The organism is Amycolatopsis samaneae (assembly GCF_039541975.1).
In the GTDB taxonomy this organism is placed as follows: Bacteria; Actinomycetota; Actinomycetes; order Mycobacteriales; family Pseudonocardiaceae; genus Amycolatopsis; species Amycolatopsis samaneae.
The window spans coordinates 690,328-747,998 of record NZ_BAABHG010000001.1; the positions used below are offsets into that span (position 1 = coordinate 690,328).

Consider the following 57,671-nt stretch of genomic DNA (forward strand, 5'->3'; position numbering starts at 1 on the left):
CGATCGGTCATCGCCACCCTCCGTTCCGGTCCGATCGTCGTCCCCCCATGAGCCTGACCTGCGTGAACGTCCCCGACATCAACCGATCGGACGACATGGGTGTCGCCCGGTCCGGGCCGCGAGCCCAGCCGGGACTCCGATCTCCGGCCGGGTGCGGCGACCCACGATGGACACATCCCACCCAGCCCCAAGCCAAGGAGCAAGTCATGCGGAAGTTCACCACCAGGGCCCGGATCGCCACCGTCGTGGGCGGGCTGGCCGTCATCGGCACCGTCACCACCGGCGCGCTGGCCGCCAACGCCGCCACCCCGGCCGCTCCCGCTCCCGCCGCGGCGAAGGACGTGCCCCGGGGACTGGTCCAGACCTCGCACCTGTCGATCGCCGCCGCGCAGAAGGCCGCGCAGGCCGCTCTGGACGCGGCGACGAAGGCGGGCCAGCACGTGTCGGTCGCGGTGGTCGACCGGGACGGCACCACCGTGCTGAGCCTGCGCGGCGACGGCGCGGGCCCGCAGTCCCCCTCCTCCGCCCAGGCCAAGGCGTTCACCGCGGTTTCCTGGAACGCCAAGACTTCCGACCTGGTCGGCCGCCTCCAGCAGAACCCGACGCTGAAGGACATCCAGGGCACGCTGTTCCTGGCCGGTGCCGTCCCGGTGGACGCGGGCACCACCCCGATCGCGGCGATCGGCGTGGCGGGCGCCCCTTCCGGCGCCCAGGACGAGACCTTCGCCCAGGCCGGTGCCGACGCGCTCACCAAGTAGAGCCGCGCCTGTCCGATGTGGACACTACAGCGGTTTGTCCACAGAGGACAATAATCCTGCGCAACGGAAACGGCCGGGGCCGGTAAGTCCGCTTACCGGCCCCGGCCGTTTCCGCCCGTCAGGAGGGTTCGCCGAGTGCCTGTTCGATCTTGCACCGCAGCTTGTTCATCCCGCCGAGGTGAAGCGCCTGGCACGCTCAGCACGGTGCGACGGCACCCTGGGTACCGACCGCGCACCAACCCGGGTGTTCCCGCAACCATCGCCGGCGGGCTGCTTCGATATCGCTTGGGGTGAGGCCGCGCGCGGCGTTCACGCAACCGCCGGTCTGGCACTTGACGTTCGTCCCGGGCTCATAGCACTGACTCTCGTCCTTCAGGCAGGCATCCTTGTCTTGCGACGCCGTCGAGGTGGGCGTCGGCGGCGCGGTCACGGAGCGGGCAGGCGGCGCCGAGCTGGGAGCGGTCGTGGCCGAGCCGGCGGTGAGCCCGGGCGTCGGCTGAGGTGCCGACGTCGCCGTGGTGCTCGGCACCGTTACCGGAGCGGGACGGGTTGTTTCGACAGGCGAGCAAGCCGTCAAGACGGTCAGCAGCACTGCCAGTGCCATCGACGCCCCCCTGCGTGACATGGCTCGAAACCTCACGCCGCGGGCTGCTCGGCCACGAACACGCCGAAGGCTCATCGGTGCACTCCCTCAGGTAGATGAAAGGGAGTCGGGTCCGTGCCTGGAGACGTTACGTCGACAACCACCTGGGGCTGGCGAGCGGGCCAGCCGGCCCCAGGCCGGTTTTCCGTCCGTCAGGAGGGGTCGCCGAGTGCCTGTTCGATCTTGCGCTGCAGCTTGTTCATCCCGCCGAGCCAACGATCGGGCTGGGTCGCGCGCGCGGCGTAGTAGTCCGCGACCTCCGGGTGCGGCAGAACCAGGAAGCGGTCCTCGTCGATCGCGGCGAACAGGGCGTCGGCGACGGCCGAGGGCTCGATAGCGGACGCGCCCATGAGCAGGTCGCCCGCCGGGCCGGTGTCCTCGAGCATCGCCGTGCGCACGCCCTGCGGGCACACGGCCTGGACCTTCAGGCCGCGGTGCCGGTAGGTCGCCGAGAGCCATTCCGCGAAGGCGAGCGCCCCGTGCTTGCTCACCGCGTACGGCGCCGAACCGAGGATCGTCAGCAGCCCGGCCGCGGAGACCGTCGCGACGAAGCGCCCGTTGCCGCGCTCCAACCACCGCGGCGTAAGCAGTTTCGCCGCCCGGACGTGCGCCATCACGTTGACGTCCCAGGCCCGCGCCCAGACGTCCTCGGGCGTGTCCTCACCGCCCTGCGGAGCGATCCCGGCGTTCGCGCAGTACACGTCGATCTCGCCGAGTGTTTCGCGGGCGCTCTCGATCAGCCGGGTGACGCCGTCCTCGGTCGCGACGTCCCCGGTGAACGCGGTGCCGCCCACCTCCTTGGCGACTTCCCCGGCGGCACCGGCATTGAGGTCCGCGACGACGACCCTGGCGCCTTCGGCGGCGAAGCGGCGGGCGAAGGCGGCGCCGATCCCGCCCCCGCCGCCGGTGATGACGACCCCCGCGCCGCTGAAGGTCACAGGCCACCGCCCAGCGTGACGCCGCCGTCGAGTACCAGGGTCTGGCCGGTGATCCAGCCCGCGTCCTCCGACAGCAGGAACGCGACCGCGCCCGCGATGTCGGCGGGCACGCCGAGCCGCTTGAGCGGGTAGGCCGCCGCGACCTCTTCCTCGCGACCCTCGTACAGCGCGGTGGCGAACTTCGTCTTCACCACGGCCGGGGCGACGGCGTTGACGCGGATGCCCGGCCCCAGCTCGGCGCCGAGTTCCATGGTGAGCCGGATCAGCGCGGCCTTGCTGACGCCGTAGAGGCCGATGCCCGGCGAGGCGCGCAGCCCGCCGATCGAGGCGACGTTCACCACCGAGCCGCCGTGCTCCCCCATCCACGCGTCGCGGGCGCGCTTGGTCCAGGACAGCGGCGCGAGCACGTTGACACCGAGGATCTTCGCCGCGGCGGCGGGGTCGATGTCGAGCACCGGACCGTAGACGGGGTTGATCCCGGTGTTGTTGACCAGCATGTCCAGCCGCCCGAACGCCTCGATCGTCCTGGCGATCGCCTCGTCCTGGTGGGCGGTGTCGTCGGCCTTGCCGGGCACCGCGATGGCGACGTCCGGCCCGCCCAGCTCGGCGACGGCCTCGGCGAGCGGTTCCGGCTTGCGCGCGGTCACGCACACCTTCGCCCCGCGCTCGACCAGTTCCTTCGCGATGCCCAGCCCGATACCCCTGCTGGCCCCGGTGACGATCGCGACGCGATCCTTCAATGAGCTCACTGCACTGTCTCCTCGTTCCGCGCGCGGGCGGCCGCCGAGCGGCCGCTTGACCGACAGATCCGGGGAAAGCACATCGGCCCGGCGATCTTCCGCCCGGCCGATGCTAGTCCACCTGACCATGGCGACCGCTTTCACCAGCGCATCCCGCCCGGAACCGAGCGGTCACGGCACCCACGCCCGAGTCAGGGTTTCGCACACCACTGGCGGCGATCGCCGCCCTCAGCGTGACATACCGACCGGTCGGTCTCGACCCCGCACGCTGAGATGTCGGCCACACACACCTCGTCCACCGGACACGCGCTTCCTTCGCCCGTCGGAGAAAACGCTCTCCGGGCACCGCGCGGCACGCGTCCCGGCCGATTCAGGCGCCTTCCATTGCCCGCACCAGGCTCCGGGGCCGCATGTCCGTCCACCGCGTCTCGACGTAGTCCAGGCAGGCCTGCCTGGACTCCTCGCCGAACACCTTGGTCCAGCCCGCGGGGACCTCCGCGAACGACGGCCAGAGCGAGTGCTGCCCCTCGTCGTTGACGAGCACCAGGAACCGGCCGTTTTCGTCCTCGAACGGATTGGTCACGAGTCCTCCATCGCGTTGTTTAGGCTACCCTAACCTTAACCGGTCGCGTGCCGGTCGGCGGATCGGTCCGCCTTCGCGGTGATGTGGCAGCGCGGTGGTGTGACGGCGCGGCGCCGGATGTCCCGGCGACCGGACGGCACCGCCCGTCCCCTTCGCGCCGCGGCTACCCCGCGGCCAGGTCGGCGGGCCCGCCCTCCAGCCGGTCCGCGAAACCCGCCCACACCCTGGCGTGGTTCCTGGCGAATCCGGCGACCACGCCGTACAGGTGCGGCGGGACGCCGCGCAGGATCCGTTCCCACTCCTGCCCGTCCATGGAGTGCATGGCGAGCATGCGCAGCAGGATGCGGCCGGCCTCGCTCAGCCGCAGCGCGGGATCGGCCTTGAGCCGTTCCAGCAGCGCGAGGCGATCCCGATCCAGGGTTTCGCCGAAATCCGGCTCCGTCCAGGACGGCGGATGCGGTTTGGCCCGCAGCCTCCTGGTCCCGTCCGGGGTCGGGCTTTCCCCACGCTCCAGCCTGCCCCGCACGTCCCGGACCGTTTCCGGGGAAATACCGACCTGCTTGGCGACCTGGCGGAGCGAAAGGCCCGGATCGCTGCGAATGAGCTCGGCGGCGAGCCTTCTTCGTTCCGAACCGTCGACCGGACGGATCCGCCCGTCCCGGCCGATCCTGGCCTCGCCGCCGCCTTCTCCCCCGCGCCTGCGCAGATCGGCCACCGTGCCCGGGGAAATACCGGTCGCCGAGGCCACCCGCCGGTCCGACCACTGCGGATGCGTCCCGATAATACGGACGGCCGCGCGCTTGCGATCGGCGAGGGAAAGCGGCAAACCATGCCGGATGTTCGCCTCGACGGCCAGCACGAAGGCGTCCGACTCCGTGCCGTCGATGAACCTTGCCACGATCTTCGTGTCGCCCCTTGCCTGCGCCACCTTCAACCGGTGCAGGCCATCGACCACCTGCATCGTCGGCCGGTGCACAAGAATGGGCGGCAGCTCTCCCGCTGCCGACAACAGTGTCTCGACGTGCTCCGGATCCTCACCCGAGGTTCGTGGCGAGCATACGGAAGACAGCCGGGACAGCTCGATTTCGACTACGGGGAGAGCGACGATGTCAACTCTCGACGGATCCACCTAGCGCCCCCATTGGATCTCTTCTTAGTCAGCTTTACCTTGCGGACAGAATTCAGCCACATCGCCGCTTGCTTGACCAGCGTCGACAGTGTAGAATTCTGTTTTCTCTTTTGCGTGCAGGAGAATGCGCGTTCCCGCACGCCTCCATCCCCAGAAGCACCCTGAAAGTCGGCCCGAACTCCAGAGGTGTCCGCTGAATACCGATACCCGAGGCTTTGCCTTTGCGGCAAAGCTCATCGAATTGCAGAACGTTTCCTGCCAACAACCATGTTAAAGGGGGTCATTTGCCTGATCCACCCCCTTGCCACGGACATTCGGCCCCGGCGCTCCGGCCGCCGCTGGTGATCGGGATCCCGCGAGCCGTCCCCCGCGGGACACATCCAGCCGGACCCGCGACGACGCGAAGTCCGGCGTCGGGTGATACGAGCGTGTGCCGGACGGCGCACCGTCCAAGTGTCCGACCTCGGTGGTTGGACACCGCGATCCCGGCCGGGTTCACCCCGGCCACCTGGCCTGCGGCCTCGACGTCGGCGATCTCCTTGGACACCAACGACCCCGTGCGCGCGAACCGCCGCCCTGCTCCCCCAGCTCGCCGACAGCGACCCGCCCACCAGCAGACCACCGGGACCCGGGAACGGATCCGCCCCGGAGTTCCCGGCAGCCACCGAGCCCGGCCCGGTGGGTTCACCGGGCGGAATCCCGCTCACCTCGTGGTCGGGAGTCACCGTCGCACCCCTCAGTCCCCAGTGAGTGCACACCAGCTCAGCATGGCATGTTCGATCTTTGTTGGCAATTGACGAACAATACGCGCCACCCACGTCGAAGGCCTCGTCCAAGATCAATAATTCGGCCTTTCCCGGACGGCGCCGACCTCCCCGCCCGCCATCCGTGCGCTGCCCTCACACCGTGCGGGTACGACCGGAACACCACTGGTCGATCCGCTTGCCGATCTCGGTGAACAATTCACCGATCCGGATTTCGGCGCGGGACAGTTCGCTCGATTGGGCGAGTAAATACAGGCCGCCCGGGACTCACCGCGATTAATCACCGTTCCCGATCGCACGATTGGCCACCATCCGCGTGATACGTCCTGATCGGGGCCGGGCGCGGTCCGCCACGCAGCCCATCCCGCCGACCTGGCTCACGCCGTACCACGATGGTCATCGATGCCGACAACGCCCGGCACCCGGCGTCGCACCCCGCCGCTCGTCGCGCCTCGCCGTTCCGCACGACGACCGACGCCCGGCGATGTGCGGCGCGCTCGCGGCGGCACCGGGGCACGCGCCGGGCGAGGCTGACCGTACCCGAGCGAACTCGCGCGGCTTGTTCGTCCACGCGAAACCGACGGGCACGCCGTTCCGGTCCGCGGCGGGGCTATCGCGGCCGACGCGGCTGACGGTACGCTCCGCGACGGAGGGGCCCTCGCGATCTCACTCACTTCCGCGGCGGTCAGGGAACGCGAACAGCGCGCTCGGCCGCCCTCGGGGTGACCATCGCCGGCAGAGCCGCCCCGAAACCCGATCTCACCGCCGCCCGGCCGTCACGACACGACGCGCCCCGCGGACAGTGCACCTAACCCCCGTCGAGAACGCGGCCCTCGGCAACACGAAAAGTCATTAGTTTTACATATTCACAAGAAGCGATTCCCCGGGGAAAATTGCTCCCGATGACCAGCCCGTCAGGTCCGGCGGGCTACCGCCGGTGTCGTGATCGGACACCCCCAGTCCGAGAACGACACCGGCACCCGGAGGTGGGACGTACGAACCGGTTGCGCGACGGGTGCGTCCCACCTTCGGCCCCGCCCGGCACCGGGCGCCGACCCACCTCTGTGGACACGACCGGCCCCGGAATCCGTCCACGAGCACGAAAAAGCGGGTGTGCGCGGCTTCGAGCCGCACACACCCGCCTTCCAGCCGACCGAATCGGAACGTCCCGGGCCGAACGCGCTATTCGACGGGAAAGTCGAAATAGGTGTCCGGGTAGGGTTCGTCCTTCAGCGTGTAATGCCACCACTCGTAATCGTAGGCCTGAAAACCGCCGGCCTCCATGATGGCGCGAAGCTGCCGACGGTTTTCCGCTTCGCCGGGCGTGATTCCCGGCGCCCCGTGGTGCGAGACCTCGTCCATCAGGTCGTGGTCACCGCCCATCGGGGCGAGTTCGCCGGTCGCCAGCCGGTAGATCGTCAGATCGACCGTGCTGCCCCGGCTGTGCCCCGACTTCGTCGCCACATACCCCCTGTCGAACATCTCGGACCGCTCGATGTTCGGGTAGTGCCGCGACTTCGTCCGGCCGTCCTCCGGCTGCTTCGACCAGCGCAGAAAGCAGTCCACGGCGCGTTGCGGGCGGTAACCGTCCCAGATGAGCAGGCCGAAGCCACGGGACGCGGCCTCGTCCCGCGCCCGTTCCAGGGCCGCGCACAGGGCCTTCGTGCCGACGATGCGGTTCGCCAGGTAGCCGTCGACCGGTTTGCCGGTGAAGTTGTCCCAGGTGGCGTACTTGGCGTCCCACCGGATCCCTGGCACGATCTCGTCTACGTGGACGAAATCATCCTTCATCGTCTTTTCCCGCCAGCGTCAGCGAAATCAGCCGGTCCAGCACCTCGGCGAACGGCATGCCGGCGGCCGCCATCATGCGCGGGTAACGGCTGTAGGAGGTCATCCCCGGCAGGGTGTTGACCTCGTTGAGCACCACGCTGCCGTCTTCCTTCAGGAACAGGTCCACCCGCGCGAGTCCGCGGCACCCCAGGGCGCTGTAGATCTTCTTCGCGGTCTCGTGCACCAGCGCGCGCGCCTCGGGCGAGATGTCGGCGGGCACGGTGATCGTCGAGTTCTCCGAGCCCTTCTCCGGCTCGTTCTCTTGGTGGATCTTGAAGAAACCGTGGGAAAGGTTGATCTGGTCCGACTCACCGGCGATCAGGTCCATGCCGTTCCCGAGGATCGAGCAGCCCACCTCGCTGGCGACGACGGCGGCTTCGATCAGCACCTTCGAGTCGTACTGCCGCGCGACCTCCATCGCGTCCGCCAGTTCTCCCTTTTCGTTCACCTTGGTGACGCCGAAGGACGAACCCGAACGGGCGGGCTTGACGAAGATGGGGTAGCTGAAGCTGTCGGGGTCGACCTTCTCGTTCTCCGCGATGATCCAGAAGTCCGGCGTGGCGATTCCCGCGGCCCGCACGACGGTGTAGGCCAACGCCTTGTCCATGCACAGCGCGGAGCTCTGGATGTCGCAGCCGACGTAGGGGATGCCCGCCAGCTCCAGCAGCCCCTGGATCGCGCCGTCCTCGCCCAGCTTGCCGTGCAGGACGGAGAACACCGTGTCCAGCCGGATCTCCTGGTAGGCCCCCTGCTCCAGCACGAGCAGCCCGTGCACGCCGCGGTCCGGCGACAGCACGGCAGGCTTGCCGTCTTCCCAGTTCTCACCAGGACCGTCGCAGAGCTTCCAGACGCCGCTCTCGGTGATCCCGATCCAGTACGGTTCGTACTTCTCGGTGTCGAGGCTTTTCGCGACTTCGCGCGCAGACTTCACGGAGACAGGGTGCTCCTCGGAGCAGCCCCCGAAGATGATTCCGACCTTCAACCTATCCATGCTGCTTGCTACCTTCAAACTTCAGACAGTTGGTAATGGACTGTTCGACAGTGTCGCTCAGGGCATGCTCGGTGTAGTACGCGGTGTGCGGGCTGATCAGCACATTGGGCAGCTTGTGCAACCGCAACAGCAGGCCACTTTCAATGGTTTTGTTCCTGCAGTCGGCGTAGAATATACCTTCCTCTCCTTCGAGGACATCCAACGCCGCGCCGCCCAGCGTACCGTTTTCCAACTCCGCGATCAGAGCCTCGGTATCAATGAGCGCACCGCGTCCGGTATTGATGACAAACGCATCGTGTTTCATCTGCTTGATACGTTCGCCGTTCAGGAGATGGTGCGTATCCGTGTTGAGCGGCGTGTGCAGCGTCACGATGTCGCTCTGTTTCAGCAATTCGTCGAGAGAAACGTAGTCGGCCGCGACGGCGGGACGATTGTCGTACGCCAGCACCTGGCAGCCGAAACCGCGCAGCCTGTCCATGACCGCGGCACCGATGCGCCCTGTCCCCACGACCCCGACGGTCATGTCGCGCAGCTCTTTCCCGCGCGTTTCGTTCAGCCGGAAGTCGTGCGCATCCGCACGGCTGATGATGGATTTCGCGTTGCGCACCATCATCAGCATCAGCATCAAGGTGTAATCGGCCACGCTGTCGGGCGAGTAGGCGACGTTTCCGACGGCGATACCGACGCTCTCCGCGTAGTCCACGTCGAGGTGGTTGTATCCGATGCTCCTGGTGGAGATGTACCTCACGCCGGCCTGGCTGAGCGCGAGCAGGGTCGGGTTCGGGATGTGCGTCTTGTGCCCGACACTGACGCATCGATTTCCCGAGGCCAGCTCGACGTTGGCCGCCGACACCGCCGCATCCGTGATAGTGGGCACAATACCAAATCGAGGCGCCATCTCCCGGAACAGGACCTCCTCGTCCTGTTCGCAGCTATAAACCGTGATTCCCATTTTTGCCATGATTCGGATTGTCCTTCTAGTGCGGCACCGCGCTCGCGCGATCGCCGTGTCTTCGCCGACCACCCCGGAGACCACCCGCCGACGTGCGCGAAGGCAGGTCGGCGGGCCTGGACCGGAGGGTGCCGGGTATGCTGGTCACCGCTGCATCCGCAGATCGTACGTGGGGCCGGGGCAGCTGCGTGGGAGGCGCGATCCCCATGTCGGCCGCGTCGCCGGGCGCGGATGTGACGGGGGCACTCACCTGGCGAGCGATTTTCTCTTCCGGGTCAGGTTTCGAAAGCGCTTCACAAAGCGACTGGGCCCGATACCCCGGTGAACACCGTCCAAGGGAGACGGCACCACCGGCCACGCCGAGGCCGCGCGACGGGCCGCTGGTCGTGCTGGTTCGCGGTGAGGCATACCTCCAGTCAGGACGGCATGATGATCTCGGCGGGTACGAGGTTTTCGATGCGCTAACGATATACTCCGGCCCCTTAAGTCTGGACAGTATGCGTGTGTCGATCGTCGAGGACGAGCCGTACCTCGCGGAAGCCATCCGCGATGGCCTGCGCCGGGAAACGATCACCGCCGACATCACCGGTGACGGCGACAGCGCCGCCTACAATATCGCCGCCCTCGACCGTGACCTCCCAGGCCCCTCCGGCGACGGGCTCGCCGAGCGCGGCGTCGCCTACGGCGGCGGGGTGCCGATCCTCGTGCGCACCGCCGCCGACCGGCACGAAGCACACGTTGTGCACAACGCGATCGCGCACAACCCGCCGGAAAAAGGAAACTCCGCGTCACAGCACGGTCACCCACCGCGCCACCGCGCCACCGGCCGCCCGGAGCCGGCGGTCAGGTGACGGCCCGGCCGGTTCCGGGTCCGCTCACCCGCCGTGCCCGCGACGGGCGGCGGTCGCGGTGGCGAGGGTGTCGAGGACGGCCCGGGTGGTGGCGAGGTCGACGCAGGCGTCCGTGATGGACTGGCCGTAGGTCAGCGGCCGGTCCTCGCGGAGTTCCTGGCGACCGGCGCGCAGGTTGGACTCGAGCATGACGCCGACGATGCCGTGCTGTCCGGTCCTGATCTGTTCGGCGATCCGGCCGGCGACGACGGGCTGCCGTTCGTGGTCCTTACGGCTGTTGTCGTGGCTGGCGTCGATCACGACCCGGCCGGGCAGGCCCGCGTTCCGCAGGGCGGAAAGTGCCGCGTGGACCGAGGCGGGGTCGTGGTTGGGCGCGGTGTCACCGCCACGCAGCACCACGTGGCAGTCGGGGTTGCCGACGGTGTGCAGGATGGCGGGCAGGCCGCTGGGGTTGACACCGGGGACGACGTGGCGGGCCGCGGCGGCGCGGATCGCGTCGATCGCGACGGTGACGTCGCCGTCACGGCGGTTCTTGAAGCCGACGGGCATGGACAGCCCGCTGGCGAGCATGCGGTGGTTCTGGCTCTCCACGGTGCGCGCGCCGATGGCGCCCCAGGAGACGGCGTCGGCGAGGTAGGCCGGGATCGTGGTGTCCAGCCATTCGCACGCGACGGGCAGGCCGCGGTCGGTGAGCTCCAGGAGGAGCCGCCGGGCGGTGCGCAGCCCGTGGTTGACGTCGCCGGTGCCGTCCAGGTGCGGATCGTTGATCAGCCCCTTCCAGCCGCCGACCGTCCGGGGTTTCTCGAAGTACACGCGCATGACGACCAGCAGGTCGTCGGCGAACCGGCTCGCGAGGGCGGCGAGGTGGTCGGCGTAGTCGAGTGCCGCGGCCGGGTCGTGGATCGAGCACGGCCCGGCGATCACGAGCAGCCGGTCGTCCGACCCGTCGAGGACGCCGACGACGGTTTCACGGCCCTGTCGCACCGTGTCGGCCGCGGCGGCGGACAGCGGCAGTTCGTGGTGTAGCAGGGCGGGGGTGACCAGCGGGACCATCCGGCTGATGCGCTGGTTGTCCAGATCGAACGCGGCGGTGGTGGTTGTCATCACAGGTATCCCAGTCTTCTGCCCGCACCGGGCTGTCGGGAAAGCCGGATTTCCCGGCCCGGCCGGTGGTTTCGGATGAACGGCGGAACCGGCTCGGAAAAACGACGACAGAGACGATCGCCGGCACAGGTGGCGCCACCACCCCGAACTCCCCCATCGGCCCCTCCACCATCCCGCACTCGAAGCGGCGATACGCCCTGTCCAACTCCGTCGCCGCCGGCCGCTTCCGCGTTTACTCGTATTTCCCCGTCCAGACCGGATCCCGTTTTTCGGTAAAGGCCCGGACGCCCTCGAGCACGTCCTCGCTCCGCCGTCGGCGCTCTTCCCACGGATATACGGCGGTGAACGCCTCCTCCAAAGGAAGATCGAGCGACCGCAGCGCGGCTTCCTTGATCGCGCGAATCGAAAGCGGGGCGCCCCGCACGAGGCTTTCCGTCCATTCGGCCACGCACCGGTCCAGTTCGCCCGGAGGCACGACCTCGTTCACCAGTCCGTGGCGCAGCGCTGTCGCCGCGTCCATCCGGCGCCCGGTCAGCAGATAGCCCATCGCCACCTTCTGCGGCAGTTGCCGGGGCAGCCGGAACACGCCGCCCGCCCCGGGGATCAGGCCGAGCCGGACCTCCGGCAGGCCGAACACCGCCTCCTCGGAGGCGATGACGAGATCGCAGGCGAGCACCAGCTCGAAACCGCCGCCCAGCGCGTAGCCGTGCACCCTGGCGACCACCGGCTTGGACAGGGTGAACCGGTCGGTCAGCCGGGGATGTCCCGGCTGACCCGCGCTGCCGAACGTCGAGGGCGCCACACCCGTGTCGTTCAGCAGCGCGCGTTCCTTGAGATCCTGGCCGACGGAGAAGGCGCGGGTGCCCGCGCCGGTCAGCACCACCGCCCTGACCTCGTCGTCGGCTTCGACCTCGTCCCAGATCCCGGCGAGTTCCGCGTGCATCCGCCGATCCATCGCGTTGAGCACCTCGGGCCGGTCCATGGTCACGTAGGCGACGTGCCCCTTCGTCTCGTACCGCACCCGGGCGCCCGTCACGCCGTTCCCGCCGCGAACTTCCCGACCTTGCCGAGCACGTCCGCGCCGTAGACGCGCAGCGCCTGCGCCACGGCGAACTCCGCCAGGTACCGGCCGAACTCCCCCGGCGGCTCCTCGGCGAGGTTCACCATGCGCCGGTTGGCCAGCACCGCCTCCCCGTCGAGGCGGGCCAGCGCGGCGTCGATCGCCGCGTCCATCTCCTCCGGCGGGACGACCTCGTCGACCAGCAGCCGCGCGTCCGGCTCGTCGGCTCGGATCCGGCGGCCGCCGAGGATCACCTGCCGGGCCACGCGCGGCCCGGCGATCCGGGAAAGCCGGAAGTTCGCCGCCCCGGGAATGATCCCCTCCTTCGCCGCGGGCAGGCTGAGGTAGGAGTCCGACGCCGCCAGCACGTGGTCGAAGACCAGCAGGAGCTGGGTCCCGCCGCCGATGGCGAAGGAATCGACGGCCGCCACCCATGGCTTGCCGGTCAGCCGCGCATGCCACGAGCCGTCGGTGAGCAGGCCGAGGAAGATCTTCCGGAGGTACCCCATTTCCCGCCGCAGCAGGAAATCGACGAGGGGGATGTCGCCCGAACTCAGCTTCTTGAGGTTGATCCCCGCGCAGAACACCCGCCGCCCCGCGTACCGGGGATGGCTCATCACCCCGCCCCGCACCAGTCCTGTTCGGACGGACGGGTCGAGCAGCGCCAGATCGACCGCGGTCTCCATGTCCTCGACCTGCTGGGCGTCCTCGGCGTTCAGGCAGTCGTCCCGGCACAGGGTCAGGTGCGCCACGCCGTCGCGGCGCTCCAGCCGGACCGCCTCCATGCGCACGACGCCGGTCTCGGCGAATCCGGGGAGCAGCTCCAGTGCCCTCGGCGTGGGCCGGAGCATGGCGTCGAGCAGGTGCGGACCGGCCTTCGGGGCACGCAGGATCCCGCGCAGGAAGATGCCCTGGTCGATCTCGCGTCCTTCCTTCTCCGCCTGCTGCCGCGCGCGTTCGGCGGCCATCTGCTCGTCGGTGGGCACCAGGCCGGGAAAGGCCGCCGCGGCGGCACGGACCAGCTCGTCGACACGCAGGTACCGGGTCCGGCCCGCGGTGAGTTCGTCGTAGATCTCCTCGGCACACGCCGCCAGGTACTCCGTGCGCATCGCCCTGACCCCGTCCAGTGCCGAGGACGCGGCCTCGCGCTGCGCGGGAGTCCGGGCGGACGGCACCGGCAGCCCGGCGAGCAGTTCGTCGGCCCGGTGGGCCGCCGACGCCAGTGCCCGGCGGTCGAGCGGCGGCGACAGCGTGGCGAAATCCGTTGTCACGAAACGTCCTCCCGTCGCAGGGCCCGGTCCGCCGCGGCCAGGTGCGCGCCGAGCGCGTCCTCGAAGCTGGTCGAACCGGCTTCGAAGATCAGCTGCCGGCGGATCTTCAGCTCCGCGCCGTCCACGGCACCGGCCGCCTCGGCCAGCCCGGCCAGCACCGCCGCCGGATCCTCGGAGATCTCGTCGACCAGGTTGAGGGCGAGCGCGCGCCCGGCCTCGATCGGGGTACCGAGCAGCACGGCCCGCCGGACGGCGGCGGCGCCGGCCTGCTGGGTGAGCCGATGCACGGTCATCCCCGGCCAGGTGGCGCCGCCCGCCCTCGGCAGCAGCAGCCGGGTACCCGGGGCGGCGATCCGGACGTCGGCGGCGAGGAGCAGGTCCAGGGCCGTGCCCGCGCACTCCCCCGACGCCACCGCGACCGTGACCCTGGCGAGCCGTTCGAACCGGCGCACCGCCCGCTCCCATTTGGAGACGAGGCCGACCGTCAGCCCGGCGGGCCAGCCCGCCGGCGGGGCACCCGTGAGGTACACGGTGACCGGGCCGGGCCCCCGGTGGTCCTCGGCGCGGTCGCAGAGGCCACCCAGTTCCTCGACCGACGCGGCCGAAAACGGCTGGGCACCATCGAAACGCAGCATCAGTTCGCTGTTCATTTCCCCGCTCCTCACCACTGGATCAGCGCCGTTTCGATCGTGGAGCCGGGCCCCATGGTCATGAGCACGCCGTAGTCCCCGGGGCGGGCGACGCCCTCTTCGGCGAGTCGTTCGTAGGAAAACAGAAAGGAACCGCTGGAAAGGTTCCCGTAGTCCCGGAGCACACCGGTGGTGTGGCGGACGTCGTGCCTGCTCAGGCCGAGGTTGACGACGACGGCGTCGATCACCTTCTTGCCGCCGGAATGCACCAGCCAGTGGCCGATGTCGCCGCGCCGCAGCCCGGTGCCGGACAGCAGCCGGTCGACCACGATTTCGGCGTGCGCCCCCACCACGTAGGGAATCTGCGGGTCGAGGAAGAAACTGAACCGGTCCTGGACGCGGTCCCAGTCGTAGCGCATCGCCTCGAGCGCGTCGGTGATGAGGTAGCTCGCGAACTTCAGCACGCGCGGGCCGGGCACGCGCCCGTCACCGGAGACCACGGCGAGGGCGGCGGAGCCGTCGCCGAACAGGCTGTTGACCACCGCGGTCCGCATGGTGCCGTCCAGCGCGTACGCGGCGGAACAGGCCTCGCTGCACAGGACGACGCCGAGTTCGCCGGGGTGCGCCGCGGACCAGCCGGCGACCACGTTGAGCGCGTTCAGGCCCGCGTTGCAGCCCATGCCCACGATGTCCGAGCGGCCGCAGTGCGGGTCGATGCCCAGCTCGCGGATGATCAGCGCGCTCAGGCCGGGGGTCAGGAAGCCGGTCGAGGTGACACAGCACAGGTGCCGCAGGTCCGAGAGCGTCGCGCCCGCCGATTTCAGGCAGGCTTCGAGTGCCCGGCAGCCCATGTCGACCGCGAGCTTCTTGTGTTTGTCCAGGAGGTCGCCCTGCGGTTCCGGCTCGCGTCCCCCGCCGGGGCTTTCCGGTGGGAGGGTGAGAAAACGCCGGTCGATCGCGCTGTTCAGGAAGACCGAGCGGATCCGGGTGTCCTCGATGCCGAGGATTTCGAGGAGCTCGGTCTGCGAATAGGAAGTGTCGGACACCGCGGTCCCCACGCCGGCGAACCTGGTGATTTCGGTGCGCCCGGTGACGGCGGAAAGGTCTTCGGCCGGTGCGATGCTGGTCGTCATCGATACATCCAGCCCCAGGTCCTGAGTTTGCCGCGGAGTAACGGCCTGAACCGTGACGTGGCCATTGTTCTCACCTTTCTCGGGTCTCGGGGAAAACTCGTACCGCGACGCTCGTCGTGTTCCGCGGTCGCGAAGAGCCCGGGAACGTCCGCCCGCATGGACGGACGTTCCCGGGGTGTCACAAGCCGAACGCCAGCAGCACGCGTCGCTTGTCCTTGCCGTACGCCGGAAGGTAACCCGACTGCACGTAGACCATCCCGTGTGCGATGACCGCGCCGCCGCCGGTGCCGGAGATCGTGCTGCCCATGCCTTCGAGCCCGTTGACACCGGTGAAGGTGCGGATCGTGTCGTAGGTCCACAGCACGCGGCCGCTCGCGGAGTCGTAGGCCCGCAGCTTGCCGTCGCTCGAACCCTCCCACACCAGGCCGGGGCTGCTGGTCGCGGCCGGCCCGTGTGCCAGGGCACAGACCTCGGGATACTGCGCCGCGCCCCCGGTGGTGCAGCCGTCCGCCGGGTTCGGTGTCCGCCACAGCACGTCGCCGTTCGCCGGGTTCACCGCGAACAGCGTGCCCGGATTCGCCTTGTACGAGGCGATGTAGAGCCGCCTGCCGTCAAAGCTGGAGCCCCACTGGATGCCACTCTCGCCGCCGCCGCCCGACCCGGTCGGCACGCCGAGCTGGCGGCGCCACTCCACCTTGCCTGTACGCGCGTCGAACATGTGGTAGACGCCCGATTTCTGGCCGACACCGACGAGGGTGCGGTCGCCGAGGCGCACGATGTTCGGGGTGGCGCCGATGTCGTAGTCGAGCGCGGTGCCGTCGGCGAGTCCCGGGCAGTAGCCGCCCGGATCCGGTTTGGTGCACTCCACCCGCCAGGTGTCGGCCTTGGTGACCTGGTTCTTCCACCGCACTCCACCGGTGCGCGCGTCGAGGGCCAGCAGCGTGTCGAAGTCGCCGCCGCTGCCGGTGTAGTTCTGGCCGGTGCCGACGTAGAGCGTGCCGGTGTACGGGTCGATCACCGGCGAGCTCCACACGCCGACGCCGGACGGTTCGTACTTCGGCACGCCGTTCGGCCAGGTGCCTGCCTGCTTCGGCTCCGGCACCGTGTAGTACCGCCACTTGAGCTCACCGGTGTTCGCGTCGAGCGAGTCGAGGTGGCCCCGGAACGTGCAGCACGGGTAGTCCCGGCGCTGCTCGGCGTTCTCGGTACTGGACACGCCGATGTAGACCCGTCCTTCGTGGACTATCGGCGAGCCGGTGACACCGGCGTACGGATGCGTGTCGATGCGGGACGTCCACTTCAGAGCGCCGGTACGGACGTCGAGCGCGTAGAAGTAACCGCCCGCGTCGCCGAAGAAGACCTTGCCGTCCGACACCGCCGGCCCGTCCCACACGACCGGACGGGTGTTCTCGGGGTTGACCGACGTCAGGGCGAACTCCCATTTCGCCGCGCCGGTCCTGGCGTCACGGGCGTAGAACTTGCCGTCCGTGCCGCCGAAGTAGACCGTGTCGCCGACGACGGCCGGCTCGCTGCGGGTCATCGCCCCCTTGGTCGTCGGATAGGCGAACGCCCATTTCAGCTTGAGATTCTTGACGTTGTCGGCCTTGACGCGGTGCTCGGCCGAGGCGAATCGGGAACCGGCGAGATCCTTCTGCCAGGTGGCCCAGTTGCCGTCGCTTGTGGACGGTGCGGCACCGGCGACACTACCGGTCAGCGCGGTGCACAGGATGACGATCGCACCGAGCAACTTCAGTTTCCTGGAGCGCGAAAACACCAGTAACCCTCCAGTTCGCGAACCTGCGTGACATATCGATTTTCCCACCAGAAACCGCGCCCTGATCCGGTCGCGGTTGGACAAATGCCGAAGGCGAGCGGGCAGCCCTCAGGGAACCTGTTCGTTCCGGCTCACTTCCGGTTGCGTTGTCCACGCGCGATGCTCGGTCTCGCGGACCTCCTCCTCGGCGGTCTGCTCCACTTTGGACATCGCGAACCGCAGGATCGGCGGCGTCATCAGCGAGGTGACGATCGCGATGAGGATCACGATGGTGTAGATCTCCACGCTGAGAATGCCCAGCCGCAGGCCGACCATGGCCACCACGATCTCGATGACTCCCCGCGAGTTCAGCCCGGCGCCCAGCGCCAGTCCTTCCCACTTGTTCAGGCCGCTCAGCCGCGCACCGGCGTACGCGCCGACGAACTTGCCGGCGACGGCCAGTACGAGCATCGCCAGCCCGGCGAGCAGCACCTGCGGACGGACCAGGGCGGTGAGATCCATCCGCAGCCCCGCCGTGGCGAAGAAGATCGGGGCGAACACCGCCAGGACGACCGTGCGCAGCGGCGCGAGCCTGGCCGGCTCCACCTTGCCCGCGTTGCCGATCAGGATGCCGCAGACGAAGGCGCCGAAGACCGACTCCAGGCCGAGTGCCTGCGTACCGGCCGCGGCGAGGAGTACCAGCACCGCGGCGGCGGCGATGGTGAGCCCGGGGCCCTCGGCCCTGGCGGCCACCCGCAGCACACCCCGGACCAGCGGCCTGCCGAGGGTGAGCGCGAAGGCCACAATGAGGATCAGGTAGGCGAGCGAGACGAGCACGGTGCCGGTGGTCACCGCGTTGACCGCCATCGCGCTGACGATCGACAGCATGAACCAGCCGAACGCGTCGTCGATCATCCCGGCGGTGAGGGTGAGCTGCCCGATGTTGCGGTGCAACAGTTTCATGTCCATCAGGGTCTTGGCGATGACCGGGATGGCGCTCACGCACAGCGCCACGCCGAGGAACAACGCGAAGACGGTGCCGTGGGTACCCTCCGGCACCAGCGCCCTCGGCAGGAGATAGCCCGCGCCGATACCCAGGCCGAGCGGGATCACCAGGCCGCCGACGCTGACCCCGGCGGCGGTACCGCCACGCCTGCGGACCAGTCCCATGTCCATGTGCACGCCGGTGAGACCGACCAGCAGCACGACGCCGATCTGGCCGACGGCGTCGAGCAGGTGGTACTGCTCGGCGACGGCCGGGAACAGCCAGCCGTGCGGTCCCGGTGCGACCCAGGCCAGCAGCGACGGACCGAGCAGCACCCCGACCAGCAGTTCGCCGACGACCGCCGGCATGCCGAACCGGCAGGCGAGCCTGCCGAAGACGACGGCGAGCAGGAGCAGCAAGCCGATCTGGAGCAGGAAGACCAGCAGATCGTGGGCGGCGATCGGCGCGATCGGCGCGGCGGACGCGGCAAGCGAGAGAGACATCTTCCTCCTTCGGGAAGGCCCCGCTACGGGTGAACCCCGGCAAGTGGCGCGCGGACGGAACGGCTCGGCACGGCGGCGGGCACCTCAGCCGTATCCGGAGATCCGGGTGCCCAGTCCGCGGGCCGCGGGCACCGACGTACAGCCCGCCAGGCCCATCGCGTTCCGGAGTTCGACGGCCAGCAGGTCGAGCACCTCCCGGACGCCATTCTGGCCCGCCGCGGCCAGTCCCCACATCGCCGGCTGTCCGACGAGCACGGCCGAGGCACCGAGGGCGGCCGCCTTGAGGATGTCCCCGCCACCGCGGATTCCCCCGTCCAGCAACACTTCGCAGCTGCCGGAGACCGCGGCGGCGATCTCGCCCAGCACCTCGATTCCCGGCACGGCACCGTCCAACTGACGTCCTCCGTGGTTGGACACCACGATTCCGGCGGCCCCCGCCCCGGCCGCGCGACGGGCGTCCTCGACGGCGAGAATCCCCTTGAGCACCAAAGGAAGATCCGTGTGCGCGCGGACCGCGTCCACCGATTCCCAGGTGGCCGCGGCGAACTCGCGCGCGGTGTGGTCGGCCACGGCCGAAATCCCCTCGGCACGGCGGTGCGCGGCCACCCCGGCGTCGAAGTTCGCCGCCGTCACGTGTGCCGGCAGCGCGAAGCCGTTCCGCATGTCCCGCAGCCGCCGCCCCATCCACGGCACGTCGACGGTGAACACGATCGCCGCGCAGCCGGCGTCCTCCGCGCGGCGCACGAGCTCCAGGCAGCGCTTCTCGTCGCGCAGCCAGTACAGCTGGAACCACGGCGTGCCCCCGACGGCGGCGATCTCCTCCAGCGGAACGCTGCTCAGCGAGCAGATGGTGTAGGGCACCCCCGCGTCGCGGGCCGCGCGGGCCGCCGCGAGCTCGCCTTCGGGATGGAACAACCGCTGGTAGGCGACCGGGGCGACCGCCACCGGCAGCGCGGCGCGCCCGCCGAGGATCTCGACCTCCGTGGTGCTGCCGGTCAGGTCGCGCAGCATCCGGGGAACCAGGAAGATCCGCTCGAACGCGGCGCGGTTGGCCGCCAGCGACACCTCGGCGCCGCTGCCCCCGGCGAGGAAGTCCCAGATCTCGCCGGGGAGAGCGTCCCTCGCGGCACGTTCGAGGTCCGCGAGGCAGAGGTGGGTCATCGCCGGACGGCGCCGAGGTCGCGCTGCCCGGTCCGTTCCAGCTCCACGGCCTCGTACAGCGCCTTGATGTTGGCGCTGCCGAAGGTCTCCGCCCCGGTCCTCTCGATGACCTCGAAGAAGAGGGTGCGACGCGGATGCGTGGAGGCGGTGAAGATCTGGAACAGCTGGCCGCCGTGGTCCTCGTCGACGAGGAGGTTCACCGGCCGCAGATCGTCGATCCGGTGCGTCTCCACCCGGATCCGTTGCTCGAGCAGGTCGTAGTAGGTCTCCGGGGTCTTCAGGAACTCCACGCCGTGCTGCGAGAGCCGCCGGACCGCGCGGACCGCGTTGTCACTGGTGAAGGCGATGTGCTGCACACCGGCCCCGTGATGGTTCTTGAGGAACTCGTCGATCTGGCCGGGGTCGGCGTTCACGTCGGGCTCGATCAGGGTGAGGGTGACCGTGCCCGCCGCGCCCTGCACCACGGTGGAGTTCATCGCCTGGGCGCCGACGACGATGTGCTCCTCGAAGATCTGCCGGAACCCCAGTGCCCGCTCGTAGAACGCCACGGTGGGGCCGAGGTCGCCGGCGTCGAGGCAGACCGCGAAGTGATCGATCTCGAGCAGTTTCCCGGCGTGCTCGCTGTGGTCGACGGCCTTCGGCGTGGCGGCCGCTCCTTCGTACTGGACCAGCGTGTGCACGACATCGCCGAAACCGCCGATGGTGGCCGTGACGACCGGCTCGCGCGGCCCCGCCTCCGGGTGCCGCACCGGCTCACGGACCGCGGTCGCCCCGGCCCGCACCGCGGCCTCGAAGGCCGCCGCCACGTCCGGGGTGCGCAGCGCGATGTCGGCCACCCCGTCGCCGTGCGTCTGGAGGTAGGTGGCCCCCGGATGGCGATCCGACGTCGGTTCGGTGAGGACCAGCGTGATCGCCCCGGTCCGCATCGTGACGCTGCGGTGGTCCGCCGACCGGCTCGTACCGGCGATGGGGAAGTCGTACCTCTCCACCCAGCCGAACGCGGCCTCCTCCAGATTCCCGACATACATTTCCACGTAGTCGACGTCAAAATCCTGCATAGCGGTCACGAAATTCCCTCCAGAAAACAGCTGCGACTCTCGCAATCCGGAAACGGCTGCGACTCTTCCACCAGGATGACTCCGGGCCGATTCCCCTTCAACGGTGTCAGCTTTGACATCTCCGGGCACCCGTGTGCCACCTCTGTCCACATCGGATAGACCGGGCGCCGGTCAGCGCCCGGTGAACCGCACCGGGAGTTCCCGGTACCCCTGCACGACGATCGCCCGCAGCCAGGCGGGCTCGGCCACCAGCTCCACTCGCGACACCCGCTCGGCCAGCGCCGCCAGCACGACCGACAGCTCGATCCGCGCGAGCGCGGACCCGAGGCAGTGGTGCACCCCGTGGCCAAAGGTGATGTGCCGGTTGGGTTTCCGTCCGGGGCGGAAGGCGTCGGGTTCGTCGAACTCGGCGGGATCCCGGTTCGCGGCGGGCAGCCACGCGACCACCGGGGTGCCCGGCGGCAGGTGCCTGCCGTTGACCGTCGTCTCGCCGGTGGCCACCCGGAGCACGTGCATCGCGGGCGAGGTCCAGCGCAGCACCTCCTCCACGACGGTGCCGGTGTCCGCGCTCCCGTCCTTCAGCTCCGCCAGGAGGCCGGGCACCGTGGCGAGCGCGTGCACCGCGCCGGTGATCGCGTGCCGGGTGGTTTCGTTGCCGCCGATCAGGACGTTGTCGCAGTTGAGCAACACGTCGTCGGTTTCGAGGCCGTCACGCACCAGCGTGCCGACGAGGTCCTCGGCCGGGTGCTCGCGGCGCTCGGCGATCAGTTCGTCGAAGTAGACGAGGATCTCGGTGTGCGCCTGCCGCGGCGTCATCCCGTCGTACAGCTCGTCCTCGCCGCCGAAGGCGTGGTTGGTCAGGTCGATGAGCATGCCCTGGTCCGCGGCGGGCACCCCCAGGATGTCGCACACGACCGCGGCGGGAACACGCGGGCCGATCGCCGCGGCCACGTCACAGACCTCGCCGTCGAGTACCCGGTCGAGCACGCCGTGCACCTCGGCCCGTACCCGTTCGGCCAGTTTCCGCGCGGCGCCACGGGAAAGCAGCGGCCCGATCAGCCCGCGCAACCGGCGGTGCCGCTCCTGTTCGGAGACGACCATCATCCGGCCGCCCGAGGTGTCCGGGTGGTCGCGGTCGAACCCGATCATCATTCCGTACTCGGAGGTGAACGAGGCCGACGGCGCGAGGACCGCGGCGCACGCCCGGTGCGAGAACACCGACCAGAAGCCGGCGGGTGAGCTGCCCGGTTCGCTCCACACCATCGCGTCTTCCGCCGCGAGTTCGCGCCAGCGGGTGTGCCGGTCCAGGGTCGTGTACAGATCGGGGTCGCCGAGATCGGTGGCTTTCGTCGTCTGCATGAATGCTCTCCGGTCAGGTCTGTGCGGCGTCGAGCACCTTGGCCAGCTGGGCCACGGTCGGCGCGTCGAAGAAGGCCTGCACCCGCAGCCGGACGCGCAGGCTGGAGCGGATGCGGGACACCAGCCGCGTCGCGAGCAGCGAGTGGCCGCCGACCTCGAAGAAGCTGTCGTCCACACCGACGCTGCCGACGCCGAGCACCTCGGCGAACAGCTCGGCGAGGCGGATTTCCGTCGGGGTGCTCGGCGCTCGCCCGGTGCCAGGATGAGCGGCGCCGTCCTGCTCGGCGGCGGACAGGGCGGCCCGGTCGACCTTGCCGTTGGGCGAGGTCGGCAGGCGCGGCAGGCCGACGATCACGTCGGGTACCAGGTAGGCGGGCAGCCGCTTCTTCAGCGGTGGCAGGAGGTTTTCGATCCCCAGCCGGATGCCGCCGGTACCGACCACGTAGGCGACGAGCCGGTTCTCGTGCTCGGACACCACCGCCTGGGCGACGCCGTCCACCGCGAGCAGCGCGGCCTCGACCTCGCCCGGCTCGATCCGGTGCCCGCGAACCTTCAGCTGGTCGTCGGCGCGGCCGACGAAGACGAGCTGACCGTCCGGACGCGCCCGCACCCGGTCGCCGGTCCGGTACATGCGCGTGCCGGGGCCGCCGAACGGATCCGGCAAGAACCGCTCCGCGGTCGCGGCGGGCCGATGCAGGTAACCGCGGGCGAGCCCGGGACCCGTCACGTACAGCTCGCCCACGTCCCCGGTCCGGACCGGCCGCAGCCCGCTGTCCAGGACGTAGGTGTGGACACCGGTGATCGGCTTGCCGATCGGCGGGGTGCCGTCACCGGTCAGCGGGTCGCTCGCGGTCACCGCGACCGTGGTCTCGGTCGGGCCGTAGGCGTTGATCATGACGCGGTCGCGGGCCCAGCGCCGCGCGACCGGAGCCGGGCACGCCTCGCCCGCGACCAGCAGGGTCACCCCCGCGGGCAGGCCGCCCGCCTCCGCCAGCGGCGCCAGCGCGGAGGGCGGCAACGTGATGTGCGAGATCCGCTGCTCCCGTACCAGCCGCGCGAGCGGCTCGCCGGGGACCAGGTGCGGCGAGGGAGCCAGCACCAGGCAGCCACCGGCCAGCCACATCGGCCAGAACTCGGCGACCGCGGCGTCGAAGCTGGGGGAAGCGAACGCCAGCAACCTGCTGTCCGGCCGCAACCGCTGACGGCGCACGTAGTCGGCGGCCAGGTTCGGTATCCCGCGGTGCGTGACCACCACGCCCTTCGGCCGCCCGGTCGAGCCCGAGGTGTAGATGACGTACGCGGGATGGCCCGGCAGCAACGGCGCGAGCCGGTCCTCGTCGTCCAGGTCCGGCTCGGCCCAGTCCGCCTCCCTCGCCACGCTCAGGACGACGGGAGCGCCGGACACCTCCTGCCCCGGCAGGCGCAGCAGGCAGTGCGCGGCCGTGTCGGCCAGCATGTGCCGCCTGCGCTCCTCCGGATAGTCCGGATCGACGGGTACGTAGGCGCCACCGGCCTTGTGCACGGCCAGCATCGCGATGACGAACTCGATCGACCGCGGCATCACCAGTGCGACCAGCCGCTCCGGGCCGACCCCGTGTGCCACGAGCCGGCGCGCGAGCCGATTGGCCTCTCCGTTGAGTTCGGCGTAGGTCAGCGTGGTGCTCCCCATCGCCACGGCGGGCCGGTCCGGCACCGCCGCGGCGGTCGCCTCGAACAGCGCGGGTGTCGTGGACACCGCGGGCATGGTGTGGCCCGTCGGCGGGTTCGTGGTACTCACGCGGTCTCCTCCAGTCGCGCGCGGGCCGGGACGCCGAGGAACCGGATCAGCTCGCGGTTCACCGCTTCCGGGTCCTCCAGGTAGCCGAAGTGCCCGCAACCGGGGATCGTGCGGTGCGTGGCGCCGGGGATCGCGGCGGCCAGCTCCCGTCCGGCCGGGGGCGGCGCCACGAGATCGTGTTCGAACGAGACGACGTGGCAGGGCACGGTGATCGCCCGGTAGGCCTCGCGGCGGTCGGGCAACGCGCTCAGCAGCAACTGCGCCCGGACACCGGGCCCCTGCCGCTCCGCGGCCGCGAACAGGTCGAGCCAGTCACCGGCGAGGTCGTCGTCGGCGAGCGTCGCGGGCCCCAGGTTGTGCACGGCGCGCACGGCGGCGAGGTAGTTCGGTGGCAGCGCGACGCCCCGCCCGATCAGCTCCGCCTCCCCCTCCGCGAGCATCCGCTGGACGAGACTGCTCCTGCCGCACGCGGCCATCAGCACGACCGCCTCCAGCAGTTCCGGGTGGGCGAGCGCCAGCTCCTGCGCGAGGTAGGCGCCCATCGACGTGCCGACGACGCGGCACGGCGCCACGCCGAGGTGGCCGATCAGGGCGGCCACGTCCGCGACGAGATCGTCGACGGTGAACCCGTCCGCGCCCTCGTCGCTCGGCGGGATCCCGCGGTTGTCCATGGTGATCACCCGGAATCCGGCGGCGCGCAGGGCAGGCACCTGGTGCAGGTCCCACACCGAACCCGGCGCCCCGGTACCGGTCAGCAACAGGACGGGCGAACCGTCGCCGTGGTCGTGGTAGGACAACCGGATCCCGTGCTCGGTTGTCATCAGCATGATGGTCCTTCCCCGCGCCCGTTCTCCCCAGAGTTCTTGTTTCCCCGCAACGGTTGTGGCTTCTCGGCCGCCGTGACGCACAACGGTGACCGTACCTTCCCCGGATCGGTATCCGGAGGTTTCCCGAATGGACAGGCCCGGCCACGGCCCCGCTCGTTCCCTTGCGTGGCAAGGAAAGCGACCGTTCGTCCACGGCCGTCTTCTTGACACTCCCGGCACCGTGGGGAAATCCTAGTATTTATGGAATCGAACGGTTTGTCCACTCAATGGGGTTTGGCGGAGCTGCACGGATCACTCACCGATCCGGCCATTTCGTCGATGAACCTGCTCAACGAACTGATCGACGAATATCCGCGGGCCATTTCCATGGCGGCGGGCCGCCCTTACGAAGAGTTTTTCGACATCCGTCTCATCCACGATTACCTCGACGCCTACTGCGAGCATCTCCGGCGCGACCGGAAAATGGACGAGGCCGGGGTCACCCGCACGCTCTTCCAGTACGGCACCACGAAGGGTGTCATCCCCGATCTCATCGCCCGCAACCTCGCCGAGGACGAGGATATCGACGCCGCCCCGGAGTCCGTGGTCGTCACCGTCGGCGCCCAGGAGGCCATGTTCCTGGTACTGCGTACCCTGCGCGCGGACGAGCGGGACGTGCTGCTCGCCCCCGCCCCCACCTACGTCGGCCTGACCGGGGCGGCGCTGCTCACCGACACCCCCGTCCGGCCGGTCCGGTCCACCGAGAACGGGATCGACCCCGACGACCTCGTCCTCCAGCTCAAACGCGCCGGAGAAGAAGGCAAGCGGGTCCGGGCCTGCTACGTGACCCCGAACTTCGCCAATCCCACCGGCACCAGCATGGACCTGCCCGCGCGCCACCGGCTCCTCGACGTCGCCGAGGCGAACGGCATCCTGCTCCTGGAGGACAACGCGTACGGGCTCTTCGGGGCCGAACGCCTCCCCACCCTGAAATCCCTCGACCGGTCGCGGAGCGTGGTCTACCTCGGCTCCTTCGCCAAGACCGGCATGCCCGGCGCCCGCGTCGGTTACGCGATCGCGGACCAGCGCATGCCCGACGGCGGCCTGCTCGCGGACCAGCTCTCCAAGCTCAAGGGCATGCTCACCGTCAACACCTCCCCCATCGCCCAGGCGGTGATCGCCGGGAAACTCCTGCGCAACGACTACAGCCTGGTCAAGGCCAACACCCGCGAGATCGCCATCTACCAGCGCAACCTCCGCCACACCCTGGACGCGCTCACCCGCGAGCTCGGCGACCGCCCCGGGGTCGGCTGGAACACCCCGACCGGCGGATTCTTCGTCACCGTCACCGTGCCCTTCACCGCTGACGACGCACTGCTGGAACACGCGGCCCGCGACCACGGCGTGCTGTTCACCCCGATGCACCACTTCTACGGCGGGAAGGGCGGATTCAACCAGCTCCGGCTCTCGATCAGCCTGCTCACGCCGGAACTGATCGAGGAAGGCGTGCGCAGGCTCGCCGCGCTCATCACCGCACGCCTCCCCTGATCCAGGCTCAGCGGGTCAAGGGCGATCGCCGCGCAGGGACGCCTCCAGTAGCAACGCGTCCTGGCGACCGCCCTCCCCCGCGGAGGAGAACGGAGTAGGCGCGAGCACGTCGAATCCGGCCTGTTCGAGCTCCCGTACCACCTGCTCCGCTTCGAGGAGCTTCAGGCGGCTCGTGCAGACGACGAAGGGATCGGACGTGGTGTCGGCGGGGTAGATGGTGATTTCCTGGACCTGCTCGGCCGGATACCGCATCAGGTGCAGCACGTACCGTCGTCCGCTCCGGCCCGCCAGCTCCTGCCTGCGCTCCGGTGACTCCGGCCTGCCGGTGTTGATCATGCAGATCAGGAACTTCCCGCCGGGCTCCAGATGCGCGCGGACCGACGCGTAGAGGCCGGGCCGATCGGCGTCGTCCAGCAGGCTGATCGAGCCGTAGCTGATGATCGCCGAGCCGAAGCGCCTGTCCAACGCGAACGCGCTCATGTCCCCCTGCACCACGGTGCACCGGTCACGGAGATCCGCCGGCGCGTCCGCCACCTGCTTCCCCAGGGTGTCGACCAGCGCGGGCGACAGCTCAAGGGCGGTCACCTCGAAGCCGAGCTCCAGGAAGGGGAAGGTCAGCCTGCCCGTTCCGGCGGCGAGTTCCAGCACCGGCCCGGACCCGGGACGAATGCGGGCAGCCATCTCCCGTGCCTCCACGGCGCCGTCCGCCTGCAGCATCAGATCGTCCGCGGCCTGCTCGCCGTAGAATTCGCGCAGCACGCCTCGCTCACCTGCCGAGGCCAGCAGGACATCGGCGTGCGCGGTCCGCACCGGGCCATGCTCCGGTTGACTGCTCATCGGGGTAACCTCCTGATAGGCATCCATCTCCGGCGCGAACGGAGAATCGACGACGCCGCGGTCACCCGCCCTCTTCCGCTACGGAAGCGCGAAGGGCTCCGGCACCGATCCGGGTGCCCGCGGCCTCGCCGAATACGTTCCGCCACCCGCGCCGGAAGCGCCGCGTCGAATGCGGCGCTGTCCGTTGACAATATCGGCGGTAAAACTGTTCAGCGGTCGATCATCGACTGCACGAGACCGCGCGAACGCGGCTGCGCCGCCAGCCGGTCGAACTCGGCCAGCCGCTCCGAGGGCGTGCGCACTCGAAGCATTTCGAGGAACTTCTTCTCGACCACCGGCACCGAGTAGTGCGTGTCCGCGTAGCGCGCGAGACGTGGCGCGCGTTCGCGTGCCGTGTCGGCGAAAGCGCGGAACTCCTCGTACGAAAGGCTGCGGTAGTCGTCCACGATCACGAGGTCAGGGAAAATTTCGTTCGTCGCGCATTCGGCGCGGCGGACGAGCGTGGGCACGCCGGCTCCGACGGCTTCGGAAAGCATGCGGCCCCAGGAATCGCTGACCGAGTTCACCAGCATGACGTCGAGCGCCTGGTAGAAGGAGCACATCCACTCCCACTGACGGTACTTGCCGAGGTGGAGGTGAATCCGGTCCGACGAGTCCACCCCGGCCGCCCGCTCCCAGCGCCGGCGGAGCTCCTCCTCCGTCTCCCCCTCGGTCGGGATGACGCAGCACAGGAGATGGACGCCCGGGTCGGGCACGGTGCGCAGGAACCACTCCGCGATCTCGTCGATGCCCTTCGCCGGATGCAACATGCCACCCACACCCAGCAGCGTGTCCGCCGGACCCAGGTTCAAACTGTCCCGGATCATGGCGCGGGACGCGTTTTCGGCGGGCACTTTCTGGGCGATGGGGACGATGCCGAAATCCAGTTCGCCGAGCGGGGGAACATCCCCGTGCAGCAGCTCGACATTGCGTTCCGTGAACGTGTACGGATGGATGTGGTGCCCGAGGTCCAGCAGTTCCTTGGTGTAGTTCGCCGGGATCGCGTCGGGAGACGCCGGTACCCGGTCGAACGGCGTGCTGTTTCCCCAGTGCTCCAGCTTCCACAGTATCAGTTGCCCTGGCGGCAGGTGCCGCAGTACCGACAGATGACGTTGGAAGAAGTTCGAAATCCGCAACCACAGCGGGGATTCCTGGGCGATGCCCGCCGCGATCTCCTCGTCACTTCGCGCGTCCCGGACACATTGGTCGAACTCGAGAGCCAGAAGTTGCCACTGCTTCTCCATGAACCAACCCCATCAGTCAACGAAACATACCGACATTGAAGACGATTTCCGCGGTGCGGCCGACGGAACCGTCATGGACACCCGATCGGCCACCGGCGAACTGTCGACGTACGGGGCCTTCAGGCCGGGTGATACGGCAGCCACTTCATACCGTCGGGCGAGGTCACCAGCCCGCCGGGGAACAGCGGCAGTTCGGGTTCGGCGTCTTCGCCGAGCATCGCCCGCATCTGCACCTGGCCCGCCTCCTGCATGGCCTGCTTGACCACCTGCGACTTGAACATCGGCACCATGTCGTCCCCGTCGCCGCCCGCCATCCGGTCCACCGCCGCGGCGAATTCGGCGCTGCGCTCGGCGATCCGGTCCGCGGCCGTCAGCGCCGTCTCACCGGAGGACACGCCACCGATCAGCTCGACGAACGACTCGATGTCGGTGTTCTCGTTCTTGGTGACCTTCTTGGCCTGCCAGAAGTACGATTCCTCGTTCACGTTCATCTGGTAGAACGACACGAGGAACTCGTAGAACACGCCGTATTCGCGGCGATACCGCGCCTCGTACTCGGTCAGCACGGTCTTCTCGTCCAGCTCACCCGCGAGGACGCTGTTGATCGACCGGGCCGCGAGCAGCGCGCTGTAGGTCGCCAGGTGCACGCCGGAGGAGAACACCGGGTCCACGAAGCACGCGGCGTCGCCGACCAGGATCATCCCCGGCCGCCAGAAGGTCGTCTGCTGGTACGAATAGTCCTTGCGGACCCGCAGTTCCCCGTACTTCCCTGTCGTCACCCTGGTCGCGTCCGCCAGGTAGTCCGAGATCATCGGGCACTCGGCGATCAGGTCCATGAGCGCCTTCTCCCGGTCGCCCTGGATCTTCTCGGCGTCCTCCCGGCGCACCACCGCGCCCACGCTGGTCAGCGTGTCGCTCAGCGGGATGTACCAGAACCAGCCGCTGTCGAAGGCCACGCTCAGGATGTTGCCCGAAACCGGCGCGGGCAGCCGCTTGCCGCCCTCGAAGTAGCCGAACAGCGCCAGGCTGCGGAAGAACTCCGAATAGTTCCGCGTGCCGCCGACACGGGAGTACAACCGGCTCTTGTTGCCCGAGGCGTCGATCACGAACCGCGCCGACACCTCCCGCGCGGTGCCGCCGGGATCGGTGTACCGCAGGCCGGTGACCCGCTCGCCGTCCTCCACCACCTCGTCGACCGCGCACCCCTCCCGCACGACCACGCCCTTGCTCCTGGCGTTGTTCAGCAGGATCTGGTCGAACTTCGCCCGCTCGACCTGATAGGCGTGCGACGTCGAGCCGCTCATCTTGGCCGACATCCCGAAGTGGAACGTCCACGGCTCCGGGCGGGCACCCCAGCGGAACGTGCCGCCCCGCTTGATCGGGAACCCGGCGCCGGCCAGCTCGTCCGCGACACCGAGCATCCGGCACACCCCGTGCACCGTGGCGGGCAGCAGCGACTCACCGATCTGGTACCGGGGAAAGACCTCCTTCTCCAGCAACAGCACCCGGTGCCCCCGCATGGCCACCAGCGTGGCCACGGTCGAACCGCCCGGCCCGCCACCAGCCACGACCACATCGAAGTCTTCGACCGACATCTCTCACCATTCCTCTATCGAATATCGGATTCCCGCGGCCGGCTTCCCGTTCGCTACCAGGTGACCGGGACCCGATCCGGACAGTCGACGAACGCGTTGCGGTACTTCACTTCCCCGATGGGCACCGCCAGGCGCAGCCCGGGGAACCGGCGCCAGAGCGCCTGATAGGCCATGCGCAGCATCGCCCTCGCCAGCGCCGCGCCCACGCAGTGGTGGATGCCGTGCCCGAATCCGACATCCGAGACCGGCTCACGGTTCGCGTCGACGATGTTGGGATCCGGCGTCAGCGCGTCATCCCGGTTGGCCATGAGAATCGAGCACAGGACATAGTCCCCCGCCCTGATCAGCTGCCCGTCGATGACCACGTCCCGGATGGCCAGCCGGGGATTCGGGCCCTGCACGGGCGACAGATAACGCACCAGTTCGGAGACCACGCGATCGGCCTTTTCCCGGCCCGACAAAAACAACTGTAGCTGCCCGGGATTGTCCAGCAGCGCGAGAACCCCGAAGCCGATCATCCCCGCGACGGTCTCGACACCACCGAGGATCAGCGCCACGCACAGGCCCTTCAGCTCCTCGTCCGTGACGTCGCCGCCGTGCTCGCGCACGATCATGCCGAGGAGTCCCTCGTCGGGGTCCTTCCGCTGCCGGGCGATGAGGTTGTCCAGGTACCGGTTGAACGCCGCGCTGTCGGCCGCCCTCGCCTGGAGGCCGCGGCCCAGATCGACGTTCCGCCTGATCCGCCGGACGAACTCGCGCCGATCGTCGCGCGGGATGCCGAGCAGCTCGCACAGGACACCCGCGCCGACGGGATCGGCGAACAGCCCCTGGAGATCCGCCGGCGCCCCCTCGGCCTCCAGCAGGTCGAGCCGGTCCTCGATGAGGCCCTGTATCGCGGGTTCCATCCGGCGGATCCGCCGGACCGTGAACTCCGGCGTCAGCATCCGGCGCAGCCGGGTGTGCTCGGGCGGGTCGTAGGTCGAGATCTGCCCGACGAACTGCGGCTCGATGTGTTTCCCCGATTTCGCGTGGGTGAACTGGGGCCGCGTCGTGAAATTCTCGTGATCACCCAATATCCTGCGCACGACGTCGTAGCCGAACGCCTGCCAGACATAGTCCCTGCCCAGCTGGGCGGACGCCTCCCCGACAATCCGGAACAGCGGGCCGTGCGCCCTGAGCTCGAAATTGTCCGCGTGCGGATCGCAGTTCGTTCTCATCTTGAAGTTCGCCGGTTCTCGCAAGAGTGGCGCGACCTCGTGGATATCGGGATTCATACCGAGTTGAAGCTCCTTCGCTGACCGGGAGCGCCGGCTGGTCTTCGCCGCGAAAACGCTGACGCCTGTAGTTTCATCGGTGATCGGGCAGGACGTCCAGCGCCGCGCGTGGACGGCCAGGACGATCACCACGCGACCGGCAGGCTGGTCAGTCCGTACGCCGGGGTGGTGAGACGGAACCTGTTCTCCTGGGCGGGTTCCGCGAGCCTCAGCGTGGGAAAACGCTGCCACAGGGCGGTATAGACGGTGCACAGTTCGAGGCGGGCGAGCGCGGCGCCCAGGCAGTGATGCACACCGTGTCCGAACGCGACGTGCGGGACGGGCTCGCGGGTGACGTCGAGGCGGTCCGGATCCGGCACCAGCGCGGGATCGCGGTTGGCCGCCGGGAGCGAGCAGAGGACGCTCTCCCCCTTCCTGATCACCTGGTCCCCGATGGTGACGTCCTCCATGGCGATCCGGGGTGTCGGGGCATAGGTGACCGTCAGGTAGCGGATCAGCTCGTCGACCGCCCGTTGCGCCGTCCGCTCGTCACCCCGGAACGCGGCGATCTGCTCGGGGTGCCGCAGCAGCGCCAGCACGCCCAGCCCGATCATGCCGGAGATGTTGTCGTCGCCCGCCAGCATCACCTGAACGCAGAAGCCTCTCAGCTCCTCGTCCGTGGCCTCGTCGCCGTATTCGGCGACGACCGCCCCGATCAGCCCCTCGCCGGGGTCCTTCCGTTCCCTGGCGATCATGGCCAGCAGGTAGCGGGAGAACGCCTCGCCCGCCGCCGCCCGCCGCCGTTGGCTTCGCGAGGCGTCGAGATGCCCGTGGCACAGTTGCATGAACATGGCCCGGTCGTCCCTGGGCACCCCGACCAGCTCGCACAGCACGGCACCGGGCACCTCGTCGGCGACGAACTCGACCAGGTCCGCGGGTGATCCGGCCCGTGCCATGGCATCGAGCCGTTCGGCGACGATCTGTTCGATGCGGGGCTGCAGGCGCCGCATCTTGCGCAGGGTGAAGCCGGGGGTCAGCTTCTGCCGCAGCCGGGTGTGCTCGGGCGGGTCGTAGTCCATCAGGTTGCCGACCAGCTCACGCGGCCGGAAGACGCCCTCGCCGCCGACCTCGTCCCGCCGGTCCCAGCGGCGCCGGGTGCTGAACCTCCGGTGATCGCCCATCACCTGCCGCACGACGGCGTGCGTGGTGGCCATCCACTGGCTCCCCGCGTCCGCTCCCGATCCGGTGGCGACCCTCGTCAGCGGTCCGGCGGCGAGCAGTTCGTCCGCCGGATCGAGACCCCGCCGTCTGATGTGGACAGGACGCGAGTCCTCGTCACTCACCGGGAAACCCCTCCAGTTCTGTCTTCATAAGCGGCGGAGCCGCTTGCTGTGGGCCGTCAACTTGCACCGCTGCGGGTTCTCAGACGTCCTCTCGCGAGGACAGCGGCGACGTGGTGAATCGGCATTCATGAGGAGACGATCCCGGAGTGAGAGGGCGTCTGAGGTTCCGCTACCCGCACCGCTACGCAAGCCACTTTCGAAATACTCGCTACTGCCATCGATTCTCCTTCCGGATCCGGCACTACCAGTCGAGCGGCAGGGCTTCCACGTTGAACGGCGGCTTGCCCAGCTTGATCTCGCGATCCGGTTCGGCCAGCCGCAGGGTGGGAAAGCGGTGCGCCAGCGCCGGGATCGCCACCCGGAACACCAGCTCGGCCAGCGACCGGCCGAGGCAGTGGTGGATGCCGTGCCCGAACGCGACATGCGCGGGCTTTTCCCTGGTGATGTCGAACCGGTCCTCCGGTCCGGGGAAGTTCCAGCGGTTCGCGGCCAGGAACGAGGGTGTGACGGTGTCGCCCGCCTTGATGGGGCAACCACTGATCCGCACGTCCTCCAGCGCGACGCGCGGCGTGGTCTTCTCGTCGCTGGTGAGGTACCGGACCACCTCGTCCAGCCAGTCCGGCACGGTGTCCGGCCGGTCCCGCAGCACCGCGAACTGCCCGGGCTCCTCGACCATCAGCCACGCGGCCCCGGCGAGAAAGCGAGCCACCTGGTCCCCGCCGGCGCCCATGACAAACGCGGCCACGCCGATCAGCTCCGCGTCGGTGATCTCGTCACCGTGTTCGCGCACCACGACACCGAACATGTCGTCACCGGGATCGCGGCGCGTCCGGGCCACGACCTGGTTCATGTACGTCCAGAACTTGTTTCCCGCCGCCAGGCGCCGCTTTCCCGACCGTTCGGCCCTGCTGGCGTGCAGGGCACGGGACAGCTCCACCTGGTCATCGCGGGGAATGCCCACGAAGTCACAGGTCACCGTCGTCGCGATGGGCCATCCGAACCGCGGGACGAAGTCCACCGGGCCGCCGGTGGACTCGATCTCGTCCAGGGTGGCTTCGACGATCTTCTCGACCTGTGGCTGAAAACCCCGCATCCGCCGGATGGCGAACGGGCCCGTCACCATCCGGCGCAGGCGCGTGTGTTCCGGTGGGTCGTACTGGGTGAGGAAGCCGGGGAAGATGAACCCGGCCGCGGTGCCCCGGTAGAGCAGCTTGGAACTGAACTTGTCCGAGCTGAGCACCTGCCGGATCTCGTCGTACCCGGCGGCGAGCCACGCGGTCCGCCCTTCGGGGGCGTCCTCGACGCCCAGTACGGGCATGGGGCCCTCGGCCATCAGGGCACGCAGCTCCGGCACCGGATCGAACCGGTCCCGCCGGTGTATGTCCAGGCCGAGATCGACGTTGATCTCCTCGAACGTGCCCCGGAAAACGTTGTTCTCCTCGACCACCGCACAGGTCCTTTCGCCTCGTCCAACCGTCCGGGTCGAACGGCTGGACACCTTCGCCTCAGGCGCCCATTTCCCGGATGAGGCTCTTCGGCCGCAGATCCGTCCAGTTCTCCTCGACGTAGGCGAGGCATTCCTGACGGGTGGCCTCGCCGTGCGCGCGGGTCCAGCCGGCGGGCACCTCCGCGAAGGAGGGCCACAGGGAGTGCTGGCCCTCCTCGTTGACCAGCACGAAAAAGGAACCGTCTTCGTTGTCGAACGGATTGGTCATCGTTGTGTCCCTTCACTTTCCGGCCGCGGCCGGAGTTTCTCGGCGACGATGGCTCCAATCTGGGCCATCGCCGCGGGTTGCACCATGTCGTAGTGGTTGGACGGGATCTCGTGCGGCTCGACGGTCCCGCTGGTGAAGTCCTTCCAGCTGGCCGTCGCCACCGGAACGGGAAGGTGCTCGGGACGGTCCTCCGTGGCGACGAAGAGCAGGATGTCGCCGGAGAAGGGCGAGGCGGTGTGGCGGGGCCCGACTTCCCAGAGGTTGCGCATGACCGCTTCGAGACGGGCCCTGGCGGCCGCCCCCTTGACCAGTTGCCCGGCGAGCTCCAGGTCCCGCTGGTTTCGCTTTTCGAGGGCCTCTTCCGCATCCGGGGAGCCGTCCGTCTTGCGTCCCATGTAGACGGGATAGGCGTCGAGCAGGGCGAGCAGGGCGACCTTTTCCCCGTCCGCTTCGAGCAGCCTGGCCATCGCCTGCGCGATCCTGCCGCCGAGAGACCAGCCGAGCAGGTGATACGGCCCGGCAGGCTGCACGGCGCGGATCTGGTCGAGGTAGTCGGCCGCCATCTCCTCGACACTGCCCGGCAGGGGTTCGGTACGGGCGAGGCCGCGTGCCTGCACGCCGTAGACCGGCTGGTCCGCGGGGAGATGCCGCAGCAACGGCTGGTAGTTCCAGCTCAGGCCCCCGCTCGCGTGGAAGCAGAACAGCGGCGGGCGGTCGCCCTCGACGCGCAGCGGCAGCAGGATCTCGTAGTCGCCGGTCTTCACCGAAGGGGCCGAGCGCCGCCGCTCGCCCACCACGACCAGGGTCTTGGCGGGGGTCTTCCTGGCGAGCAGGCCGGTGCGCAGCATCCGGTGTCCCGGACTCCCGAACGGACAGGGCACGGTCGGCCCCTCGGCCCTGCCCGCGTCCACCGCCGGCCCGGTGACGTAGAGATCGCCCACGGCCCCGGGAGCGACCGGGCTCAGCTCGTCGTCGAGCAGGAGCGCGCCGAGACCGTCCCTGGCGAGTTCGGCGAGCGCCGGTGGCACTTCCCCGGACCAGCGCGCCGGTGCGATGGCCGGACGGCCACGTTCGAACTCGTCCAGGAAGATGTCCAGCTCGCCGAGCCGCCGCCGCGGATCCTCCGCGACCTGTTCCAGCACCCGGACCAGCCGCCGGGCGATCGACTCCGCCGTGGTTTCGTCGAACAGGTCGGCGGCGTAGCGGAGGGTGCCCTCGATGCCGTCCTCGTGGTCGTCGTCGTCACGGCGCTCGGTGAGCTCGAACGCCAGATCCAGCTCCGTGGCCCCGGCCCCGCCGGGCTCGACGCTGGTGCGCAGGCCCGGCAGTTCCATGGCGTCCCAGGTACCGAGCTCCTCCTCCAGCACTTCCAGTCCCACCTGGAAAACGGGGTGCCGGGAGAGCGAGGCGGGCAGGCCCAGCAGTTCGGCGAGCCGCTCGAAGGGCACGTCCAGATGCTCGTGCGCGGCATGGGCCGCCTCCTGCACCCGGGTGAGCACCTCCAGAAAGGTCGGGTCACCCGAGACGTCCGTGCGCAGGGCCACCGGCCGGGCGAACGGCCCGATCATCGGCTCCAGGTCGACGAGGTCGGTGTCCCGGGGCAGCGTCGTGCCGATCACCAGGTCGTGGCCCGCGCCCACCTTGGCCAGCAGCATGACGAGCGCGGCGTGCACCACCTGGAGCGCGTCCGCGTCGGCCGGGGCCACCGCCGCCATCAGCCGGGCGTGCGGATCGGCGTCCAGCCGCAGCCCGACGGTGCCGGCCCGGCGTGACGGGACGGCCGGTCGCGGGCGGTCGAACGGCAGCACCGTCTCCTCGTCGATACCGGCCAGGTTTTCCCGCCAGAAGACGACCTGCTCGTTCGTGAGGCTGCCCGGCTCGTCCTCGTCTTCGAGCAGCCGCCGCTCCCAGATCGCGTAGTCGGCGAACTGCAGCGCCAGCGGCGCGCGCTCCGGGGCCCGGCCCTCGCGCCGCGCGCCGTACGCGGCCGCCAGGTCACGGAAGAACACCTCCAGCGAGCCGTCGTCGGCGAGGATCCGGTGCACCCGCAGGTGCAGCAGGTGTTCCTTGTCCGACAACGCGAACAGGTCACACCGCCACGGCGCCTCCCGGGTCAGGTCGAAGACCGCCGCGCGCCGCTCGGCGAGCAGCCCGGGAAGCTCCTCCTCGGTGGCCGGGACCGGAGTCAGCTCGGCCGTCCAGGCGTCGTGGACGTGCTGGTGCGGGCTCCGCGCGTCGCCGGGAAAGCTCGTCCGGAGGATCTCGTGCCTGGCCGCGACGTCACCGAGCGCCGCGGCCAGCGCGGGGACGTCCACCCGGCCACGCAACCGCAGTGCGACCGAGAGGTGCAGACCGGCCGTCTCCTCTCCGGGACGGGCCAGCAGCCAGGCGCGGAGCTGCCGGGCGGTGAGCGGCACCCGGTCCGGCCGGTCGGCGGCTTCCAGCGCGGGGCGGGACTTCGCGGCGAGCGCCCTGGCGATCCCCGCGGGTGTCGGCGAGCTGAACAGCTGCCGGATGGGCAGGTCCTCGCCGAGTTCCTCGCGGATCCGCGCGATGAGCCGCATGGCCAGCGCCGAGTTCCCGCCCAGGTCGTTGAAGGTGTCGTCGACACCCACCCGGTCGACGCCGACGATCTCCGCGAAGAGCGCGCACAGCACCTTCTCGGTCTCGCTGTCCGGCTCGTCCCCCGACGCGCTTCCCGCGAGATCCGGGGCGGGCAGGGCCCGGCGGTCGACCTTGCCGTTGGGGGTGACGGGCAGGCCGGGCAGGGCGACGACCGCGACGGGAACCATGTAGCCGGGCAGGACCGAGGCCAGCTGCCGCCGGATCTCCTCGGCCCCGGCGTCGCCGCCGTCGGACACGAAGTAGCCCACCAAACGCTTTTCGCCCGGCTGGTCCTCCCGCGCCAGGACGACCGCCTCGACCACGCCCGGCTGCGCCGCCAGCGCGGCCTCCACCTCGCCGAGCTCGACCCGGTAGCCGCGGATCTTCACCTGGTCGTCGGCGCGGCCGAGGAACACGATCTCCCCGTCCCTGCTCCAGCGGGCCCGGTCTCCGGTGCGGTACATGCGTTCGCCCTCGCGGAACGGGCACGCCACGAACCGGTCGGCGGTCAGGCCCGGACTGTTCAGGTACCCACGGGCCAGGCCCGTGCCCGCGATGTACAGCTCGCCCGCCACGCCCGGCGCGACCGGGCGCAGGAAGGTGTCCAGGACGTAGATCGCGCGGTTGGTCATCGGATGACCGATCGGCAGCTCCCGGCCGAGCGGGTCGCCGGGCTCGATCGGCAGCCACGTCGCGCACAGGGTGGTCTCGGTCGGCCCGTAGGTGTTGCGCACCCGCAGGCCGGGCTGGGCCCGCCGCAGGTTTTCCACCGACTGCAGGGGAACCACGTCGCCACCGGTCCCGATCTCGATCAGGCCCTCGAAGCATTCCGGCGAGGTTTCCGCCAGCGCGCGGAAAGTACCGGCGGTGAGGTGGACGTAGGTCGCGCCCCGGCGCACGGCCTGCCGTACCCCGGCCGCGTCCAGCACTCCCGGCTCGGTGAGCAGGACACGGGCGCCCGAGACGAGCGGCACCCACATCGCGTAGAGCGACGGGTCGAAGACGTGCGTCGCGTGCATCAGCACGCCGTCGCCGGGACCGATCCGCCAGCCCGCGTCACCCGCCAGACCGGCCACGGCCCCGTGTGGGATGCCCACGCCCTTCGGCAGGCCGGTGGATCCGGAGGTGTACATGACATAGGCGAGATCGTCCGCGTGCGGCCGGATCCCCGGCGCGGCACAGTCGCGCACCGCCGCGCGCGTTCCCGGCGCGTCGAGCACGATCGCGTTCTCCGGCGCGACCGCGCTGGTGGCTTCGGTGCACAGGACGGTCGAGACGCCGGAATCGTCGAGAATGAAGGAGATCCGCTCGGCCGGGTACTCGACGTCCACCGGAACGTAGGCGGCGCCCGCCTTCCAGATCGCCAGGAACGCGATCAGCAGCTCCGGCGAGCGCTCCATGGCCACCCCGACGCGGTCGCCGCGGCCGACGCCGCGGCCGGCGAGGTAACCGGCCAGCCGGTCCGACGCCCGGTCCACCTCGGCGTAGGTCAGGTTCGCGCCGCCGGCGTCGGTGATCGCCACCGCGGCACCGGATCCGGTGGCCACCCGCCGGGCGAACAGCTCGACGACGGAGTCGCCGGGCACCGGACCCGCGGTCGCGGTGAACTCGTCCTGTACCAGGGCGCGTTCGGCCTCGCTCACCAGCGTCAGGCGGCCGACGAGGACGTCGGGTTCGGCGACCAGCCGCGCCAGCACCCTGGCCAGCGCGCCGACGACCGATTCGGCGGCCTCGGGGTCGAACAGGCCCCGGTCGTAGTCGAGGATCAGCGGCATCCGCTCGCCGGGTCCGGTGATCAGCGTGAACGGGTAGTGCGACGAGTTCCGCCCCCGCTTCACCGGGATCAGGCTCAGGCCGCCGTCCGCGGCCCGGCCGAGTCCCTTGCGGGGGAAGTTCTCGTAGATGACGAGCGTGTCGAAGACCGCTCCGGGCCCGGCGACGGCCCGCACGTCCTGCAGGCCGAGATGCTGGTGCGCCATCAGGGCCGACTGGTCGCGCTGCAGCCGGCCGAACAGCTCGGCCGCGCGGCTCCCGCCGTCGAGCCGGACCCGCACCGGCAGGGTGTTGAGCAGCTGGCCGACCATCGACTCCACCCCGGCCAGCTCGGCGGGCCGTCCGGAGGCGGTCGCGCCGAACACGACGTCGTCGCGGCCCGCGAGCTGGGCCAGCACGACGGCCCACGCGCCCTGCACGACGGTGTTGAGCGTGAGGTCGTGGCCGCGCGCGAACTCCGCCAGCCCGTCCGTCAGTTCCGTGGACAGTTCGAGCACCGTCGTGTGGATGTCCGGGGCGCGGGCCGGATCGGGCGCGGCGACCGTGGTCGGCGTGTCCAGCCCGGCGAGTTCCGCCCGCCAGGCCGCCCGCGCCAGTTCCTTGTCCTGCCTGCCCAGCCAGGCGAGATAGTCCCGATAGGACACCGGGTCCGGCAGCCCGGACGCGGTCCCGCCCGCGGCGTAGATCGCGGCGAGTTCGCGGTGGATGATCGGCATCGACCAGCCGTCCACCAGCACGTGGTGCAGTGTGTGCACGAGCCGGTGGCGTTCCGGGCCCAGCCGGACCAGGTGCAGTTTCATCAGCGGCGCCGACTCGATACGCAGGCGCTCGGCCACCTCCGCCGCCGCCAGCCGGTCCACCTCGTCCTCGGCGAGGTCCTCCGGCAGCCCGGAAAGATCCGTCTCGCGCCAAGGGATTTCCGCGCCCCGCGCGATGACCTGCACCAGCTGCGCGCCGCTGACGTAGCGGAAACAGGCGCGCAGCGCGGCGTGCCGGTCCACGACGGCCTGCCAGGACGCCCTCAGCCGCGCGGAGTCCAGCGGGCCGTCGATGCCGTAGACGGTCTGCACCGTGTAGGTGTCCGCCCCGTCGCTACCCGAGGCACTGCCCGAGGCGCTGTCCGGGCCGCTGTCGAGCGCGGTGTGATAGAGCATTCCCTCCTGCAGCGGCGAAAGAGGCCATACGTCTTCCACGCTGGAGCGGGGTTTTGCGCGAGTATCGTCAACGGTCACGATCTGCTCCTTACAGCGCTTGTTCGCCGGCCAGTCCGGTCACGAGTTGGTCCATCTGGTCAGGGGAAAGATCCACGAGCGCGCCCGCCGTGGGCGCCGCCGCGGTGTCCGCGCCCTCGGCGGGGAGTTCCTTGACGACCGCCGCCAGGCGTTCCGGTGTCTTCTCCTCGAACACCTGCCACGGGCTCAGTTCCAGCCCCTTCCGGCGGGCCCGCGCCGACAGTTGCATCGAGATGATCGAGTCGCCGCCGAGTTCGAAGAAGCTGTCGTCGGGACCCACTCGCTCCAGGCCGAGCACCTCCGCGAACAGCGCGCACAGCCGGGCCTCCATGGCCGTGGCCGGCTCCCGCCTCGACGACATCCCGCCGAAGTCGGGCGCCCGCAGCGCCCGGTGGTCGAGCTTGCCGTTCGGGGTCAGCGGCATCCGGTCCAGCGGCACGAACGCCGCGGGCATCATGTACTCCGGTAGGCGTTCGGCCGCCAGTTCGCGCAGCGCGGAGGCCAGGTCGCCGCCCTCGGCGGTGGCCTCGGCCGAGGGCACGAAGTACGCCACCAGCCGTTTGTCGCCCGGCCCGTCCCGGTGCACGGCGACCGCCACCTGGGCGACCTCCGGGTGCTCGGCGAGCACGGCCTCGATCTCGGCCGGCTCGACCCGGTACCCGCGCACCTTGACCTGCGCGTCGATCCGGCCCGCGAAGAGCAGCTGGCCCTCCCTGGTCCAGCGGAACAGGTCGCCGGAGCGGTACATCCGCTCGCCGGGGGCGAACGGGCTGGCGACGAACCGTTCCGCGGTCAGGCCGGGGCGGCCGAGGTAGCCGCGGGCCAGCCCGACGCCGGTGATGTAGAGCTCGCCGACCACCCCCGGCGGCACCGGCTGCAGGTAGGCGTCGAGCACGTAGTGCCGCACGTTGTGGATCGGGCCACCGAGCGGGACCTGGTCGTGGCCAGGGGACAACGGGGCGCTCATCGTCGAGCAGATGGTCGTCTCCGTCGGCCCGTAGGCCTGGATCACCCGGCGGCCCGGCGACCAGCGGTCCACCGTCGCGGCCGGGAGTGCCTCGCCGCCCGTCAGGAAGGTCTCCAGGGTGTCCGGCAGGTCCTCCTCGGCCGCCAGCACGCTCGGCGACACGGTGAGGTGGGTGATCCGCCACCTGCGCAGCGCGTCGCCCAGCGTCACCCTCGGCGGCATGCTCCCCGCGTCGGGCAGTACCAGGGTCGCGCCGGCCAGCAAAGCCATGTACAGCTCGGAAACGATGGCGTCGAACCCGATGGCGGACAGCTGCAGGACCCGGGAGGAGGAGGTCACGGCCATCCGCTCGATGTGCGCGTACCCCAGGTTGACGAGCCCGGAGTGGGTGACCACGACACCCTTGGGCACCCCGGTCGACCCCGATGTGTAGATCACGTACGCCGCGTCGTCCGGCGCCACCGGAGGCAACTCGACGTCCGGGTCGGCGGCGGGCAGGTCGTCGAGCACCAGCACCGTGCCCGCGAAGCCCGCCGGCACGACCGTCCGGGTCGCCGCGGTGCACACCAGCACCTCCGGCGCCGAGTCGGCCAGCATGAACTCGACGCGCTCACGGGGATAGTCCGGATCGACCGGGACGAACGCCCCGCCGGCGAACGTGACCGCCATCAGGGTCACCGCCAGCTCGGCCGAGCGGCCGACGACCACGCCCACCCTGGTCTCCCGGCGCACGCCCAGTCCGACGAGCAGCCGGGCCAGCGATTCCACCTCGCCGAGCAGTTCGCCGAACGACAGCCGGCGCTTCGCGTCCTCGACCGCGACCGCGTCCGGCGCCCGCTCCACCTGCCGGCGGAACACCGCCGGCAGGGTTTCGGGCGCCAGCGGCACGTCGGTCCGGTTCCACTCGTCCACCACCAGGCGGCGCTGCTCCTGGCCGATCAGTCCGACGCGGCCGACCGGCGTCCGCGGCTCGGCCACCACCTGTTCCAGCGCGCGGAGGATCGCCGCGAGCAGTTCCCCGGCCTCGGCCCGGTCGACCACGTCCGGCCGGTAGATGAACTCACCGTGCACCAGACCCGCCGCGGAGGCGCGCATGGACAGCGGATAATGCCCGGTGTCGTTCGGGATTCCGGTGGAGCGCATGACGAGCGCGTCGGGGTCCCCGGACCGCGGCCGCGGTGCCGGGGGCGGGTAGTTCTCGAAGACCACGATCGTGTCGAACGCCGCGCCGGGACCGGCGAGCTGCTTGAGCTCGGCGAGTCCGACGTGCTGGTGCGACATCAACGCGACCTGCCGTTCCTGGAGGTCCGCCAGCATGTCGAGGAACGGTTCGGCGCCGGTGAGCCGGGCCCGGACCGGCAGCATGTTCATGAACAGGCCGACCGAGGACTCGACGCCGGGGATCTCGGGCGGACGCCCGGCCACCGCGGCGCCGAAGACCACGTCGGCGCGTCCAGTCAGCCGGGCCAGCAGCAGCGCCCAGATTCCCTCGAAGAGGGTGTTCATCGTGACGCCGTGCCGCCGGGTGAACTCCACCAGACGCCGGCTCCGCTCCTCGTCGAGTTCGAACCCGACGCGTTCGGGCTCTAGGGGCGCGGTGATCGTGTCCGGCGGCACGACGTGGGTCGCCTCGTCGAGCCCGGCGAGTTCGGTCCGCCACGCCTGCCCGGCGGCCGCCTTGTCCTGGCGGGCGATCCAGGCGAGGTAGTCGCGATAGGACGTCGCGGCGGGCAGCGCCCGGCCGTCACCACCGGCTTCGTAGGCCGTCAGCACACCCACGGTGATGAGCGGCAGTGACCAGCCGTCGGCCACGATGTGGTGCGAGGTGAAGACCAGCCGGTGACTGCGTTCGCCGAGACGCACCAGGTGCAGGCGCAGCAGTGGTGCCCGCGTCAGGTCGAACCGTTCGGCGTGCGTGCGCGCCGCGAGGCGGTCGAACTCCGCCAGCGCCTCGTCCTCGGGCAGCCGGGACAGGTCGGTCTCCCGCCAGTCCAGCGTCACCTCGCGGGCGATCGCCTGCACGGCCGTGCCGGATCCGAGCTGGTGGAAACTCGCCCGCAGGGCGGGATGCCGGTCGAGCAGGGCCTGCCAGGACGCGCGGAAGCGGGCGGCGTCCAGCGGACCGTCGAGGGTGAGCTTCCGCATGCTCGCGTAGACGTCCGGCCCGCGCTCGTCCGCGGCGTGGAACAGCAGGCCCTCCTGGAGCGGGGACAGCGGCCAGATGTCGAGCAGCTCCCCCACGGCGGCCTCGACCTCCGCCACGTCCCGCTGGGTCAGCGAAATGAGCGGGAAGTCGGACGGCGTGTGCCCGCCCGCGCCGTCGTCGACGGCGTGCGCGGCGAGGCCGGCCAGCATGTCCAGCCACGTCTTCGCGAGCGATTCCGCCTCGGCTTCGCCGAGCATCCGCCCGGCCCAGGTGAGGGTGAGACCGAACTCGGGTCCCTCGGCGGAGTCCAGCACGACCGCGTCGATCTCCATGACGTGCCGCAACGGCCGGTCCGGCTCCCCCGTGCCGCCGATGGTTCCGGTGATCCGCCAGGGTTCGGCCGCGCCTTCGCCACGGGACGAGAAGCGCCCGAGGTAGTTGAACCCGATCTCCGCCTTCGGCAGTGCCGCGAGGACCGGCCCCGTCCCGGCGTTGAGATACCGCAGCATCCCGTAGCCGAGCCCGCCGTCGGGCATCGCCCGCACGTTTTCCTTGACCTGCTTCAGCAGTCGACCGGCCGCGTCGCCCCCGGCGAGCACCTCGCCCGGGTCGGCCCCGGTCACGTCCAGCCGGATCGGATGGACGTCGGTGAACCAGCCGACCGTGCGCGACAGGTCCAGCTCGCCGATCGGCTGGCGGCCGTGCCCTTCGACGTCCACCACGACGGCGGTGCCGCCGCGCCAGTACGCCACCGCGCCGGCCAGTGCCGCCAGCAGCACTTCGTGGACACCGCAGTGGAAGGCCGAGGTCGCCTTCTCCACGAGCACGGCGGTCCGTTCCCTGGGCACCGTCCAGGTCCGGCGTCCGGCGGTCGACATGGTGTCGCGCGCGGAGTCGAGCTCGCCCAGCCTCGACTGGGCCCCGTCGAGGATCTCGGTCCACTTCGCCAGTTCCGGGGTCCGGATCGCCGCCTCGTCGGCCAGCGTCCGCGCCCAGCGCCGGAACGAGACCTCGACCGGATCGAGCGCCGGTTCACGGCCCGCGGCCACCGCTTCGCAGGCCGCCTGCAGGTCCGGCACCAGGATCCGCCACGACACGACGTCGGCCACGAGATGGTGCGCCACCACGACAAGCCGTCCGGCCCGGCCCGGCCCGGCGTCCACCCACACCGCGCGGAGCAGCGCACCGGCGGCGGGAGCCAGCCGGGCGGCCGCCTCTTCGGCGCACCGGTCCGCGAGCTCGTCCAGCGCACCGGTACCGGCCTCGACCCGCTCGACCAGCGCCGCCGCGTCCACCGTTCCCCGGTCGGCCACGACCAGCCTTGGTCGCGCGCCGCCGCTTTCGACGACCCGGCCGCGCAGCAGGTCGTGGGTGTCGAGCAGCGCGGCCAGCCCGGCGGTCAGCGTCGCCACCGACAGGTCGGCGGGCGCGCCCACGGTCACCCACTGCGCGAGCGCGCCCCGGGTCATCGCGTGGGGATCGCGTTCGAGCAGGGCCCGCGTCACCGGCGTCCAGGGGACCTCGCCGACGCCGTCGGCGTCCTCGGCCCGCGCCGGTCCGCCCTGTTCGGCGACCGCCGCGATCCCCGCGGGCGTCTTCTGCTCGAAGACCTGCTTCGCGCCGAAGACGAGATTTTCGCGCCGCGCGCGGGCGGCCAGCCGCATCGAGAGGATCGAATCGCCGCCCAGCTCGAAGAAGCCGTCGTCGGGCCCGACCCGGTCCAGCCCGAGGATCTCGGCGAACAGCTCGCACAGCACTCGCTCGGCCTCGGTGCGCGGCTCGCGCCCGGTCTCGTGCCCGGCGAACTCGGGGGCGGGCAGGGCGCCGCGGTCGATCTTTCCGTTGAGCGTCAACGGGAAGACGTCCAGCACCAGCACCGCCGCGGGCACCATGAACTCCGGCAGCCGCGCCGCGAGGTGTGCCCGCACCGCATCGGAATCCAGTCCCCGTCCCGATTCCGCGGTCACGTAGCCGATCAGCCGCTTTTCGCCGGGACGTTCCTCCCTGGCCACCACGACCGCCTGCGCGACGCCGGGTACCTCGGTCAGCGCCGTCTCGATCTCCCCCGGCTCGACGCGGTAGCCGCGGATCTTCACCTGGGTGTCGGCCCGTCCGGCGAACAGCAGCTCGCCCCGCTCCGTCCAGCGCGCCAGGTCGCCGGTGCGGTACATCCGCGCACCGGCAGCGAACGGATCGGCCACGAACCGGTCCGCGCTCGGCCCGGTCGCGCCGAGGTAGCCGTGTGCCAGCCCGGCACCGGCGACGTAGAGCTCACCGGTCACGTTCGGGGACACCGGCTGGAGGAACGCGTCGAGCACGTACACCCGCCGCCCGGCCAGCGGCGTCCCGATCGGCAGCGCGTCGCCCGTTTCCGCCCCCGGTTCGAGGATCTGCCAGGTGGCGCAGAGGGTGCTTTCGGTCGGGCCGTAGAGCTGACGGAACCGGACCTGGGGGCACGCCCGGCGCAACCGCTCGACGGAGGCGAGGGGCACCGCGTCCCCACCGGTCAGGATCTCGCGCAGCCCTCGGAAGGACTCGGGCGATTCCTCGGCCAGCGCCCGGAAGGTCCCGGCCGTCAGGTGGACGGTGGTCACGCCGCCCTCGATCGCTTCCCGCAGCCGCTGCGCGTCGACCGCGCCCGGTTCCGCGACCACCACCCGGGCCCCGCTGACCAGTGGCACCCAGATTTCGACCAGCGACGCGTCGAACGCGTGCGACGCGTGCAGCAGCACCCGATCGCCGGGCCCCTGCGACCAGCCCGGATCGCCCGCCAGCGCCGCCACGCTGCCGTGCGGCACCGCGACGCCCTTCGGCACGCCGGTCGATCCCGAGGTGTACATCACGTAGGCCACGTCGTCCGGACCGGCCGTGATTTTCGGTGCCTCGTAAGACGTTTCCCCGCTCGCCGGGGCATCCACGACCACCGGCTCGACCCCGGCGGGCACCGCGTCGCGGGTGGCCGTCACGCAGACCGCCACTGAGGCGCCGGAGCCGGACAGCATCCGCTCGATCCGTTCCGCCGGATAGTCCACATTGACCGGTACCTGCGCGGCACCCGCCTTCCAGACCGCGAGCAGGGCGACGACCAGATCCGCGCCGCGTCCGGCCACCACGCCGACGCGGTCGCCGCGCCGGACGCCCCTGCCGGCCAGGCGCCCCGCCAGCCGATCCGATTCCCGGTCGAGTTCGGTGTAGGACAGGGTGCGACCGGCGTCCACGAGCGCCACCGCGTCCGGGGACCGGTCCACCTGCCGCCGGAACAGCTCGGGCACCGACGACCCGCTCGCCGCTTCGGCGCTCGAACTCCCGTGCTCCACCATCGACGCGCGCGCCGATGCGCTGGTCACGGCCAGGCGGCCCACCGGCAGCGCGGGCTCCGCCACCACCCGTTCCAGGACCCGCACGACCTGCCGGACGACCTCGGCCGCCGTTTCCCGGTCGAGCCGATCGGGCCGGTAGGCCGCGTCGATCCGCAACCGCTTTCCGGGCGAGACGCTCAGGGTCAGCGGATAGGTGGTCCCGGTCCGGGTGCGGACCGACCGGATCGCGAAACCGTCATCGCCGCCGGGACCGGCGTCGTCGTCCGGGTAGTTCACGACCATCACGATGGTGTCGAAGACCGCGCCCGTCCCCGCCAGCCGCTGGATCCCCGCCAGCCCCAGGTGCTGGTGCTCGGTCAACGCCGACTGGCGGCTTTGCAGGTCCCGCAACACCTCCAGCATCGGCCGGTCGCCCTGGAGCCGCACGCGGACCGGGACGGTGTTGATGAACATCCCGACCATCCGCTCGACGTCGGGCACCTCCGCCGGACGCCCCGAGACCACCGTCCCGAACACCACGTCCGTCCGGCCCGCCAGCCGCGCCAGCACCAGCGCCCACGCGCCCTGCACGATCGTGCTCACCGTCAAGCCATGGCCGCGCGCGAAGCCGGTGAGGGCCCGCGTCGCCTCCTCGGACAGCCATTCGCCGTGCCCGTCCGGCAGGACCATGGTCCTGTCCGCGTCGGCGTCCATCAGGGTCGGCTCGTCCACGCCGGCGAGTTCGGCCCGCCACGCCGCGCGGGTCGCCTCCTCGTCCTGGCCGCGCAGCCACGACAGATAGTCCCGATAGGACGGTGGCGCCGAAGAGCCCTGTCCGCCCGCGTAACCGGCCGACATCTCGCCGAGGACGAGCGGGGTGGACCAGCCGTCCAGGACGAGGTGATGCGACGTCACGACGAGCCGGTGCGTGCGCTCCCCGAGGCGGATCAGCGACAACCGGAGCAACGGCGGCCTGGTCACGTCGAACCGCTCCGCCTGGTCCCGCGCGAGCAGGCGGTCGACCTCCTCGGCCGCGGCCGCCTCGTCGAGGTGCGACAGATCGGCCTCACGCCAGGGAATCTCGACCTCGCCCGCGACGACCTGCACCGTTTCGCCGGACCCCAGCTGGTGGAAACCCGCCCGGAGCGACTCGTGCCGGGCGATCAGCCGTTGCCACGCCGCGCGCAACCGGGACGCGTCGAGCGGTCCGTCGAGGTCCAGGACCCGCTGGCTCTGGTAGACGTCGACGCCGTCCTCGTCGAAGGCCCGCTCGAAGAGCATGCCCTCCTGCAACGGTGACAGCGGCCAGACGTCGGTCAGTCCCGGTGCCGCCGCCTCCAGCTCCGCCACGTCCAGCGGGGTCAACGCGACGAGGTCGAAGTCGGACGGGGTGTGCCCGCCGGTGGCGGGATCCCCGGCCAGTGCCGCGAGACCGGTCAGCGTCTCCAGCCAGGCCTCGCCGAGCCGTTCCACCGCGACGGGGTCGAGATCCCGGCCGTCGACGGCGAGCCTCAGCCGGGGCCCGCCGGGTGTGTCCCGCACGTCCGCGGCGACCTCCACCGCGTGGACCATGAGCATCCCCGGACCGCCGCCGAGCGCGTCTTCGCTTTCCTGCCACCCGGTTTCCCCGTCGGCGAGACCGGACCGGCCGAGGTAGTTGAAGCCGATCTGCGGGGACGGCAGCTCCGCCAGCCTGGCCCCGGTACCGGGGTTGAGGTAACGCAACAGCCCGTAGCCGAGGCCGTCGCCGGGGGCGGCGCGGACCTGGTCCTTCACGGTCTTCAGCAACTGCCCGGCCGCCGCGCCGCGCGGATCGATACCGGAGACGTCGAGACGGACCGGATGCACGCTGGTGAACCAGCCGACGGTGCGCACCAGGTCCTCGCCGTCGGCGGCGTGGCGGCCATGGCCTTCCACGTCCACCAGGATCCCGGCGCCGGTACCGCGCCAGCGTGCCACCGCACCGCCGAGGCCGGCCAGCAGGACCTCGTGGATCCCGCAGTGGAAAGCCGCGGGCAGCCGGGTCACCAGATCGCGCGCCGTGGTCCCGGACAGCGTCCGCGACCACGAGTGCGACTGTCCCGGCCGGTCCTCGGGGAAGGACTCCGCGCCTTCCAGCACGGCGACCCAGTGCCCGGTCTCGGCGATCGTGGCTTCGCTGAACGCCTGCTCGGTCAGCCGCCGCGCCCACTGCCGGTACGACGTCGCCGCGGGTTCGAGGGCGGGGGTATCGCCGGAGAGCACCGCGTCGTAGGCCGAGCGCAGATCCGGCACCAGGATTCCCCACGAAACCGCGTCGACCGACAGGTGGTGCACCACCAGCGCCACCCGGCCCGGCCGGGTGCTCCCGGCGTCGACCCACACGGCCCGCACCATGATTCCCGCCGACGGGTCCAGTGTGCCCGCCGCCCTCCTGGCTTCGCGTTCGGCGAACTCGTCGAGGTCCCCGGTCCCGGCCGTCACCCGCGTGAGGAGACCGGCCGCGTCCACCGCGCCGCGCCCGGCCACGACCAGCCGCCCGTCCGGCTCCACCCGCGCCCGCAGCAGATCGTGCGTGTCCAGCACCGCCCGCAGGGCGCCCACCAGGGCGTCCGGACTCAGGTTCGGCGGGGTGACGAGGACCTTCGCCTGCACGAAGGCAGGGCGGGTCGCGGCGTCTCCGAGGGCGCGCATCACCGGCGTCCACGGGATCTCCCCCACGCCTGTGTCCACTGTGGAGCGTCGAGCCGCCGGGGCCGTCCGCACCAGTGCCGCGAGCCGCTCGGGGGTCCGGTGCTCGAAGATCTGGCGCGGGGTGAGGGAGATCCCCGCACGCCGCGCGCGGGCCGCCACCTGCATCGACGAGATCGAGTCACCGCCCAGCGCGAAGAAGCTGTCCTCGACCCAGACCCGTTCCAGGCCGAGGACCTCCGCGAACACTCCACAAAGGACTCGTTCGGCCTCCGTGCCCGGCTCCCGGCCCGCCGTCTTCGCGGCGAAGTCCGGTTCGGGCAGCGCCCGCCAGTCCACCTTTCCGTTGACCGTCAACGGCAACCGGTCCAGTACCAGCACCGCGGCCGGGACCATGAACTCGGGCAGCGTCCCGGCGAGCTGTTCGCGCAGCCACACCGGGTCGAGCTCCTGCCCCGCTTCGGCGACGACATAACCGGTCAGCTGACCGTTCCGTGTGGACACCACGGCCTGGCCGACACCGGGCAGGCCGTGCAGGGCCGTCTCGATCTCGCCGGGCTCCACGCGATACCCGCGGATCTTGACCTGGTCGTCGGCACGCCCGGCGAACGCCAGCGTGCCCTCCTCCGTCCAGTACGCCAGGTCCCCGGTCCGGTACATCCTCCCGCCCGTCGCCCGACCACCACCCCCCGCGAAGGGATCGGCGACGAACCGCTCGGAGGTCAGCGCCGCACGGCCCAGGTAACCCTGCGCCACCCCGGCCCCGGCGACATACAGCTCGCCCGTCACGCCCGGGGGCACGGGCCGCAGGAACGCGTCGAGGACGTAGGCCCGCCGCCCCGGAAGCGGTCGCCCGATCGGCAGCACCGATCCCGCCGCGTCGCCGGGTTCGAGCAGCCACCACGTCGCGCACAGCGTGGCCTCGGTCGGGCCGTAGAGATGCCGCACCCGCACGCCGGGACTCGCCCGCCGCACCCGATCCACCGCCGTGGGCGGCACCGCGTCCCCACCGGTCAGCACCTCACGCAGCCCGGCGAGCGACTCCGGTGCCTCCTCGGCCACCACCCGGAAGGTCCCCGCGGTCAGGTGGGCGGCGGTGACACCGCCCGCCACGTGTCCGGCCAGCACCTCGCCGTCCACCGCGCCCGGTCCGGCCAGCACCACCCTGGCACCCGAGGACAGCGGCACCCACAGCTCGAACAGGGAGATGTCGAACGCGTGCGAGGCGTGCATCAACACCGCGTCGTCCGGGCCGACCGCCCATCCCGGCTCCCCGACCAGCGCCGCGACGTTGCCGTGCGACACCGCGACACCCTTCGGCGTCCCCGTCGACCCCGAGGTGTACATCACGTAGGCGAGGTCGTCGGCGCTCGTACCGGCCGACAGGCGGGCGCACTCCGCCACCGCCCGCCGTGTCCGGGGATCGTCGAGGACGATCGGATCGAGCCCGACGTCCAGCACCGCCTCGCGGTAGGTTTCCGCGCACACCACCGCCGCGGGCCCGGAGTCCGCGAGCAGGAACTTCACGCGTTCCGCCGGGTAGGCGGGATCCACCGGGACGTAGGCCGCGCCCGCCTTCCACACCGCGAGCAACGTCGCGATCAGCTCGGGCGAGCGGTCCAGCACCACGGCCACCCGGTCCCCGCGCCGGACTCCCCTTTCGCGCAGGTAACCGGCGAGCCGCTCCGCGTGCCCGGCCAGTTCCCCGAACGACACCGTCCGATCGCCGTCGACGATCGCTGCCCGGTCACGGTGGCGCTCCACCTGGCGGTCGAACAGCTCCGGGGCCGACCGGCCCGGCGCCGCACCGGACGCCGTGCCCCAGTCGTCCAGCACCACCGCGCGCTCGGCCGCGCTCGTCACCTCGATTTCGGCCACCGTGCGGTCGCCCGCCTCGGTCAGCCGGCGCAGCACCGCCGCCAGCCGCTCGGCGATGGAGAACACCGTGGCCTCATCGAAGAGATCGGTCAGGTAGTCGAGTTTGAGGAGCATCGACTCGCCGGGCACGACGACCAGCGTCAGCGGATAGTGGGCGGCCGCCCGGCCCTGGTTCACGCGAATGCCGAAGGTTCCCTCGGAATCCGAATCGGCGGGCTTGTGGGGGAACTTCTCGAAGACGAGCAAGGTGTCGAAAACCGCGCCGGGCCCGGCCGCCTGCTGGATGTCCACCAGCCCCACGAACTGCTCGGGGATGAGCGCCGCCTGCCGTTCCTGGACCTCCGCCAGCAACTCCATGACCGGCGTCGCGCCGCGGAGCGGCACACGCACCGGAACGGTGTTGAGGAACAGCCCCGCCATGGCCTCCACACCGGGCAGATCCGGCGGGCGCGCCGAAACCGCCGCCCCGAACACCACGTCGGTCCGGCCGGCCAGCCGCGCGAGCACCATCGCCCACGCGCCCTGCACCACCGTGTTCAGCGTCAGCCCCCGGCCACGGGCCAGCTCGTCCAGCGAGCGCGTGAGGTCCGCCGGCAGCGCGAGTTCGACGCTCTCCGGCACGGACGGCGCTCGCGCCGGATCGGCGGGCGCCACCAGCGTCGGCTCCTCGGCGCCCCGCAGTTCGTCGACCCATGCCGACAGCGCCCTTTCCTTGTCCTGCCTGCTCAGCCACGCGAGGTAGTCCCGGTAGGACGTCACCGCGGGCAGGGCCAGCGGGTCGCCGCCCGCCGGGTACAGCGCCGACAGCTCGTTGACCACGATCGGCAGCGACCAGCCGTCCATGATCGTGTGATGGCAGGTCACCACGAGGCGGTGCGCGCGGTCGCCGAGCCGGATCAGGGTCAGCCGCAGCAACGGCGCCGTCTCCAGGTCGAACCGCTTCGTCCGGTCCTCCTCGGCCAGTGCGTGCACGGCAGGCCCGGGATCGTCGAGGTGGGACAGATCGACCACCCGCCACGGCAGCTCCACCTCCCTGGCGATGACCTGCACCGTCTCACCCGACTTGCGCTGCCGGAAGCAGGCGCGCAGCGGAGCGTGCCGGGTCAGCATCGCCGCCCAGGCCGCGCGCATCCTCGCCGCGTCCACCGGCCCGTCGAGGTCGAGGATCCAGTGTCCTATGTAGACATCAATCCCCGCACCGTCGTAGACCGCGTGGAAGAGCAACCCGGCCTGCAGTGGCGACAGCGGCCAGATGTCCTCGATCCGCGACTGAGCCATCAATATCTCCCTCGATCAGCGAAGGCTGGAAGTTCGTCGTCGACCTCGGCCGTGTATTCCCCGATCACGTTTTCGTTCGATTCGAGGAGGTCGAAGCCGGATATGGAATGTGCCGCGCGGAAGAATCATCCGCCCGGCGGGCGTGCCCGGACAACATGTCCAGGCACACCCGGGCGACAAAGGCACGGAAACGCCGGTGGCGAACGGCTTACCGGTGGTCGAACTCGGCCTCGAATTCGTCGATCTCGTCCTGGTCGAGATCGAGGAGTTCGACTTCGGCGACCGACTGCCCGCCCGCGACGGGAACCGCCGCGCCCAGTTCCACGATCGTCGCGATACCCGCGGGCGTCCGGTGCTGGAACACCTCCCGCGCGCCGAAGGCCATCCCGTCCCGGTGGGCCCGCGCCGCCAGTTGCATCGAGAGCAGCGAATCGCCACCCAGCTCGAAGAAACTGTCGTCCGCGCCGACCCGCTCCAGGCCGAGCACCTCGGAAAACAGCACGCACAACATCCGCTCGACCTCGGTGACCGGCTCCCGGCCCGAAACCCGCCCGCTGAAGTCGGGATCCGGCAACGCCTTACGGTCGACCTTCCCGTTCGCCGTCAACGGCAGCGCCTCGAGCACCACCACCACCGGCACCATGTACTCCGGCAAGCGGGCCGCCACACCCTCGCGCACCGCGACCGCGTCCACTGTGGACTTTCCAGCTGGAGTCACGTACCCGACCAGCCGCTGGCCGAGCTCGCTGTCCCGGACCACCACCACGGCCTGCCCCACCGACTCCTGGGCCACCAGGGCCGCCTCGACCTCGCCGGGCTCGATCCGGTACCCCCGCACCTTCACCTGGTCGTCGGCACGACCGGCGAAAACCAGCTCGCCGTCGGGGCTCCACCGCACCAGGTCCCCGGTGCGGTACATCCGCGCACCGGACCCGAACGGATCGGCCACGAACCGCCCCGCGGTCAGCCCGGCTCGTCCCAGATACCCCCTGGCCACGCCCACACCGGCGATGTACAACTCGCCCACCACCCCCGGTGGCACCGGACGCAACCACGAATCCAGCACGAACGCCCGCGCGTTCGCGGTCGGGTAGCCGATCGGCGGGATCTCGTCGCCGATCGGGATCGGCGGGCCGATGGTCATGGCGATGGTCGCCTCGGTCGGCCCGTAGGTGTTGATCATCCGGCGCCCCGGCGACCACCGGTGCACGAGTTCGGGCGGGCACGCCGCCACACCGAGGACCAGGCACGGCAGGACCGTCTCGGGTACCTCGGGCACGGTGGCCAGCACGGGCGGCGGGATCAGCGCGTGGGTGATCTCCTGACCGGCCAGCACCTCGGCCAGCTCCGCCCCGGCCACCACGCCCTCGGGCGGAACCACCAGTGCCGCGCCGCCGCCGAGCGCCATGAGCAGTTCCAGCACCGAGACGTCGAAACTCGGCGAGGCCAGCGCCAGTACCCGGCTCCGGGCGGTCAGCCCCAGCCGCTCGGCCAGGCTGGTGGCCAGGCTGGCCAAGCCGGTGTGGGTGACCACGACGCCCTTGGGCTGCCCGGTGGAACCGGAGGTGTAGATGAGGTAAGCCGCGTTCCCGGGCACCGACCGCGACCGCACCGGACCGGTGGGATACCCGCCCGCCGCGCGCACCACCGACTCGTCCACCACGACCGCCGGCCGCGCGTCGGCGAGGATGTAGTCGATGCGTGCCTGGGGATAGTTCGCGTCGATGGGCAGCCAGGCGGCGCCGGCCTTGGTGACGCCCAGCACGGCGACGGCCAGTTCCAGGCCGCGCGGCACCATGACCGCGACCCGGTCCTCGGGCCCGGCACCGTGGTCGGCGAGCCAGTGCGCGAGCTGGTTGGCGCGGGCGTCGAGCTGGGCGTAGGTCAGCGACCGGTCCCCGAAGACCACCGCGGTCGCCTCCGGGTCGGTGGCGACCCGCGCGGCGAACAACTCCGGCAGTGTGTGGGCGGGCACCGGCGCCGCGGTGTCGTTCCACTCCCGCAGCCGTCGTTCTTCGGCGCCGGACAGGATCGGCACCGCCGACAGCGGCGACCGCGGAGCGGCGACCGCGGCTTCGAGCACCCGCGCGAACCGCTCCAGCACGGCACCGGCCTGCTCGGCGGTGACCAGCGCCGGCTGGCGCTCCAGCCGCAGCCGCAGGCCGCCGTCCGGAATGGCCGTCAGCGCAAGGGGATAGTGGGTGGAATCGACCTCGGCCACACTCCGCACCCGGACCCGGTCCGGTTCCGCGTCGGCGGCTCCGTCACCGGTCTCGGCCGGTTTGGGGTAGTTCTCGTAGACGAAGAGGGTGTCGAACAGCTGCCCCAGCCCGGCGGCCTGCTGGATGTCGGTGAGCCCGAGGTGGTGATGGGCCAGCAACGCCGCCTGCCCGTCCTGCACCCGCCGCGCCAGTTCGGTGAAGGTGTCCCTCGGCCGGGTCCGGATCCGGACCGGGACGGTGTTGATGAACAGCCCGACCATGGACTCGATTCCGGGCAGCTCGGCCGAGCGTCCGGACACCACCGATCCGAACACCACGTCGTCGCGTCCGGTCATCGCCGCCAGCACCATGCCCCACACCGCCTGCAGCAGCGCACTGACCGTGACACCGCACTCGCGGGCCCTCGCCACCACGGCCTCGAACACCGCTTCGTCCAGCGCGGCCCACGTCTGTTCCGACGCCTCGACCGGCGCCGGCCGGTCCGCCGCGATCAGGGTCGGCCCCGGCAGGTCCGCCATGGCCTCGCGCCACGCGGCGGTCGCGGCGTCGCGATCGGTTTCGCTCAACCAGGCCAGATACCGCCGATACGGTGTCACCGGCGCCAGCGCGGACGGATCCGCTCCGGTGCGGTAGAGCGTGAACAGTTCGTCCAGCAGCAGCGGGATCGACCAGCCGTCGAGCAGGATGTGATGCGTGGTCAGCACCAGCCGGTACCGGTCGGGGCCCACCGCGATCACCAGGAACCGCAGCAGCGGGGGCCGCGCCAGCTCGAACGGCCGGGCCCGTTCGGCCGCGGCCGCCGTCTCCGCCTCGGCCGGCGGATCCGCCGAGTCCGTCACGTCCACAAAGGACACTGGAACGTCGACGGCGCCGGGGATCACCTGGTAGGCGGTCCCGGCGGCGCTGTGCCGGAATCCGGCGCGCAGATTCGCGTGCCGGACCGGCAGTTCGCGCACCGACCTCCGCAGCAGCGGCAGGTCCAGCGGACCAGTCAGCTCCAGCACCGCCTGCGCGGTGTAGACGTCGACGCCGCCCGCGTAACCGGCGTGGAAGGCCAGCCCGTGCTGCAACGGCGACAGCGGCAGCACGTCGGCCACCCCGCCGGCATCCGCGTGTTCGGCTTCGAGGGCCTCGATCTCGGCCTGGTCCAGGTCGACGAGCGCGAAGTCGGACGCGGTGTGCCCGCCCGCGGCGGGATCCTCCGCCTGCCGGGCCAGCCCGGACAGCATCTCCAGCCATCCCCGGCCCAGCCCGTCGGCCTCGGCCTCGTCGCACAGGTCGTCCCGCCATTCCAGCGTGAGCACCAGTTCCGGGCCGTCCGGCAGATCCCGGACGATCGCGGTCGCCTCCAGCGCGTGCGGCAGCTCCGTGCCCGGATCCAGTGCGCCGCCGAGGTCGGCGACCGGCTGCCACGGCCGCGCACCGTCCGGCGCACCGACGAACCGGCCCAGGTAGTTGAACCCGATCCGCGGCGAAGGCGATGCCGCGAGCACCGACCCGGTCTCCTCGTTGAGATACCGCAGCAGCCCGTAGCCGAGCCCGTCTCCGGGCACCGCGCGCGACTGCTCCTTGACCGTCTTCAGCAACCTGCCCGCCGCCGGACCGCCGGCGGGCACCTCGGCCACGTCGATCCCCGCCAGCTCCAGCCGCACCGGATGCGTGCTGGTGAACCAGCCCACCGTCCTGGACAGGTCCAGGACGTCGTCGGCGGGATGGCGGCCATGGCCTTCCACCTCCACCAGCACCGTGTTCCGGCCGTGCCCGCGCGCCACCGCTCCGGTCAGCCCGGCCAGCAGAACCTCGTGCACACCACAGTGGAACGCGAGCGGGACCCGCCCCGCCACGGCCGAAGCCGCCGCTCCCGGCAGTGTCCACGACCGCGAGCGCACCGTCCCGGTCCGGTCCGTTTCCGGCCGGAGCGTGTCGACCGGCCGCTCCTCCCGACCGAGAATCGCCTGCCACGCCGCGAGTTCCGCGACCCGCTCGGCGGAGACCGCCCATTCCTCCAGCAGACCCGCCCACCGCCGGAACGGCACGTCCACCGGCTCCAGCGCCGGTTCCCGGCCCGCGGCCGCCGCCTCGTACGCCGCCCGCAGATCCGACTCCAGGACCCGCCACGACACGCCGTCGACCACCAGGTGATGCGCCACCAGGATCACCCGGCCGGGCCCGGCGTCCACCCAGACCGCCTGGAACACCACGCCCGCCGCCGGGTCCAGCCGTCCCACGGCCTCCCGCGCGGCGTTCGCCACGACCTCGTCCAGCGCACCGCCGTCGGCCACCACCCTGGTGACCAGCCCGGCCACGTCCACCGATCCGCGCTCGCCCACCACCAGGCGTCTGCCCCCGGCACCGTGCACGACGCGTGCCCGCAGCATGTCGTGCGTGTCCACCACGGCGGCCAGCCCGGCCACCAGCGCGTCCTCCGCCAGGTCCGCGGGCGTGCCCAGGACCACCCACTGCGCGAAACCCGGCCGCGCGGCGCCGTCCCCGAACATCCGCATCACCGGTGTCCAGGGGATGTCGCCCACGCCTGTGTCCACTGTGGAGTGAGCACGGCGCGGCAGCGGGGATTCCGCCGCCAGGACCGCGATCCGCGCCGGCGTCTTCCCGTCGAACACCGCGCGCGTGCCCACGGCCATTCCCGCGCGGTGGGCCCGCGTCGCCAGCTGCATCGAGAGGATCGAATCCCCGCCCAGCGCGAAGAAGTCGTCGTCCGCGCCGACCCGCTCCAGGCCGAGTACCTCGGCGAACAACGCGCACAACACCCGCTCGGCCTCGGTGACCGGCTCCCGTCCCGCCGTCGCGGCGGCGAACCCGGGATCGGGCAGCGCGCCCCGATCGATCTTCCCGTTCGCCGTCACCGGCAGGGCGTCCAGCGGGATCACCGCCGCGGGCACCATGTGCCGGGGCAACCGGGCGGCGAGGTCCTCCCGTACCGCCCGCGGATCGACATCGCCCGGGGAGACGTAGGCCAGCAGCCGGTCCGCGCGGACGGTCACCGCGGCCTGGGAAACCCCGGGGTAGTCGGACAAAGCGGCCTCGATCTCGCCGGGTTCGATCCGGAACCCGCGGACCTTGACCTGGTCGTCGGCCCGCCCGGCGAACACCAGCTCACCCTCGCCGGTCCAGTACGCCAGGTCCCCGGTCCGGTACATCCTCCCACCGGGGGCGGACGGATCGGCCACGAAGCGCTCCGCCGTCAGCCCCGCGCGTCCCAGATAGCCGCGGGCCACCCCGATCCCGGCCA

Annotated in this window: 32 protein-coding genes and 1 pseudogene (2 of these 33 only partly in view); 3 read left to right on the forward strand and 30 right to left on the reverse strand. The window is 70.8% G+C overall.

Going from position 1 to position 57,671, the window contains the following annotated elements:
* On the reverse strand, positions 1-11 hold the start of the coding sequence (locus tag ABD987_RS03035; RefSeq protein ID WP_345386583.1) for a sensor histidine kinase. 1,117 nt of this gene lie to the left of the window's left edge; 11 of the gene's 1,128 nt are visible here — the first part of the coding sequence; it begins with the start codon at positions 9-11; the stop codon falls past the left edge of the window.
* A gap of 195 nt (positions 12-206) precedes the next feature.
* Between ABD987_RS03035 and ABD987_RS03040 the strand changes: the two genes are divergently transcribed.
* Positions 207-758, forward strand: a complete 552-nt coding sequence (locus ABD987_RS03040; RefSeq protein ID WP_345386585.1) for a GlcG/HbpS family heme-binding protein — start codon at positions 207-209, stop codon at positions 756-758.
* 795 nt (positions 759-1,553) lie between these two features.
* Here ABD987_RS03040 and ABD987_RS03045 read toward each other — a convergent pair.
* From ABD987_RS03045 to vanH, 7 genes are all read right to left on the reverse strand, one after another.
* Positions 1,554-2,339, reverse strand: a complete 786-nt coding sequence (locus tag ABD987_RS03045; RefSeq protein ID WP_345386587.1) for an SDR family oxidoreductase — start codon at positions 2,337-2,339, stop codon at positions 1,554-1,556.
* On the reverse strand, positions 2,336-3,088 hold the full coding sequence (locus ABD987_RS03050) for an SDR family oxidoreductase (protein WP_345386589.1): 753 nt from the start codon (positions 3,086-3,088) through the stop codon (positions 2,336-2,338). The genes ABD987_RS03045 and ABD987_RS03050 overlap by 4 nt, the downstream gene beginning before the upstream one ends.
* Before the next feature lie 361 nt (positions 3,089-3,449).
* A complete protein-coding gene (locus ABD987_RS03055; RefSeq protein ID WP_345386591.1) occupies positions 3,450-3,662 on the reverse strand; it encodes an MbtH family protein in 213 nt (70 codons plus the stop codon).
* 163 nt (positions 3,663-3,825) lie between these two features.
* Complete coding sequence (locus tag ABD987_RS03060) at positions 3,826-4,623, reverse strand: winged helix-turn-helix transcriptional regulator (protein WP_452039177.1); 798 nt, start codon at positions 4,621-4,623, stop codon at positions 3,826-3,828.
* 2,114 nt (positions 4,624-6,737) lie between these two features.
* Entirely contained in the window at positions 6,738-7,346 is a 609-nt protein-coding gene (gene vanX, locus ABD987_RS03065) for a D-Ala-D-Ala dipeptidase VanX (RefSeq protein ID WP_345386595.1), read from the reverse strand.
* Positions 7,336-8,376 carry a D-alanine--(R)-lactate ligase gene (gene vanA, locus ABD987_RS03070; protein ID WP_345386597.1) on the reverse strand — a complete coding sequence of 347 codons (1,041 nt, stop codon included), beginning with the start codon at positions 8,374-8,376 and terminating at the stop codon, positions 7,336-7,338. The genes vanX and vanA overlap by 11 nt, the downstream gene beginning before the upstream one ends.
* The gene (gene vanH, locus ABD987_RS03075) at positions 8,369-9,337 is read right to left on the reverse strand and encodes a D-lactate dehydrogenase VanH (protein WP_378213958.1); all 969 of its coding nucleotides are present in this window, start codon (positions 9,335-9,337) and stop codon (positions 8,369-8,371) included. The genes vanA and vanH overlap by 8 nt, the downstream gene beginning before the upstream one ends.
* 488 nt (positions 9,338-9,825) lie before the next feature.
* On the opposite strand from vanH, the pseudogene ABD987_RS03080 reads away from it, so the two are divergent.
* A pseudogene (locus ABD987_RS03080) lies at positions 9,826-10,053 on the forward strand (response regulator); the annotation flags it as partial.
* Between the two features lie 150 nt (positions 10,054-10,203).
* On the opposite strand, the gene ABD987_RS03085 reads toward ABD987_RS03080, so the two are convergent.
* From ABD987_RS03085 to ABD987_RS03140, 12 genes are all read right to left on the reverse strand, one after another.
* Complete coding sequence (locus ABD987_RS03085) at positions 10,204-11,283, reverse strand: 3-deoxy-7-phosphoheptulonate synthase (RefSeq protein ID WP_345386599.1); 1,080 nt, start codon at positions 11,281-11,283, stop codon at positions 10,204-10,206.
* Positions 11,284-11,515: 232 nt separating this feature from the next.
* Positions 11,516-12,319, reverse strand: a complete 804-nt coding sequence (gene dpgD, locus ABD987_RS03090; protein WP_345386601.1) for an enoyl-CoA-hydratase DpgD — start codon at positions 12,317-12,319, stop codon at positions 11,516-11,518.
* Entirely contained in the window at positions 12,316-13,614 is a 1,299-nt protein-coding gene (gene dpgC / locus ABD987_RS03095; RefSeq protein WP_345386603.1) for a (3,5-dihydroxyphenyl)acetyl-CoA 1,2-dioxygenase DpgC, read from the reverse strand. The genes dpgD and dpgC overlap by 4 nt, the downstream gene beginning before the upstream one ends.
* A complete protein-coding gene (gene dpgB / locus ABD987_RS03100; RefSeq protein WP_345386605.1) occupies positions 13,611-14,264 on the reverse strand; it encodes an enoyl-CoA-hydratase DpgB in 654 nt (217 codons plus the stop codon). Before dpgB ends, dpgC begins: the two co-directional genes overlap by 4 nt.
* 11 nt (positions 14,265-14,275) lie before the next feature.
* Positions 14,276-15,376: a 3,5-dihydroxyphenylacetyl-CoA synthase DpgA gene (gene dpgA / locus ABD987_RS03105; protein ID WP_345386607.1), complete on the reverse strand. Its 1,101-nt coding sequence runs from the start codon at positions 15,374-15,376 to the stop codon at positions 14,276-14,278.
* 178 nt (positions 15,377-15,554) lie between these two features.
* Positions 15,555-17,123 carry an outer membrane protein assembly factor BamB family protein gene (locus ABD987_RS03110; RefSeq protein WP_345386610.1) on the reverse strand — a complete coding sequence of 523 codons (1,569 nt, stop codon included), beginning with the start codon at positions 17,121-17,123 and terminating at the stop codon, positions 15,555-15,557.
* Between the two features lie 135 nt (positions 17,124-17,258).
* Entirely contained in the window at positions 17,259-18,617 is a 1,359-nt protein-coding gene (locus ABD987_RS03115) for a cation:proton antiporter (RefSeq protein ID WP_345386612.1), read from the reverse strand.
* Positions 18,618-18,701: 84 nt separating this feature from the next.
* Positions 18,702-19,778 (reverse strand): alpha-hydroxy acid oxidase, encoded by a 1,077-nt coding sequence (locus tag ABD987_RS03120; RefSeq protein ID WP_345386614.1) that lies wholly within the window; start codon positions 19,776-19,778, stop codon positions 18,702-18,704.
* Entirely contained in the window at positions 19,775-20,836 is a 1,062-nt protein-coding gene (gene hppD / locus ABD987_RS03125; protein WP_345386816.1) for a 4-hydroxyphenylpyruvate dioxygenase, read from the reverse strand. Before hppD ends, ABD987_RS03120 begins: the two co-directional genes overlap by 4 nt.
* Before the next feature lie 171 nt (positions 20,837-21,007).
* Entirely contained in the window at positions 21,008-22,195 is a 1,188-nt protein-coding gene (locus ABD987_RS03130) for a cytochrome P450 (RefSeq protein ID WP_345386616.1), read from the reverse strand.
* Positions 22,196-22,208: 13 nt separating this feature from the next.
* Complete coding sequence (locus ABD987_RS03135) at positions 22,209-23,972, reverse strand: amino acid adenylation domain-containing protein (RefSeq protein WP_345386618.1); 1,764 nt, start codon at positions 23,970-23,972, stop codon at positions 22,209-22,211.
* Positions 23,969-24,799 carry an alpha/beta fold hydrolase gene (locus ABD987_RS03140; RefSeq protein ID WP_345386620.1) on the reverse strand — a complete coding sequence of 277 codons (831 nt, stop codon included), beginning with the start codon at positions 24,797-24,799 and terminating at the stop codon, positions 23,969-23,971. Before ABD987_RS03140 ends, ABD987_RS03135 begins: the two co-directional genes overlap by 4 nt.
* A 240-nt stretch (positions 24,800-25,039) precedes the next feature.
* Here ABD987_RS03140 and ABD987_RS03145 point away from each other — a divergent pair, with 240 nt between their 5' ends.
* Positions 25,040-26,326 carry an aminotransferase-like domain-containing protein gene (locus tag ABD987_RS03145; protein ID WP_345386623.1) on the forward strand — a complete coding sequence of 429 codons (1,287 nt, stop codon included), beginning with the start codon at positions 25,040-25,042 and terminating at the stop codon, positions 26,324-26,326.
* A gap of 15 nt (positions 26,327-26,341) precedes the next feature.
* Here ABD987_RS03145 and mpaM read toward each other — a convergent pair whose 3' ends face one another.
* The 10 genes from mpaM to ABD987_RS03195 form a co-directional block, all read right to left on the reverse strand.
* Positions 26,342-27,163, reverse strand: a complete 822-nt coding sequence (gene mpaM, locus ABD987_RS03150) for a daptide-type RiPP biosynthesis methyltransferase (RefSeq protein WP_345386625.1) — start codon at positions 27,161-27,163, stop codon at positions 26,342-26,344.
* Between the two features lie 209 nt (positions 27,164-27,372).
* Positions 27,373-28,446: a glycosyltransferase gene (locus ABD987_RS03155; protein WP_345386627.1), complete on the reverse strand. Its 1,074-nt coding sequence runs from the start codon at positions 28,444-28,446 to the stop codon at positions 27,373-27,375.
* Positions 28,447-28,565: 119 nt separating this feature from the next.
* Positions 28,566-30,041: a tryptophan 7-halogenase gene (locus tag ABD987_RS03160; protein ID WP_345386629.1), complete on the reverse strand. Its 1,476-nt coding sequence runs from the start codon at positions 30,039-30,041 to the stop codon at positions 28,566-28,568.
* A 53-nt stretch (positions 30,042-30,094) separates the two neighbouring features.
* Positions 30,095-31,315, reverse strand: coding sequence for a cytochrome P450 (locus tag ABD987_RS03165; protein ID WP_345386631.1), 1,221 nt, complete (start codon positions 31,313-31,315; stop codon positions 30,095-30,097).
* A gap of 125 nt (positions 31,316-31,440) precedes the next feature.
* Positions 31,441-32,637 (reverse strand): cytochrome P450, encoded by a 1,197-nt coding sequence (locus ABD987_RS03170; protein ID WP_345386633.1) that lies wholly within the window; start codon positions 32,635-32,637, stop codon positions 31,441-31,443.
* A gap of 241 nt (positions 32,638-32,878) precedes the next feature.
* Complete coding sequence (locus ABD987_RS03175; protein ID WP_345386635.1) at positions 32,879-34,084, reverse strand: cytochrome P450; 1,206 nt, start codon at positions 34,082-34,084, stop codon at positions 32,879-32,881.
* A 58-nt stretch (positions 34,085-34,142) separates the two neighbouring features.
* Complete coding sequence (locus ABD987_RS03180; RefSeq protein ID WP_345386637.1) at positions 34,143-34,352, reverse strand: MbtH family protein; 210 nt, start codon at positions 34,350-34,352, stop codon at positions 34,143-34,145.
* Complete coding sequence (locus tag ABD987_RS03185) at positions 34,349-39,961, reverse strand: amino acid adenylation domain-containing protein (RefSeq protein ID WP_345386639.1); 5,613 nt, start codon at positions 39,959-39,961, stop codon at positions 34,349-34,351. Before ABD987_RS03185 ends, ABD987_RS03180 begins: the two co-directional genes overlap by 4 nt.
* A 10-nt stretch (positions 39,962-39,971) precedes the next feature.
* A complete protein-coding gene (locus ABD987_RS03190; RefSeq protein ID WP_345386641.1) occupies positions 39,972-52,199 on the reverse strand; it encodes a non-ribosomal peptide synthetase in 12,228 nt (4,075 codons plus the stop codon).
* Positions 52,200-52,407: 208 nt separating this feature from the next.
* On the reverse strand, positions 52,408-57,671 hold the 3' portion of the coding sequence (locus ABD987_RS03195; protein ID WP_345386643.1) for an amino acid adenylation domain-containing protein. It continues 4,117 nt past the right edge of the window; 5,264 of the gene's 9,381 nt are visible here — the last part of the coding sequence; its start codon lies off the right edge, out of view — the gene reads right to left on this strand; the stop codon is at positions 52,408-52,410.

Excerpts from the sequence above, each read along its gene's own strand:
- ABD987_RS03040 (WP_345386585.1), top strand. The coding sequence starts at position 207 with ATGCGGAAGTTCACCACCAGGGCCCGGATCGCCACCGTCGTGGGCGGG.
- ABD987_RS03060 (WP_452039177.1), bottom strand. The coding sequence starts at position 4,623 with ATGCAGGTGGTCGATGGCCTGCACCGGTTGAAGGTGGCGCAGGCAAGG.
- vanX (WP_345386595.1), bottom strand. The coding sequence starts at position 7,346 with ATGAAGGATGATTTCGTCCACGTAGACGAGATCGTGCCAGGGATCCGG.
- vanA (WP_345386597.1), bottom strand. The coding sequence starts at position 8,376 with ATGGATAGGTTGAAGGTCGGAATCATCTTCGGGGGCTGCTCCGAGGAG.
- vanH (WP_378213958.1), bottom strand. The coding sequence starts at position 9,337 with ATGGCAAAAATGGGAATCACGGTTTATAGCTGCGAACAGGACGAGGAG.
- ABD987_RS03085 (WP_345386599.1), bottom strand. The coding sequence starts at position 11,283 with ATGACAACCACCACCGCCGCGTTCGATCTGGACAACCAGCGCATCAGC.
- dpgB (WP_345386605.1), bottom strand. The coding sequence starts at position 14,264 with ATGAACAGCGAACTGATGCTGCGTTTCGATGGTGCCCAGCCGTTTTCG.
- dpgA (WP_345386607.1), bottom strand. The coding sequence starts at position 15,376 with ATGACGACCAGCATCGCACCGGCCGAAGACCTTTCCGCCGTCACCGGG.
- ABD987_RS03115 (WP_345386612.1), bottom strand. The coding sequence starts at position 18,617 with ATGTCTCTCTCGCTTGCCGCGTCCGCCGCGCCGATCGCGCCGATCGCC.
- ABD987_RS03120 (WP_345386614.1), bottom strand. The coding sequence starts at position 19,778 with ATGACCCACCTCTGCCTCGCGGACCTCGAACGTGCCGCGAGGGACGCT.
- hppD (WP_345386816.1), bottom strand. The coding sequence starts at position 20,836 with ATGCAGGATTTTGACGTCGACTACGTGGAAATGTATGTCGGGAATCTG.
- ABD987_RS03130 (WP_345386616.1), bottom strand. The coding sequence starts at position 22,195 with ATGCAGACGACGAAAGCCACCGATCTCGGCGACCCCGATCTGTACACG.
- ABD987_RS03140 (WP_345386620.1), bottom strand. The coding sequence starts at position 24,799 with ATGCTGATGACAACCGAGCACGGGATCCGGTTGTCCTACCACGACCAC.
- ABD987_RS03145 (WP_345386623.1), top strand. The coding sequence starts at position 25,040 with ATGGAATCGAACGGTTTGTCCACTCAATGGGGTTTGGCGGAGCTGCAC.
- mpaM (WP_345386625.1), bottom strand. The coding sequence starts at position 27,163 with ATGAGCAGTCAACCGGAGCATGGCCCGGTGCGGACCGCGCACGCCGAT.
- ABD987_RS03155 (WP_345386627.1), bottom strand. The coding sequence starts at position 28,446 with ATGGAGAAGCAGTGGCAACTTCTGGCTCTCGAGTTCGACCAATGTGTC.
- ABD987_RS03160 (WP_345386629.1), bottom strand. The coding sequence starts at position 30,041 with ATGTCGGTCGAAGACTTCGATGTGGTCGTGGCTGGTGGCGGGCCGGGC.
- ABD987_RS03165 (WP_345386631.1), bottom strand. The coding sequence starts at position 31,315 with ATGAATCCCGATATCCACGAGGTCGCGCCACTCTTGCGAGAACCGGCG.
- ABD987_RS03180 (WP_345386637.1), bottom strand. The coding sequence starts at position 34,352 with ATGACCAATCCGTTCGACAACGAAGACGGTTCCTTTTTCGTGCTGGTC.
- ABD987_RS03190 (WP_345386641.1), bottom strand. The coding sequence starts at position 52,199 with ATGGCTCAGTCGCGGATCGAGGACATCTGGCCGCTGTCGCCACTGCAG.